Consider the following 55,137-nt stretch of genomic DNA (forward strand, 5'->3'; position numbering starts at 1 on the left):
AACGCGCTGCCGGTGTTCATCGCGTCGGACCCCGAGTGGGCCCAGAAGTTCACCGACGCCGGTGTCCCGATCGTCGGCGACGACATCAAGTCCCAGGTCGGCGCCACCATCACGCACCGCGTCCTGGCGAAGCTGTTCGAGGACCGCGGCGTCCAGCTCGACCGGACGATGCAGCTCAACGTGGGCGGGAACATGGACTTCCTGAACATGAAGGAGCTGGAGCGGCTCGAGTCGAAGAAGATCTCGAAGACCCAGTCCGTCACCTCGCAGGTCGACCGCGACCTCGGCAAGGGCAACGTGCACATCGGGCCGTCGGACTACGTCCAGTGGCTCGACGACCGCAAGTGGGCCTACGTCCGGCTCGAGGGCCGCGCCTTCGGCGACGTGCCGCTGAACCTGGAGTACAAGCTCGAGGTGTGGGACTCGCCGAACTCGGCGGGCATCATCATCGACGCGGTGCGTGCGGCGAAGATCGCCCTCGACCGCGGCATCGGCGGCCCGATCCTGTCGGCGTCCTCCTACTTCATGAAGTCGCCGCCGGAGCAGTACGACGACGCGACCGCCCGCGACGCCGTGGAGAAGTTCATCCGCGGCGAGGTCTGATCCTCCCCCGTCGAGAAGGCCGTCACCGCTGGTGGCGGCCTTCTTCGCGTGGTCCACTAAACCGGTGGGGCGGGGTGCGCGTTGGCGTGGTGTGAGTGCGAGCGTGGACGAGAGTGTGCCGGGGGACCTGGGCGCGCCGACCTTCCACGACCTGTTCCAGGAGTACTTCGCCCAGATGACCCGGCTGGCCCACCTGCTCGGCGCGGACGACGCGGAGAACGTCGCGCAGGAGGCGTTCGTCAAGCTCCACCAGCGGTGGGACTCGCTCACCGACCACACGCGGGTGGCCGGCTACCTGCGCACGACCGTGGTCAACATGTCACGGTCGCGCACCCGGCACCTGAAGGTGGTGCGGCGGACCCCGCAGGACCGGCCGCCGGACGAGCTGTCCGCCGAGGTCAGAGCCGTGGCCAACTGGGAGCACCAGCAGCTGCGCGCGGTGCTGGAGAAGCTGTCGAGGCGCCAGCGCGAGGTCCTCGTGCTGAGGTACTGGCTGGACCTGAGCACCACGGGCATCGCGGAGACGCTCGGCATCTCACCGGGCACCGTGAAGGCGACCACGCACCACGCGATGGAGAACCTGCGCAAACACTTGGGGGACGACCTGGGAGGTGAGCGATGACCGACCTCGAACGCAAGCTGGCCGAGACGCTGCGAGGACAGGCGGAGGAGGTCACGCCCAACCTCGACGCGGCGTGGGCCGAGCAGATGCGAAGGCAGCGGAGACCACAGCGCCGCCGCCGGGCGGCGGTCTGGATCGCTCCGCTGGCCGCGGTCCTGGTGGTGCTGACGAGTGTCTTGCTGGTCACCCGGGTGAACAACGCCCCGGCGCCGGTCCAGCCCGCGAACCAGATCGTCGACCTGAACCTGGCCGGCTTCACCCGCGAGAACGTGGATTTCTCGCACGTGACCGACGTGGTCGAGCTCACCGAGTTCGCCGGCCAGACCGACAAGTGGACCGCCGTCGCCTTCCAGGCGAGCGTGGCCGGCACGGGGGCGGGCGTGATCTGCGTCGCCGCGGTGCCGTCGGGCCTGAAGTTCGAGGCCGGCACCCCGCAGTACGGCACCGAGTCGCCGCAGTGCACCCCGACCCAGGCGATGGCGGACGAGCCGGTGCGCGCCGGATACGTCGGCCATGCCGGCGGTCCGCTGCCGGCGGGCAAGGCCGTCTACTTCCTCGATGCCACGGTCCGCAGCGTGCTGCTCTTCGACCAGCGAGGTGACCTGAGCCAGGGGCGGTCCCTCGGGCAGCGGGTCATGCAGAACATGGTCTTCCTGGCCGATGTGACCCCCGGGGTCGATCCGGTCCGCTACAAGGTCATCTACGGCCCGCTCAGCTCGCCCCTAACGCATCCGGCAACGCGGTGATCTTCTCCACCACCGCCGTGGCCTGCTTCAGGACCTCCGGATCCGGCGGAAAGTGCGGGTTCGGCACGGCATAAACAGCCATCCCCGCGGCCAGCGCCGACTTCAGCCCGTTGGTCGTGTCCTCCACGGCCGCGCAGTCCGAAGGCGCCACACCCAGCAGCTCGGCCGCCCGCAGATAAACATCCGGCGCCGGCTTCCCCGCCCCGACCTGCTCGGACGACACCGCCGCCCCCACCGGCAACCCCGTCACGTCCAGGAAGCCCTTGATCAGGATCACCGGCGACGAGCTGGCGATCGCCACCGGCCAGCGCGCCGAAACCTGCCGCACCACCTCGACCGCGCCCGGGATCAGCGGCGGCTCCTCGGCATACCGGGCCGCCATGCGCTTGACGACGAGCGTCGCGATCTCCGGTGGGGACAGCTGGGCGCCCAGCTCCTCCACCAGGTAGCGGGCCCATTCCGGGGTGCTCATCCCCTGCTGCGCCCGGGTCGCTTCCGGAAGCCACGTGCCGCCGTGCTCGGCGACGACCGCGCGGCGCACCTCGTCCCAGATCCGCTCCGAATCCACCAGCACGCCGTCGAGGTCGAAGATCACCGCGTCCATGACCTCGAGCCTAGCCTGTGAGCCGACTTACTTAGCTACCCTTACTAAAATTTGTTAGCCTGGCTAAGTGACTTCCCCGATCGCCGATCTCGCCCACCGGCTGCGGCCGCTGGTCTTCCGGCTGTACCACCAGGTCCGCCGCCAGACCCCGCAGCTGACGCTGACCCTCACCCAGGGTTCAGTGCTGAGCGAGCTGGTCAACGGCGGGCCGCAGCGGATGAGCGCGCTGGCGGAGTTCGAGCGGGTCAAGCTGCCGTCGATGACCGACGTCGTCGGCCGGCTCGAACGCCTCGGCCTGGCCACTCGCACGCCGGACCCCGCCGACCGGCGGGCGGTGCTCGTGGACGTCACCGACGAGGGTCGTCGCTTCTACGCCGAGATGGTCGCCGCCCGCGAAGAGTTCCTTCGCGAGCGCCTGATCGCGATGGACGACGCCGACCGCGCAGCGATCGAAGCCGCCCTTCCGGCTCTCGCCAAGCTACTTGTCGACACCAAGAAGGAGGAACTGATCAGCGATGAGCGCTGAACACCACTCGAGCCTGCTGGACGCCGTCAAGGGCCAGCCCAAGCAGGTGTGGATCACCGCGTTCGCCGCGGTCATCGCCTTCATGGGGATCGGCCTGGTCGACCCGATCCTGCTCTCCATCGCCAAGGGCCTGGACGCGACGCCGTCGCAGGTCACGCTGCTCTTCTCGTCGTACCTCGGGGTCCAGGTCGTCGCGATGCTGGTCACCGGCGCGGCGAGCGCGAAGTTCGGGCCGAAGCGGACGGTGCTCGTCGGGCTGTCGCTGATCGTCGTGGCGACCGCGCTGTGTTCGGCCGCCGGGTCGATCGAGCAGCTCGTCGGGCTGCGCGCGGTCTGGGGCCTCGGCAACGCGTTCTTCATCGCGACGGCGCTTTCGGTGATCGTCGGCGCCGCCACCGGCGGCCAGTCCGGCGCGATCCTGCTGTACGAGGCCGCGCTGGGGGTCGGCCTGTCGGTCGGCCCGCTGCTGGGCGCGCTGCTCGGCTCGATCTCGTGGCGCGGCCCGTTCCTCGGCACCGCGGTCCTGATGGCCGGCGCGCTCGTGCTGTGCGCGGTCTTCCTCAAGAGCGACAAGCACGAAAAGCGTGACCCGATCAAGCTGCTCGACCCGCTGCGCGCGCTGAAGCACACCGGTCTGCTGCGCACGTCGGTCGCGTCCGCGCTGTACACCGCCGCGTTCTTCGCGGTGCTGGCCTGGTCGCCGTTCGTGCTCGGCTGGAACGCCATCGCCGTCGGGCTGATCTTCTGCGGCTGGGGCCTGTGTGTCGCGGTGGCGGGAGTGGCTTTGGCGCCGCGGCTGGCCGCCAAGCTCGGTGAGCGGCACGCCGCCGCGGCCGCCGTCTTCGGGTACGCCGTGCTGATGCTGGTCCTGGCCGTGCCGAGCAAGCCGGTGCTGGTCGCCGGGATCATCGTCTCCGGGCTCGTGTCCGGCCTGCTGAACACGCTGTTCACCGGCACCGCGATGTCGATCAGCGACGCGCCGCGCCCGGTCGCCAGCGCGGGGTATAACTTCTGCCGCTGGCTGGGTGGCGCCGTCGCCGCGACGCTCGTCGGGCACGTCGCCGAGTGGTTCGGTTCGCCGCAGGCGCCGTTTGTCGCCTCGGCCGTGCTGTGCGTGATCGCGGGCGCACTGCTCTCGCTGAGGGAGCGCAAGGCGGACCCGCACGTGGTGCCGCAGGAGGCGGTGCTCGTCGGCGAAGAGTTCTGAGCCACGGCCATTCGGGTGAGCGGTACACCTACCGTTCACCTGAATGTCTGGCTTGGCTGGTTTTGGGCGCTTAGGTTCGGTTTGTTCCCGAACTCCCACCATGGAGGCGCTGTGCCCGACCGCCTGCTCCCGCTGTACCCCGCCGCCCACCCGGGCGGCCGCTCGCCGATCACCTGCGAATACCGCTGCGGCAACGCCTGTGCCCACCCCGAACCCAACGAGTCCGGGAACGAATACTTCGGCGACGTCGTCAAGGACATCTCCCGCCGCCGGGTCTTCAGGGCGGGCGCCGTGATGGCCGCCGCCGCGGGTGGGTTCGCCGCGCTGTCCGGCACCGCGGCCGCCGCGCCGGCCCCGCAGGGCCACGACCACGGCCCGAAGCCGCGTCCGGTCCCCGGCACCGACTTCGACGCCGTCCCGCCGAACAAGCTCGACCAGGTCAGCATCCCCGACGGGTACGCCCAGCGCGTCGTCGTTCGCTGGGGCGACCCGGTCGTCCCGGGCGCCCCGAAGTTCGACTTCGCCCAGCAGACCGCGGCCGCGCAGGCCAAGCAGTTCGGTTACAACAACGACTTCGTCGGCCTGATCCCGCAGGACCCGCTGGGGCTGGGCAACCTGCTGGTCGTGAACCACGAGTACACCACCGAGGTGCACCTGTTTCCGGCCGACCAGTACGACCCGGCCAACCCCACCGAAGAGCAGGTCAAGATCGCCTGGGCGGCGCACGGCCTGTCGGTGCTGCTGACCCGCCGTGACCCGATCCGCGGCGGCCTCGAGGTCGTGCCCAGCCGGTACGGGCGCCGCATCACGCTCGACACGGTCTTCGAGGTGCGCGGCCCGGCCGCCGGCTCGAAGTTCCTGAAGACGTCGGCCGATCCGACCGGGCGCAGGGTCCGCGGCACGCAGAACAACTGTTCCGGCGGTGTGACGCCGTGGGGCACCGTGCTGTCCGGTGAGGAGAACTTCCACCAGTACTTCGCCAACGCGGACAAGGTCACCGACCCGGTCCAGGCCGCGCGGCTCAAGCGCTACCTCGTCGGCACCGGCGCCAGCACCCGCAAGTGGGAGCGCTTCGACAAGCGCTGGGACGTCGCCCAGGAGCCGCAGGAGCCGAACCGGTTCGGCTGGGTCGTCGAGATCGACCCGAACGACCCGACGTCCACGCCGGTCAAGCACACCGCGCTCGGCCGGTTCAAGCACGAGGCCGCGAACGTCAAGATCACGGCCGACGGCCACGTCGCCGTCTACTCCGGGGACGACGAGCGGTTCGAGTACATCTACAAGTTCGTGTCCAAGGGCAAGTACAAGCCCGGCAAGAGCGCGCACGCGCGCCGGTACAACTCGGCGCTGCTCGACGAGGGCACCCTGTACGTCGCCCGCTTCACCGGTGACAGCCCCGCCGCCGAGATCGACGGCACCGGCAAGCTCCCGTCGGACAACGAGTTCGACGGCTCCGGCGAGTGGATCCCGCTGGCGAGCGGCACCAAGTCCTTTGTGGACGGTTTCACCGCCGAAGAGGTCTACGTCTTCACACGCCAGGCCGCCGACAAGGTCGCCGCGACGAAGATGGACCGGCCGGAGGACATCGAGCCGAACCCGGTCAACGGCCGGATCTACGCGGCGCTGACCAACAACACCGACCGCGGCGCGGCGGGCAAGGCCGGCGTCGACGAGGTGAACCCGCGCGTGGCCAACAAGAACGGGCAGATCCTGGAGTGGGAGGAGGCCCGCGGCGACGCGGCGTCGACGAAGTTCTCCTGGCGGCTGCTGCTCGTCTGCGGTGACCCGGCGGCGGCCGACACCTACTTCGGCGGCTTCGACAAGAGCAAGGTCAGCCCGATCTCCTGCCCGGACAACGTCACCTTCGACCGCCACGGCAACCTGTGGATCGCCACCGACGGCAACGCGCTCGGCGCGAACGACGGCCTCTTCTCGGTGCCGGTGACCGGGCCGGAACGCGGGCACGTCAAGCAGTTCCTCTCGGTGCCGGTCGGCGCCGAGACCTGCGGGCCGGTCGTCACCGACCACGTGGTCCTCGTCGCCGTGCAGCACCCGGGTGAGAACGCGGCGAGCTCGGCGAACCCGACCTCGCACTGGCCGGACGGCGGCACCGCGCAGCCACGGCCGTCGATCGTCTCGGTGTGGAAGAAGGGCCGCTTCGGGCTGCCCGGCCGCATCGGCGAGCGCTGACGCACCGGGTCCGCCCCGCCGAGGTTCACTCTTAAGTGGACGGTTCTCGGCCGGTGCGGGCCCGGGCCCCGCGTCATAGTCGAGGCATGATCCGTTCGGCGCGCTTGGTGGCAGTGACGGTGGCGCTCTCGGGGACGGTCGTGCCCTCGGCCGCCGCGGACCCGCCGCCGGCCTGCGGGGGTGTCGCGGCGAACCCGAGCGTCGAGCAGGTGGCGGGCAACGGCGCACCGGACGGGTACGTCTTCAGCCCGGCCGCGCCGGTCCCGCCGGGGACCCCGGCCGCGAAGGCGCCGAAGCTGCTGACCGAGCAGGCCTACGCCGTCGACGGGCAGCGCTCGGCGGTGATCCAGACGCCGGACGGCAAGGCCAGCACCGCCTTCCAGACCGAGCGGTTCGTGCCCGGCGGGGTGTACACGCTGAGCGTGTCGACCGGTTCCCAGGCGCCGGCCGCCGGACCCGCCACCGGCCTGCGGTTCTTCGACGCGACCGGCGCGCAGGTGCAGGAGACCAAGCTGGTCGCCGACCACAACGCGGGTGACGGGCACCTCGCCAAGCAGGACTTCCCGGCGGCGACGGCGCCGGCGAAGGCGACGGCCGTGAAGTTCTTCGCCACGACAAGCGCCGAACGGCTGCGCTGGGACTGCGTCGACCTGCAGTTGGCGGCGTACTCGGTGAAGAAGGAAGTGCAGAACCCGGCGACCGGCGCGTGGGGCTCGTTCGCGACGGTCACCGCGGGCGAGACCGCGCACTACCGCGTCACCGTGACGAACGAGGGCACGCAGGACCTGACCGGGATCACGGTGCAGGACCCGTGGTGCGCGGCGCCGTTCGAGCCGTTCACGCTGGCTTCGGGCGCGAACAAGCAGCTGACCTGTGACCACCCGAACCTGACGGTGGCCGACACCGGGCACGTCAACACGGCGAAGGTGACCGGGGTGAAGTACCCGGGTGGCACGCTGGGCGACAAGACGGCGTCGGCGACGATCACCGTCGTGCCGCCGCCGGCGATCGCGAAGATCGGCGACTTCGTGTGGAACGACCGCAACCGCGACGGCATCCAGGACCCGGGCGAGCCCGGCGTGGCGGGGGTCAAGGTGACGCTGAAGGACGGCGCGGGCGGCACGATCGGGACGGCGACGACCGACGGCAACGGCAAGTACGGCTTCGAGAAGCTGAAGGACGGCACTTACCAGGTGTGCTTCGCCGTCCCGGCGGACTTCACGGCGACGCGCAAGGACGCGGCCGCCGACGACCGCGACTCCGACGCCGACCCGGACGGCTGCACGGCGCCCCGCACCCTCGGCGGCCCGGCGCGCGAGGACTTCACGGTCGACCTCGGCCTGGCCCCGCCGACCAACCGCATCGGCGACTTCGCCTGGACCGACACGAACGCCAACGGCCTGCAGGACGCGGGCGAGCCGGGCCTGGCGGGAGTGAAGGCAACACTGGCCAACGGCACGAGCGTGGTCACCGGCCCGGACGGCGCGTACGCGTTCACCGGCCTGGAGGACGGCAGTCACCAGGTCTGCTTCACGGCGGAAGGGCACAAGCCGACCACGAAGGACGCCGGCGACGACACGAAGGACTCGGACGCGGACCCGGCGACAGGCTGCGCGGAACCGCGGACGCTCGGCCCCGGCCACCGCGAGGACACCACGGTCGACGCCGGGTTCGCACCCGCGTAGGGACGAGCCGCGCCACTACGGTGGAGGGCATGACGGATCTCCCCCTTGCCCTCGTCACCGGCGCTTCCCGCGGCATCGGCGCGGCGGTCGCGCACCAGCTGGCCCCGACCCACCGGCTCCTCCTCGGCGGCCGGGACGCGGATGCCCTCGCCGCCCTCGCGAAGGAGCTTCCGGGCGCGAAGCCGTGGCCCGTCGACCTCACCGATCCGGCTTCCCTCGCCCAAGCGACCGCGGACATCACCACGCTCGACGTCCTGGTCCACTCCGCCGGCGTCGCGAAGCTCGGCCGGATCGCGGACCTGGACGCCGCGGCCTGGCGGGACAACTTCGAGGTCAACACCCTGGCCGTCGTCGAGCTGACCCGGCTGCTGCTGCCCGCCCTCCGGGCCGCGCGCGGGCACGTCGTCGTGATCAACTCCGGCGCCGGCCGCACCGCGCGGCCGGGCTGGTCGCCCTATGCCGCCAGCAAGTTCGCCGTCCGGGCCTTTGCCGACGCGCTGCGGGAAGAGGAGCCCGAGATCCGCGTGACCTCTGTCTACCCCGGCCGGACGGACACCGAGATGCAGCAGGAGATCTTCAAGGGCGAGGGCCGCGAGTACGACACCACGCACCTGCTCAGGGCGGACTCGGTGGCGACCGCGGTGGTGACAGCGGTGTCCGCCACCCCGGACGCCCACCTGACCGAGCTGATTCTCAGGCCGAACTAACGCAGCCGCGCGGCGGTCTCGGCCACGGCGGCCTGGACCTTCGCGCGGTCCACCTTCGTCGACTCGCCGTGGGCGACCACCTGCTCACCCGCGACCCACACGTCCCGGACCCGGCGCGAGCCCGCCGCCCAGACGAGGTTCGACAGCAGCTGGACGTCCGGGACGTCGAGGCCGCACGCGAACGCCGGGTCGTCGAGGTCAATGTGGACGAGGTCGGCCCAGCGGCCGGGCTCCAGCGCGCCGATGTCGTCGCGGCCCAGCGCCGCCGCCCCGCCACGCGTCGCCAGCAGGAACGCGTCGGCCGCCTTCAGGATCGTCGAGTCGCCCGTGGCCAGGCGGGCGAACATCGCCGAGAGCTGCAGCTCTTCCCAGAGGTCGATGTCGTCGTTGGACGCCGGGCCGTCGGTGCCGAGGCCGACCGCGACACCCGCCGCGCGGAGGTCCGCGATCCGCGCGATGCCCGAAGCCAGCTTCGCGTTCGAACCCGGGCAGTGCGCCATGCCGACGCCGTGGGCCGCGAACAACGCGATGTCCGCGTCCGACAGGTGGATCGCGTGCGCGGCGAGCACCCGGCCGTCCAGCATGCCGAGCTTCTGCAGCAGCGCCGGCACCGAGCCGTGCGCCTCGCGGACGACGGTGTCTTCGAGCGCCGCCTCGGCGACGTGGATCTGCACCAGCGCGCCCCGCACCGCCGCCGACTCCGCCGTCGCGCGCAGGCCCTCTTCGGAGAGCATGTACGCCGAGTGCGGGCCGTAGCCGAGCTCGACGCGGTCGCCGTGGCCGAAGCGCAGGCCGTCGGTGTCGATCCAGCGCTCGATCGCGGTCAGCTGGGCCTGCCAGTCGAGGCCGGGCAGCTGCATCACCGGCGGCGCGACCAGCACACGGCCGCCCGTCGTGAGCACCGCGTCGACCAGCTGCTCGCCTTCGAAGTACATCTCGGCGCTGGTCGTGACGCCGTGGCGCAGCATCTCGACCGAGCCCAGCAGCATGCCGGTGCGGACGTCTTCCGGCCGCAGCTTCGCTTCGGCGGGCCAGATGATCTCGTTGAGCCAGGGCAACAGCGGCAGGTCGCCGCCCATGCCGCGCAGCAGCGTCATCGGGCTGTGCGCGTGCGTGTTGACCAGACCGGGGAGCAGGATGCCGGTCAGGGTGGTGACCGGTGCGGCGGACTCGGGGGCGGTGGCCGCCGGTCCGCAGTAGGAGATGCGCCCGTCGGCGTCCACATCGACGACTGCGTCACGAAGGAGCGAACAGGACGGGTCGGCGGGGAGAACAACAGGGGCGTGGAAACGGTGTGGCATCTCTGGATACTACGCACCCTCGATTACGAGACGACTCCACTCCGCCACGCCCACGCCGCGGTCTCCACCCGGTTCCGCGCGCTGATCTTGCCCTGCACCGAGGCCAGGTGGGTCTTCACCGTGGACAGCGACATGAACAGCTCGGCGCCGATCTCGGTGTTCGTCAGCCCGCGCGCGACCGCCTTCACGACGTCCATCTCCCGCGCGGTCAGCGGCTCGGACGGCGGCTTCGCCCGCGACTTCACCGAGCTGCCGTCGAAGTGCTTGAGCAGCCGGACGGTGATCTGCGGCGACACCAGCGCGTCACCGCGGTCGGCCGCGCGCACCGCCTCGATCAGCAGCGCCGGGCCGGCGTCCTTCAGCAGGAAGCCGGACGCGCCGTTGCGCAACGCCGTGTGCACGTATTCGTCGAGGTCGAAGGTGGTGACGACAACGACCTTCAGCGGGTCGGCGACGTCCGGCCCGGCCAGCTGCCGGGTGACCTCCAGGCCGTCGAGGCCGGGCATGCGGATGTCGAGCAGGCAGACGTCCGGGCGCAGCTCACGGGCCTTCGAGACCGCCGAGACGCCGTCCGCGACGTCGGCGACCACCTCGATGTCGTCGTGGGACTCCAGGATCATGCGGAACCCCATCCGCACCATCTCCTGGTCGTCGGCGATCAGTACCCGGATCACTCGTTCCCTTCCGCTTCTTCCGTGGCGGCCAGCGGCAGCCAGGCTTCGACGCGCCAGCCGCCGTCCGGGCCGCGCCCGGCCGAGAGCCGGCCCTTGAGCAGCGCGACGCGTTCGCGCATGCCGACCAGACCGTAACCGCCCGACCCGCCGGCCGGACGGCGTGCCGTCTCGCGTCCGTTGTCCGTCACCCGCAGGTGCAGCTCTTCGCCGCTCACTTCGGCGAGGACCACGGCGTCCGTCGCGTCGGCGGCGTGCTTGCCGACGTTCGTCAGCGACTCCTGCACCAGCCGCAGCGCCGAGCGGCCGACCTCGTGCGGCAGGTCCGGCGGCAGGTCGAGGTGCATCGACGTCGGCACGCCGTGGTTGGCGCCTTCGACCAGCTTCCGCAGGTCGGCGCCGAGGTCGGTGGTCGCCTGCTCGCTGATCCCGGTCGACCCCGCCGGCGCGTCGCCGCGCATCGACCGGACCAGCCGCCGCATCGCCGCGAGGGCCTCGACCCCCGCGTTCTCGATCCGGCCCATCGCCTCGACCGCGACCTGCGGGTTCTTCGCGGCCATCAGCCGTGCCGCCTGCGCCTGCACGACGATCCCGGTGACGTGGTGGGCGACGACGTCGTGCAGCTCGCGGGCGAGCGCCATCCGCTCGGCGGTCTGCGCCTCGCTCACGGCGGACTGGACGACGGTGGTCCGCTCGGAGTCCCGCGACCGCAGCATCAGGCCGACGGCGATCGAGATGCCGAGCAGCAGCGCCGCGGCGAAGGCCAGGACCGCGAGGGTCTGGGGATCGGTCTGCAGCCGGCGGATGGGCTGGTTCGAGTTGACGATCGCCGCGAGCGCGACCACCCCGGACAGCACGGCGACCCGGGGCCACGAGTGGCTCAGCCCGCGGGCGCGGGTCAGGTTGACCACCACGCCCATCCCGGCGATGACCTGCACGAACGGCATCCCGCCCGGCATCGGGTAGGAGCTGCGCAGCTCCAGGAACGGGGTGATGACCGCCGACAACAGCAGGATCCCGGCGAGGCCGAGGACCGCGTCCGCCGGCCGCCGGGGCGACAGCACCGCGACGACGGCCGCGGCGAGCGAGCAGAACAGGATCGGGAAGCCGCGGGCGGTGTTGGAGTAGGTGTAGCCGAACTCGAAGATGAGCGCGAAGCCGAGCAGGCCGATCAGCGGCCACTGCCCCAGCGCCAGCTGGTTGACCCGGTGGAGCTTGCGCGCCCGCGGGTCGGCCTTCGGGCCGTGGTCCCGGTTCAGCACGGCCGGCAGCACCGCGCCGACGACGAGCAGGAGCCCGAACAGCATCGCCTGGACCACCGAGCTCGAGCCGATGCCGCTGACCGCGTTGTAGCGGCCGAACACCGCGACGAGACACCCGACGACCAGGGCGCTGACCACGCAGAACGCCACGCCGGCCCGGGCCCGGCGGGACACGTGGTAGACCATCAGCACCCCGGCGACGACCTCGGTGATGGTCACCTTCGGCAGCACGCTCGAGTACGCGGGGATGTCGAACGCGTGGATGGCCAGGGTGGAGAACACGAGCACGGCCGAGCCGGCCGCGCCGGCGACCGCGGCCCGCTTCTGGGCCCACAGCCCGCACGCCGCCATCGCGAAGATGCCGGGCAGCAGCCCGAAGTCGACCAGGCGCGGGCCGCTGTCGTCGAGTGCGGCCTGCGTTGTGTACACGAGGTCGAACAGCAGCGCGGCGTACAGGACGGCCGAGGGCACGCCGATGCGCCGCACCAGGTTGGCGGCGCGTGTGTAGAGCGAGTTCGGCGGGGGCGCGGCGGTCACAACGTGACGTTAGAGGATCCGCCGCGGTTCGCACCTTGGCCGAGTGGCTCGCGCTCCCTCGGCCGATCGGCCGATGCGGCGCCCCGCGGCACTGGCCGTCTGCCCGAAGTGGACACCCCCCGCCGTCGGCGAAGCTCAGCTCCACAAGATCCCGACCGACAGGGGAGAACCTCGTGGACCCGAACACTCCACAGTGGACGAACGGGCCGGTGCTGTCCGGCCGCGGCCTCGTGAAGCGCTACGGCGCGCAGTACGCGCTGGCCGGCATCGACATCGACATCCAGCCGGGCGACGCCGTCGCCATCGTCGGGCCGTCCGGCTCGGGCAAGACGTCGCTGCTGCACGTGCTGGCCGGCATCCTGCGCGCCGACGACGGCCAGATCTTCCTGGCCGGTCAGCGGGTCGACCACCTCGGTGAGAAGAACCGCAGCGAGCTGCGCCGCACCGAGTTCGGCTTCGTCTTCCAGTCGGGGATGCTCGTCGCGGAGCTGACGGCCGAAGAGAACGTCGCGCTGCCGTCGCTGCTGGCCGGGCTCGGCCGCAAGGAGGCCATCGACGCCGGCCGCGTCTGGCTCTCGCGCCTCGGCCTGGCCGGCAAGGAGCGCCGCCGTCCCGGTGAGCTGTCCGGCGGGGAGGCCCAGCGCGTCGCGATCGCGCGGGCGCTGACCCACCGGCCGAAGGTGATCTTCGCCGACGAGCCGACCGGCGCGCTCGACACGCGCACCGGCCGCGACACGATGGACGCCCTGCTCGGCGCGGCCCACGAGACCGGCGCCGCGGTGCTCGTCGTGACCCACGACCGCGAGCTCGCCGAGTCGATGCCGAAGACCGTCGCCATCCGGGACGGCCTGATCGCCACGAGGCTCGCGGCATGAACTCGCTCCAGATCGCCCTGCGGGTGCTGAGGGTCGACCGCCGGACCCGGACGTCGGCGATCCTCACCGCGGTCGGGGTGGCCGTCGCGACCGGGCTGGTGCTGCTGCTGGCGACACTGCCGTTCGCCACCCAGAACCGCGAACAGCGTGCCCTCTGGCAGGGCGACCAGTTCTACAGCCGCAACTCCGACGGCCCGGCGAAACTGCTGTACTCCGCCTCGAAGGACTACTTCGACGGGCAGCAGATCATCCGCGTCGACGTCGCGCTGGCGCCCGGCGCCACCGCGGCGGGGCTCGAGCTGCCGGCCGGCGTGCCGCAGCTGCCCGGCCCGGGTGAGACCGTCGTGTCGCCCGCGCTCGGCCGCCTGCTGCAGGGCCACTCCGCCGACCAGCTCGGCGACCGGTTCGGCAAGCCCGTCGGCGCGCTCGGCGACGACGGCCTGCGGTTCCCCGAGCAGCTCGTCGCGCTGACCGGGCACACGCCGGACCAGATGCCGGAGTCGTCGTCGCAGGTCGCGGGCTTCCCGAAGGGCGAGGCCCGCCCGGACGGCCTGCTCATGCTGCTGTCCTGGGTCGGGATCATCGTGCTGCTGGTGCCGAGCCTGGTGCTGGTCGCGTCGTCGGCCCGGCTGACCGCGGCCCGTCGTGAACGGCGGCTCGCCGCGATCCGGCTGGCCGGCGCGACCCCGGGGCAGGTCACGAACATGGTGGCCGCCGAGACGACGTTGTCGGCGGGCATCGGCGCCCTGCTCGGGTTGCTGCTGAGCCCCGCGCTGCACGGCCTCGCGTCGTTCGTGCCGTGGGCCGGCGGCACCTGGCTCGCGGCCGACTTCGCGCTCCCGGTGGGCCTGACGGTGTTCATCGTCCTGGCGATCCCGGTGCTCGTGGTGCTGGCCGGCGTCCTCGGCCTGCGGCGGGTGCTGAAGAACCCGCTGTTCGCGACCGGCGGCCACACGAAGAAGCCGTTGCGCTGGTGGCGCCTGCTAGCGCTGCCCGCGGCCGGGCTGTTCTTCCTCGTCGCGGTGACGACGGCGAAGGACACCGGCGGCATCACGATGGTCATGGCCGGGCTGTTCCTGCTGGTCGGGTCGGCCGCGATTGTCGGGCCGTGGGTGACCTCGGCGGTCGGCGGCACGTTCGTCCGGATCTGGCGCCGCCCGTCCTCGCTACTCGCCGGCCGTCGCCTGCGTGACGACCCGAAGGGCGCCTACCGGGCGTCCGCCGGGATCGTGCTCGCGGTGTTCGCCGGGTCGATGGCGCTGACGCTGCTGCCGACGTTCGAGTCGATGGCCGGCGGCGGCCGGTCCTTCCAGGACTCCGTGCTCTACGTCGACACCGACGGCCAGCACGCGAGCAAGATCGTCGACCAGGCCAATGCGTCGCTGCAGAAGTACGGCCAGCCCGACAAGGCGGTCGCGGTCGGCGAGGTCTACCTGGTCCAGGGTGAGGGCTCGCAGCGCACCGGCCACCGCGCGCTGGTGATGAGCTGCGCGGACGCGGTCAAGCTGACCCGGTTCGGGCTCGGCGCGGAGAACTGCACCGGCGGCCCGGCCGTTTTCGGTGACTCGGCGCTCGACCTGGCGCAGTTCAAGATCGCCGGCGACTGGGAAGGGCCGGCGGTCGCGGTCAAGTCGGGAACGCGGGCGGAAGCCATCCCCCTGCCGGACTCCGACCTCTCGAGCACGTCGATCATCGACCCGGCCGCGATGCCGGACGGCCTGGTGCCCAAGTTCGTCACCGTGGTCGCGCCGACGACCGAAGCGAACCGCGAGATCGTCCGGACGGCGCTGGCCGGCCCGGCCGCCGGCGAGGAGGTCGGCAGCCGCGACCAGTACCTGTTCAACCAGCAGACCGAGCTTGGCGACCTGCGCCGGGTGACGGTGATCGGGCTGATCGCGGCCGGGGTCCTGGCCGGCTGCAGCGCCGCGGTCGCGACCGCGGGCTCGGTGATGGACCGCCGCCGGACGTTCGGGGCGCTGATGGCGGCGGGCACGCCGGTGCGGGTGCTCTCGCGGGCGCTGCGGATGGAGGCCGCGCTGCCCGCGCTGGTCGCGACGATCGGCGCGGGAATCGTCGGGGTGCTCGTCGGTGTTGGGCTCTACAGCATGGTCGACGAGCGGGGCATCGTGCTCAGCCCGTGGCTCCTGGCGCCGGTGGTGCTCGGGGTCGGGGTGGCCCTGCTCGGCGCGTCGGTCTGCACACCCGCCCTCAAGCGGGTCCAGGCCGAGCCGCTGGCCGACGAATAGGACGTTCGCCCCTCTGTCGGGGGAGGGGCGAGCACCGGGGGTAGTGAGCTGAAGGGGACCTTTCTCCGCGGGGATCCGGGGAGAGGTCCCCTTCAGCGTTTCTCGAAGATCAGGTCGTGCGAGACGCGGCCTTCGACGTCCGCGCGCTGCTCGAACTTGGTCACCGGCCGCCACTCCGGCCGCGGCGCCCAGCCGTCGTACCGGTTCTTCAGCGCGGGTTCCGCGGAGCAGACCTCGAGCATCTGCTCGGCGTAGTTCTCCCAGTCGGTCGCCATGTGGAACGTCCCGCCGGGCGCGAGCCGCGACGCCACGAGTGCGGCGAACGACGGCGAAACGATCCGCCGCTTGTGGTGCTTCTTCTTCGGCCACGGGTCCGGGAAGAACAGCCGGACGCCGTGCAGCGACCCGGGCTCGACGTGCTCGGTCAGCAGGATGACGGCGTCACCGTGCAGCAGCCGCAGGTTCTCGACGCCCAGTTTTTCGGCGCGCAGCATCAGCTGACCGAGGCCCGGGTCGTAGACCTCGACGGCGACGTAGTTCAGCTCCGGCGCGGCGGCGGCGAGCTGCGACGTCGTCTCGCCCATGCCGGAGCCGATCTCGACCAGCACCGGCGCCTCGCGGCCGAACCACGCGGTGAAGTCCAGCTTCCCGCCGGGCAGCTCGCCGACGGTGCGGCCCAGTTCCGGCCACAGCTCATCCCACGCGCGTTGCTGCCCGACGGTCATCCGGCCGCCGCGTTTCACATAACTGACGACGCTGCGCAGCCGGGTCTGGTCCTCGTTTTCCACTCACCGAGGTTAACGAACGGCTTCGAGCTCCCCGAGACGAGACCGCAGCCCCGCCAGCCCGGCGATCGGGATCGGGTCCGGCGTCGGCCCGCTGTGCGCGGGCAGGACGTCGATCCAGCCCGGGTGCCGGTCGGTGTTCATCACCGTGGTGGGAATCGCGTGTCCCGATTTCCCGCGCTCGGACGGCATGAACTCCCAGTAGCCGGATTCCCCGTCCGCGGCCCACGGCACGAATTCCCAGCCCGGCCGCCGGCCGAGCAGTTGTGCGATGCGGTCTTCGACGCGGAAACCCTGTTCGCGGGAATCGAGCTTGCCGTCCGCGATGGCGCGCAGCCACCACGGCGCGGGGATCGGTCCCGCCATCCCCGCCGAGGCGCGGAACAGGGCCAGGACGCTGTCTTCGGGCGCGCGGTGCACCCACGCCCGGCGGAGCTCGGCGGGCGAGCCCGCGATCATGGCGGCCTGCGGGAGCTCGATCGCCCGCGACCATTCGAGGTCCAACATCGGTTCGAGCCGGGGTGCGGCGTCTTCGACGCGGGCTCGGGGAATGGTGCTGCCCAGTTCTTGACCGGTGTCCACCGTCAAGGATCACCTCCAGGGGAGCTAGACGGTTCCGGTTCGCTCTCTTACGAATATTGCCTGGTCATAGCATTATGTCCGGTGCCTGTGAGAGAAGCCACAGCCTCTTCATCTTCTCTTAACGTGATTTTTTGCGGTACTGCGACGGCGGTCACGCTCAGGCGTCGCGCCGGGCCGTGACGAGCACTCCGGCCACGAAGAGTGCAACGCTGATCGCCGCGAAGTAACCGAGGTAGCCCCACGGCCCGAGCGGCGCCGGCGGCAGCTGGAACGCGCCGCCGGTGAACCCGCTCGCCCCGACGAACTCGTCGGCCGCGTGGAACGGCATCCACTGGAAGATGTGCTTGCCGGCGCCCGGGATGAACACGATCACCCCTTCGAGCACCTGGGTCCAGACGAGGACGGCCGTCAGCCCGAAGGCGACACTGCGCACCAGCAGGGCGACCCCGACCCCGGCCACGGCGGTCACCAGGAAGACCAGGCCCTGCCCGACGACCGAGCGCCAGTCCGCGCCCGAGCGCAGCGCCAGGTCGGCGTCCGGCTGCACGAGCGTCGCCAGGCCCCACGAGCCGAAGCCGACGACCAGCCCGAGCACGGCGGCGACCGCGCTGATCACCACGGCCTTCGCCACCAGCGCCGGCACCCGGCTCGGCACGGCCTGGAACGTCAGCCGCATCGTGCCCCAGTTGAACTCCGACGCCGTCGCGAGCACGGCGAAGACCAGCAGCACGGTCCGGCCGTTGCCGCTGGCGAGCTGGGTGTTGCCGACGGTCGCCGGGATCTCGGGCCCGGCCAGCGCGAAGAACAACGCCGTGAAGCCGAGCGGCGCGACGAGCGCGATGGCCAGGCACCACCACGGCGCGCGGGTGCTGAAGAGCTTGATGCGCTCGGCGCGCAGGAGGTTCGTGGTCATGCTCATTTCGCGACCTCCGAGGGAGCCGCCGCCGGGAACTCGACGGCTTCACGGGTGAGATCGAGGTAGGCCTGCTCGAGCGAGCCGGCGATCGGGCTCAGCTCGTGCAGGGTCGCGCCGGCGTCGAAGGCGAGCTGCCCGATCCGGTCGCTGTCGAGGCCGGACACCACGAAGGCGCCGTCCGCCTCGGTGAAGGAGGCCTGCCCGGTGAGGGCGGCCCGCAGCTCGTCGGCGTGCGGGGTCCGGACGCGCACCCCGTGCTCACTCGTGCGGTCGACGAACTCCTCCATCGTGCCCTGGTAGATCAGCCGGCCCCGGCCGATCACCACCAGGTCCTGCGCGGTCTGCGCCATCTCGGGCAGCAGGTGGCTGGAGACGAACACCGTCCGGCCTTCGGCGGCCAGCGCGTGCAGCAGCTGCCGGATCCAGGCCATGCCCTCGGGGTCGAGCCCGTTCACCGGCTCGTCGAACAGCAGCACCCGCGGGTCGCCCAGCATCGCGGCGGCGATGCCCAGCCGCTGCTGCATGCCGAGGGAGTACTGCAGGACGCGGGTCTTCGCGACGCTCGCCAGCCCGACGAGCGCGAGCACCTCGTCGACGCGCTTGTCCGGGATGCCGTTGGTCGCGGCCAGCCAGCGCAGGTGCTCACGCCCGCTGCGGCCGGGGTGGCGCCAGGTGGCGTCCAGCATCGCGCCGACCGTCCTGAGTGGATCTTTCAGCTGCCGGTAGGCGACGCCGTCGACCAGCACCCGGCCCGCGTCGGGCGAGTCGAGGCCGAGGACCAGCCGCATGGTCGTGGACTTGCCGGCGCCGTTCGGGCCGAGGAACCCAGTGACCCGCCCTGAGCGCGCGGTGAAGGTGAGGTCGTTCACCGCGGTGGTGGCGCCGTACCGCTTGGTCAGTGCCGTCGCTTCGATCATGTGCTCCCCCGTCGGTGTCCCCGGGGAGCCTACTGCGAAACGGGAATCCGGGCCGCCCCCCGACAGCGCGGCCCGGATTCCCGTTCCCTTCCCCTTGTTCCCCCTTTACGCGTCCCGCTTCTTCGCGACCCCGAGCGCGACGAGCAGGAACACGATCGCGATGCCGGCGAAGTACGCCAGCGCCCAGCCGGGGCTCAGCGGCGAGTCCGACGGCGCCGGGCCGTCGACGATCGCCGAGCCGCGCAGGAACTTGTTCGCGACGTTGAACGGCAGCCACTCGTGGATGTGGGAGCCGATCTTCGGGATCAGCTGCACGAGCTCTTCCACGGCCAAGTAGTAGATGAGCAGCAGTGCGATGGCGCCGGCGCTGTGCCGGACCAGGATCCCGAGTGCGACGGCGAGCACGGCGCTGACGGCGAACACCGGGCCGAGGCCCGCGACGTTCATCCAGTCCTGCGCGCTGTGCAGGCCGAGGTTGTCGTCCGGCCGCATCAGCATGCCGAGACCGAGCGCGCCGAACGCGGCGAGCTCGCCGATGACCAGCGCGACCAGCGCGACGACGACCGCCTTGGCGACCAGCGCCGGCGAGCGGTGCGGCACGGCCTGGAACGTGGTGCGGATGGTGTTGAAGCGGTATTCGGTGGTCACCGCGAGCGCGGCGAGCACCATCACGACGGCGATGCCGAACTGGGTGCCGCCGAACTGGAGGGCGGACACCGTGACCGGCGTGTCGGACGCGCCGGAGATGATGGCCGCGAAGCCGATGGTCAGGGCCAGGGTGATGAGCGCGCACCACCACGGCGAGCGGGTGCTGAACAGCTTGATGCGTTCGACCGCGAGCAGGTTCATGATCTTGGTTTCCCCGTTTACTTGGCGGACTCGAGCACGTGCTGCGCCTCGGCGTCGAGCCCGGTGTGGTACTCGACGGAGTCGCCGGTGATCTGCATGAAGGCCTGCTCCAGAGAGCCGGTCTGCGGGCTCAGCTCGTGCAGCACGATCCGGTTGGCCGCGGCGATCTCGCCGATCTTGTCGCTGTCCATTCCGGACACCACGAGCGCGCCGCCGTCGTCGGCGACCCCGGCGCTCGCCCGCTGCAGGAAGTCCCGCAGCTCGGCCAGCTGCGGCGAGCGGACCTTCACGGTGTTCTCCGCCGCACGCGAGACGAAGTCCTGCGTGGACGACTGCGAGATCAGCTGCCCGCGGCCGATCACCACGAGGTCGCTGGCGGTCAGCGCCATCTCCGAAAGCAGGTGGCTCGACACGAACACAGTGCGGCCTTCGTCGGCCAGGCGGTGCATGAACTTCCGGATCCAGAGGATGCCCTCGGGGTCGAGGCCGTTCACCGGCTCGTCGAACAGCAGCACCTCGGGGTCGCCCAGCAGGGCGGCCGCGATGCCGAGCCGCTGCGACATGCCGAGGGAGAACCCGCCTGCCCGCTTGCCGGCGACGCTCGTCAGGCCGACGGTGTCGAGCACCTCGTCGACGCGGGCGTTCGGGATGCGGTTGGACTTCGCCATCCACTGCAGGTGGGCGCGCGCCGAGCGGTTGGGGTGCACCCACTTCGCGTCGAGCAGCGCGCCGACGGTGCGCAGCGGCTCCTTGAGGTCGTGGTACTTCTTGCCCCCGACGGTGACCTGCCCGCCGGTCGGGTTGTCCAGGCCCAGGACCATGCGCATGGTGGTGGACTTGCCCGCCCCGTTGGGGCCGAGGAAGCCGGTGACCTTGCCCGCGGCCACGGAGAACGACAGGTTGTTCACCGCCAGCGTCTTTCCGTACCTTTTGGTGAGGCCGGTTGCCTCGATCATGGCTGCTCCTCTTCGCCCCTCGCTTACGACGAGTACATCGTCGCGGGTCGGCGGCCGTTCGCGCGTCACCCTGTAGGCCGAACCGGTCCCCCTACCTGAGTAGTACCTTGCTGGCTCTTCGGCCGATGCGCGATCCGTGATGACCCTGAGGCGACCCTGATTCGCGGTCATTAATGAACTGTGGTTCAATAATGAGGTGGCCCGGCCGAAGAGCATCACCGACGAGCGGCTGCTGGCTGCGGCGGAGACCGTGATCGGCCGCTGCGGCCCCGGTTTCACGCTGGCGCAGGTGGCCGCCGAGGCGGGTGTCTCCGTCGGCACGGTCGGGCAGCGGTTCGGCTCGAAGAGCGGGCTGCTGCAGGAGATGAGCCGGCGGGCCACGCGGCGGGCGGTCGAGCTGATGCGGGAGTGCGCCGAGCGGGCGGACGACCCGGTCGTCGGCCTGCGCGACGCGGCGGTGGCGGTCTACGCGGTGCTCGGGGACGCCGAAGAGGCGGCGAACCACCTGGGCCAGCTCGGCGTGGACATCGGCGACCCGGTGCTGCGGGCGCTGCTCGGCGAGCACTTCACCGCCGTCGAAGAAGAGCTGCGACGGCTGGTGCGGGCGGCGGCTTCCGCGTTGCCGCACGCGCCGAGCGTGCCCCGGGCCGCGCGCGCGGTGCTCGGGGTGATCAACGGAGTGTCGATCGACTGGTCCATCCGGCCGCACGGGCGGTTGGCGGACCGGCTGGCGGAGGACGTCGACGCGGTGCTGTCCGCGTGGCGGGGACGGGAGGATTCATGAGTCTGGAAGGCAAAGTCGCCGTGGTGACGGGCGCGACCCGGGGCTGCGGCCGGGCGATCGCGGTGGAGCTCGGCCGCGCGGGCGCGACGGTGTACGTCACCGGCCGGACGACGCGCGAAACGGTGTCGCCGATGAAGCGCCCGGAAACGATCGAAGAGACGGGCGAGCTGGTCGAAGCGGCGGGCGGCAAGGCCGTCGTCGTCCGCTGCGACTTCTCGTCGCAGTCCGATGTGGACGCACTGAAGGCCCGTATCGAGTCCGAAGTGGACGGAATCGACATCCTGGTCGACGACGTCTGGGGCGGCGACATGTACTTCCACTTCGACGCGCCGTTCTGGGAGACGCCGCTCGAAGACGCGCTGAACCTGACGCACAACGCGCTCGACACCCACCTCATCGCGTTGCACAAGCTCCTGCCGCTGGTGGTCGCGCGGCGCGGGCTGGTGCTGGAGGTGACCGACGGCGACAACGACGACTACGTCGGCGCGGGCCTGCCGTACTACCTGGCCAAGTGCGGCATCCGCGCGCTCGGCCGGGCGCTGGGCGTGGAGCTGAAGAAGAACGACTGCGTCGGCCTCGCCGTGACCCCGGGCTTCCTCCGGTCGGAGTCGATGCTGAACGCGTTCGAGGTCACCGAGGACAACTGGCGCGACGCGGTGGGCAAGATCGCGCCGGTCGACTTCAAGATCTCCGAGACGCCGTACCTGCTGGCCCGCGGCGTCGCGGCGCTGGCGCAAGACCCCGCCGTCTCCCGCTTCGCCGGCCGGACACTGGCCTCCTGGACGCTGATGAAGGAGTACGGCTACACGGACATCGACGGCGACCGCCCGGACTTCGGCCGCTGGCTAACCGAAGTCCGCCACGCGGGCAAGGACCCGGCAACCACCCCACCGGACGACTTCCGCTGATCCCGAGCTTTCACGTGAAAGCTCGGGGCCCAGGTGGGAGCTTTCACGTGAAAGCGGAGGTTATCCACAACTGGGGCGGAGTGTGGGTAAACCGGAAAAGTTGATCTTGAAGCGACGGATTGCGGTAGAGCGTGCGGCACGCTCGGGTTGTGTTGTGCACCTCCGCTGAGTTCGAGTTCACCGAGCCCTTCCTGGGTAGCCATGCCGTGGCGGCGGGCGCGGTGACCGAACAGGCCCTCCGATCCCCGCTTTTCACGAAGCTCTTCCGCAACGTCTACGTGGCTTCGGCGACCCCGATCACGCACGTGCTGCGCTGCCGAGCAGCTGCGCTCTTGGCACCGCCGTGTGCGGTTCTCACCGGCTGCTCAGCCTCGACCGTCCGCGGCGTGGAACTGGCCGGAGCGCATGATCCGGTCGAGTTCGTCCTGCCGGAAAGTGCGCTGTTCGCAGTGCAGGACGGCGTGCACATCCGTCGGACCAGCCGGGGACGGATCGACAGCGAGCCCTGGCGGGAGATCCGGTTGGCGTCGTCGATACGCCTCGTCTTCGACATCCTTGTCGACACGAAGCTGCACCGATCGCTGGCGAGGGTCGTCGGCTATCTCGACGCGTTGCTCCGGGCCGGTGAGATCGACGCGGCGACGATGGCTGCCTACCTGAAAGGCCGCCGGGAGAACGGGATCGTCCGCGCGAGAAAAGCCTTTCAGCTCGCCGATCCCCGTTCGGAGAGCATTCCCGAGTCCGAGTTGCGGGTCTGGCTGACCGTCGCCGGCCTCGCCCCCGACCTCCAGGTTCAGGTCTTCGACGAACAAGGCGCGTTCGTGGGCCGGCTGGACCTCGCCTTTCCCGAGCAGAAACTCGCAGTGGAGTACGACGGCGACTGGCACCGGGATGGCGAGCAGCCGCGGCGCGATGAGGCGCGTCGAGCGGCGATTCGCGCGTTGGGCTGGCGCTTCGTGATCGTCACGAAAGCCGAGCTGTACGGCGCACCGAAGGCGATGGTCGCGGCGGTCCGAGCGGAGCTTTCACGTGAAAGCTCCGCTTGAGTCAAGCGAGGCCGGGGCGGGCGAGGCCGGTTTCGTAGGCCAGCACCACGGCCTGCACCCGGTCTCGCAGCTCCAGCTTCGCCAGGATCCGCCCGACGTGCGTCTTCACCGTCGCCTCCGAGAGGAACAGCGCCTCCGCGATCTCCAGGTTCGACATGCCCTTCGCGATCAGCACGAGCACCTCGCGCTCGCGGTCGGTGAGCACGTCGAGCTCGGCGGTGTCCCGCATCGGCGAGCCGCCGGCGCCGACAAAACGGTCGAGCAGCCGCTTGGTCACCGACGGCGAGACGACGGCGTCCCCCGAGGCGACCGCGCGCAGCGCCGACACCAGGTGGTCGGGCTGGGTGTCCTTGAGCAGGAACCCGCTCGCGCCGCCCTGCAGCGCCGCGTAGACGTACTCGTCGAGGTCGAACGTCGTCATCACGAGCACGCGCGCGGTGCCGGCGGCGACGATCCGCTTGGTCGCCTCGACCCCGTCGAGCACCGGCATCCGGACGTCCATCAGCACCACGTCGGGCCGCAGCTCCTCGGCCATCCGGATGGCCTGGGCGCCGTCGCCGGCCTCGCCGACGACATCGATGTCGGCCTGCGCGCCCAGCACCATCCGGAACCCGACGCGCATCAGTTCCTGGTCGTCGACGACCACCACACGGATCACGGGGTCAACCTAACCGGCAGTGCCGCGCGGACCTGCCACCCACCACCCGGAGCCGGGCCGACCTCGAGCGTGCCGCCGTAGACGTGGGCGCGTTCGCGCATCCCGATCAGCCCGTTGCCGCCCGGCAGCCGGCCGCCCTGTGCCGTCGCGGCCAGCTGCGGGACGCGGCCCGCGCCGTCGTCGGACACCAGCACCTCGATCAGGTCGCCGGTCCGGTGCACCCGCACGGACGCGGTCGCGCCGCGCCCGGCGTGCTTGAGCGTGTTGGTCAGCGACTCCTGCACGATCCGGTAGACGCCGAGCGAGACGCCGGCCGGCAGGTCGCCGAGCTCATCGGTCTCCAGCGCCACCGGCACGCCGGCCGTGCGCATCCGCTCGGCCAGGTCGGCGAGGGCGTGCGCGTCCGGCTGCGGCACGCGGGGTTCGCCGTCCGCGTCGTCGCTGCGGAGCACGTCGAGCAGGCGGCGCAGCTCACCGAGCGCGCCGCGGCCGGTCTCGGAAATCGTTTGCAGGGCCCGCTGGGCGAGCTCGGGGTTGCTCTGGATCGCGTACGACGCGCCGTCGGCCTGCACCACCATGACGCTCACCGCGTGCGCGACGACGTCGTGCAGCTCCCGCGCGATCCGGCCGCGCTCCTCCGCCACCGCGATCCGGGTGGCCTGGTCCCGTTCGGTCTCGAGCAGATGCAACCTGGCCTCCACTTCCACGTCGTAGGCGCGCCGGGCGCCGACGAACTCGCCGAGCGTCCAGCACAGGGCGATGCCGAACGCGAGGAACAGCACCTGCACGACCAGCCCCTGCGGCTCTTCGAGCGCGAGCTGCACGGCGGACGCGACCAGCACCGCGCCCACGAACAGCAGGCCCTGGCGCCGGCCGGCGTAGACGACCACCGAGTAGATGCTCATCGCCAGCCCGGCGACACTGCCGATGCCGAGCAGCAGCGTCGCGTGCACGATGCTGACCACCAGCACCGAATACGCTGACCACAGCGGTGACTTCCGCCGGAACACCAGCGGCGTCACCATCGCGAGGTTGATCGGCACCGCCACGTACCAGGGCGGCAGCTCCGGCACCTCGGCGAACCCGTCGGCGACGAACAGCAGCATGTCGACCAGGCCGAGCAGGACGGCGAGCACCGTGTCGCCCGCCATGGGGTGGGCACGCATCCAAAGACTCAGCCGTCGCACCAGACAACACTAGGTCCCGGGCCGCCGGAAGCGCGTCGGTCGGCGGTACCACCTTCGGTGCGACCCGAGGATGAGGGACATGGCACGATTCACGGGGTTGTCCGTACGACCGGGGAGGGCTGGGGGCCGTGACGTCACCGGAGCAGGGCCGGCTCGCGGGTCCGCTGTCGATGTCGGTGGCCACCCTGTGCCACCGGCTGCAGTCGCAGGTCTCCCCGCGCACCGCGGCCGGGTTCGCCGAAGTGCTGCGGCGGCTCGGCGCGCCGCTCCAGGTGGCCGTCGCCGGGCGGATCAAGTCGGGCAAGTCGACGCTGGTCAACGCGCTGATCGGGCGCCGGGTCGCGCCGACCGACATCGGTGAGTGCACCCGGCTGGTGACGCGGTTCCAGTACGGCACGGTCGACCGCGTCGAAATCGTCTTCACCGACGGCGCCAAGCAGGTGCTCCCCTTTGCCTCGGACGGGATGATCCCGGCCGAGCTGGGCGTCGACATCACGAAGGTCTCGCACATCGAGGCGTACCTGACCAACGCCGTCCTGCAGGGCATGACGGTGATCGACACCCCCGGCCTCGGCTCGCTCGACGCCGCTTCGGTGTCCCGCACCGAGCAGCTCCTCGGCGCGGCGAAGCACGGCGAGGACGAAGAGGGTTCGGACGAGCTCGACGACACCTCGCGCAACGCCGTCGCGGGCGCCGAAGCCGTGCTGTACGTCGTCACCCAGGGCGTCCGCGCCGACGACCAGCAGGCCCTCGCCGCGTTCACCGCGGCCACCGCGAGCCGCGAGGCGGGCCCGGTCAACGCGATCGCCGTGCTCAACAAGGCCGACACCATCGCGCCCGAGTCGGTCGAGGGCGCGGACGGCGACATCTGGAAGGCCGCGACGATCCTGTCGGAGAAGCAGGCGTCGACGCTGAAGCCGCGGGTCGCCGACGTGCTGCCGGTGATCGGGCTGATCGCCGAGTCGGCCGAGTCCGGCGGGTTCACCTCCGCCGACGCCGAGGCGCTGCGGCAGCTCGCCGCGCTCGACGACGACATCCTCCAGACCATGCTGATCTCGGCGGACATCTTCACCAGCTGGGAGTGCGACGTCCCGGCCGGTACCCGGCTGCGGCTGCTGGAGAAGCTGGACCTGTTCGGCATCTCGCACGCCGTCGAAGCCCTCCGCAAGGAGCCGGAGCTCACGGCGGGCTCGCTGCGGCGGTCGCTGCTCGACGCGTCCGGCCTGGAGGCGGTGCGGCAGCGGCTTTCGGTGGTGTTCGCCGCCCGCGCCGACGGGATCAAGGCGGCCGCGGCGCTGGCCTCGGTCACCGCGCTCGCGCACACCTCGGGTGACCCCGGCGAGCGCCAGCGCGTCCACGACGCCATCGAGGTGCTGCTCGCCAAGCCCGAGGCCCACCAGCTGCGGCTGCTCGAAGCGCTGACGCTGGTCGCGTCGGGCGCGGTCGACATGCCGGAGGACCTGTCGGAAGAGGTGTTGCGAGTCGGCAGCAACGCCGACATCGGCGCGCAGCTCGGCAAGCCCGGCGCCCCGCGGCCGGAGCTGACCGCGCACGCGCTCGAACGGGCAGGCTGGTGGCGGTCGTTCGCGTCCTTCGGCGCGACGCCGGCGCAGAGCCGCGTCGCGCACGTCGTGCACCGCGCGTACTTCTTGATCTGGCAGCAGCTGCGGGAAGCCTGAGTTTGTTTCTGCTTGCCGACTTTCGCAGGTAGACCCCCTTTCCCGCGTACTGTGAAAAGGTGCGCCTAGAAAACACGACGTCCTGGCGGGCCGGCTGGAGCAGCGAGACGGAGGTCGACGTCGCGCTGTACATCCGGGACGCCCTGGCCCTGTCCGTTTCCGAGGGACAGGTGCTGCCGCCCGTGGAGCCGCAGGTGCCGGTGCACGTTCCGCCCGGGATCGACCGGGCGGCCGTCCAGGCGCAGTGGGCCGACTGGTGGGTCGACCTGCTGGGGTTCCTCCGCAACCGCGAGGACCCCGACCCCCGCAACCCCCGCAGCCGCTACGGCCGGCCGGCGCTCGCGCCGGAGTCGGCGATGCGGCAGGCGGTCGACTTCTTCGGCCCGGAAGCGGCCCGGCACTTCGCCAACGCCCGCGGCCCCGCCCTGCGCGGCGCGGGTGAGCCGTCCGGCGGCACGCCATGGGCGCCCGGGTTCTACCGGCGTCAGATCGTGGCCGGCGAACGGCTGGGCCAGCTCGTGCGCGAGGCCGAGGTGCGGCAGGGGCGGCGGGCGTACCCGTTCCGGCTCAACGTCATCGAGATCTCGGTCGCCGGGTCGATCTGGCTGCGCACGGCCGACGACCAGCTGCTGGTCTCCTCCCGGCTCGCCGAGGACGGCCCGGGCCTGGAAGCCGTGCTCCGCGACGTGATCGGCCAGCTGGTCTGAGCCCCTGGCTTTCATAAACCGAGTACGCGGTCTAATAATAGACGGCATGGAGACGACCGTCGACGAGCCGTCGTGGCTGCGCACCGGGTCCTGGATCGGCTGCCCGCTGGCCGGCGCCGCGCTCGGGGTCGGCGTGTGGGCCATCGCCGCGTGGGTGGTGGGGCTGCCCGCCTTCCCGTTCCAAGGCGTGTTCAAGGTGCTCACGGCGTTGCCGCAGCCGTGGGCGACGCTGGCCTCGGTCGGCGGCGGGCTGGTGCTCGGCCTGCTGTTCGCCGCGGTCTGGGCGCACGAACGCCTGGTCGTCACGGTGTCGCCGACGCGGGTCACGCTGGTCCGCGGCGACAAGACCCGCCGCATCGAGGCCGACCTCGAGTCCGTCTACCTCGACGGCAAGGAGCTCGTCCTGCGCACGGTCGACGGCCGGGAGATCGCCCGCGAGAAGACCGACCTCTCCGGCCGCGAGCTGGCGCCGGCGTTCGCCGAGCACGGGTACCCCTGGCGCGACGAGCCGCCCGTCGAACGATGAGGACCGTCGACCCGGCCAAGCACGCGGCCAAGCGCCGCGCGATCGTCGACGCCGCGGCCGGGTGCTTCGCCGAGAAGGGCTTCGAGCGGACGACGACGGCGGACATCTGCCGCGTCGCGGGCATCAGCTCCGGCAGCCTCTTCCACTACTTCCCCAGCAAGCGTGCGGTCTTCACGGCGATCTTCACCGACGACGCCGCCGAGACCGGCGAGCGGCTGGCCGCGGCCGCGGCAGCCGACGACCCGTGGGACGCGCTGCTCGACGTCGTCGCCGAGCTGGCCGGCCAGATCGCGCACCCGGCCGTCGTCCGGCTCGTGCTCGAAGCCGCCGCCCAGGCCGCCCGCGACGACGAGTTCGCCGCGCTGATCCGGCACAACGACGGCGCCCTGCGCGACGGCCTGGCCGTCCTCGTCGGGCGGGCCGCCGACGCCGGGTTGATCAACCCCGGCGTCGCGCCGCGGGCGGCGGCGGGCTGGGTCGCCGGGCTCGTGGACGCGATGATCTCGCGGGCCAGTCTCGACCCCGACCTCGATCTGCCCGCCGAGCTGGCGATCCTCCGGACGATCCTGGTTCGGTTCCTTCGTCCCGTTTCGCCCCCGGATGGCGCCTGAGTCGGCCAAACTGGTGGAATCTGGCGGAACCGGGACGGGGTGGTGCGCATGGCGTGGTTTCGCAAGGACGGATCCGTGGATCCCGACGACACCCCCACCGGCCAGATCGCCGCGGTGAACCTCGCGCAGATCATCGAAGAGGCGGACGCGGAAAAGGGAACCACCGGGCCGTCCCCGGCGTCGGACACCGATGTGCACCCCTTGCAGCAGCAAGTAACGGACCTGGAGCGCGCACTCGCCGACCGCCAGGCGCTGATCCAGATGTGCCTCTACGCGCTGGACCGCGCCCGCAGCGGCGGAGTGGTCGAACGCCTCGAAGCCGGGCTCGCCGCGATCGGCGTCCAGGCCCTGCGGCCCGACGGCGAGCGGTTCGACCCGGCCCGGCACGAAGCCGGCGGCGCGATCCCGACCGACGACCCGGCGCTCGAGGGCACGGTCGCGGAAACCGAGGTCACCGGCTTCGCCGACCACGACCGTCTGCTGCGTGCCCCGATCGTCACCGTCTACGCGAAGAAGACCCCGTGAGCGCACCGACCGCGCCGAGCCTGCCTGCGCAGGTCCAAGCGGCGCGAGACCAGCTGCTGACCATCGTCCGCGACGCCGACCCGGCCGCCGCCAAGTGGGTCGAAGAGGTCCGGCGCGCGCGGCCGAAGAAGCCGGCCGTCGTGGTGGTCGGCGAGACGAACCGCGGGAAGAGCACCCTGGTCAACGCCCTGCTCGCGCGGCCGGGACTGTCCCCGGTGGACGCCGACGTCGCCACCGCCACCTACCTCGTGTTCGACCACGCCGAGACGTGGGGCGCGCACGCCTGTTACCCCGGCCAGCTGGCGCCGGTGCCGATCGACCTCGGCCAGCTGATCAACTGGGTGTCCGCGGCGCACGAGCTGCCGCCGGGCCAGCTCCCGCCGCGCTACGTCGAGGTCACCGGGCCGGTGCCGCTGCTCGAACGGCTTTCGCTGGTCGACACCCCGGGCGTCGGCGGGCTCGACTCGATGCACGGCGAGCTCGCCAAGGAAGCCGCCGCGGGCGCGACCGCGCTGCTGTTCGTCGTGGACGCTTCGGCGCCGTTCACCTCGACCGAGCTGCAGTTCCTGCGGGACGTCGGCGAGCGCGTCGAGACCGTCGTGTTCGCGCTGACCAAAGTGGACATGTTCCGCGGCTGGCGCGAGGTCCTCGAGGCCGACCGTCAGCTGCTGCGCGAGCACGCGCCCCGCTTCGCCGACGCCGTGTTCCACCCGGTGTCGGCGCGGGTGTTCGAGACCGCGGCGAAGGCGCCCAACGAGCAGGTCGCCGCGATGCTGCGCGAGAAGTCCGGGATCGCGGCGATCCAGACGGCGCTGCAGGAGCTGCTCGTCGGCCGCTCGGCGATGCTCGCCGAGGCGAACACGCTGCGCGCGTTGTCCAGCGCGCTGGGTGAGCTGAAGGCGAAGCTGCAGGCCGAAAGCCGGGCCCTGTCGGCGGGCGAGGCCGAGGCGGAGGTGCTGCGCGAACGCCGTGACCAGCTGCAGGCCGAGCGCCGGACGTCGACCCGCGGCTGGCAGCTGAAGCTGCGCGGCGAGGTGCAGCGCACCCGCGTCGAGGTGCTCCACGAGAGCAGCCGGCAGATGCGGGACGCGCAGACCCACTTCCGCCAGCTGATCGACGGCGCCAAGCGGGACGCGCTCGCCGCGTTGCCACAGCAGGTGGACATCGCGCTGCAGACGACGTCGCAGCGGGTCTCGATGCTGCTCTCGCAACGCCTCAACCAGGTCACCAACGTCTCGCTGTCGGAGCTGTTCTCCCCCGAAGAGCTCGACGTCATCCGCGCGCAGTTCGCCCGGGCCGGCGGCCCGCCGGTCGTGCTGCGGCCGCCGGACAAAAAACCGCCGACGGCCGAGGACAAGCTGCTCGTCTTCATGGGCATCTCGGGCGGCGTCGGCGCCGGCAAGGTGGCCGCGCTGCCGCTGGCCGGCGTCGCGATCCTCAACCCGGTGGTGCTGCCCGCGACGATCATCATCGGCCTCGGCGCCGGCTGGTGGATGGCCCGCACGCGCAAGCACGCGGCCGACAAGCAGCACATGAAGCAGTGGCTGGTCGAGGCCATCGCGGACGCCCGTTCGACGCTCGACCAGCTCGTCGCCGAGCAGCTCATCGAGGCCGAGCAGCAGCTGTCGATGGCCCTCGACGAGGCGCTGGGCCGGCGGATCGACGCGATCGAAGCCGAGCTGAAGGAAGTCGACAAGACGATCAAGATGGGCGCCCAGGAGCGCGCCAAGAAGATCACGATCGTCTCGAAGCGGCTCAAAGAGGTCAGCGACGGCCGTGAGCGCGCCGAAGCCTTCCTGACCCGCATCCGGGCACTGCGGGACAAGGCGGCCTGACCGCCCGTCCGGTTGTGAACCGGAACCGAACGGGCCTACGGTGAGTCATACCCTCAGGCAGCAGGTCAGAGACGGCGTTACCCGGTTCGAAGGGGGAAGTCCCATGTGGGTCGACGAGAGTGGCGGCAGCGACACCGACGCGAGCGGTACGAACGCGATGACCGTCCACGTCGACGGCCAGGAGTACCAGGCCGAGGTCAACTACGACGTGAACGAGGACGGCGTCAACGACACCGCGATCGTCGAGCACGACGACGGCACGGCCCAGGCCTTCATCGACTCGAACCACGACGGCCAGGCCGACCAGTACGCCGTGCTGGACGAGACCGGGCACGTCGTCGAGCAGGCCGTCTACGACGAGGCCAGCGGCGAGTGGGTCCAGTCCGGGGGCGGCGGCCACGACGACTCCGACACCGGCGGCGGCCGCGACGACGGCTCCGGCGGGCACATCCACGCCGACCTGCCCGACGGCGAGATCGACGCCGGCGCCGCGACGATCGACACCGACCACGACGGGCACAACGACACCGCCATCGTCGAGACGAAGAGCGGCGGCACGATCGCCCTCACCGACAAGGACGGCGACGGCGAGGCGGACATCGCCGTGCAGACCGACGCCGACGGCACGACCACGACGTTCGAGCACACCGGACCCGGGCAGTGGACCGAAGTCTCCAGTGGACTGATGGACTCGGGCGGCGGCGAGCCGCTCGGCGACCCGGCGGGCGACGCCGAATGGGGCGGCGCCGGCACGCAGACGCTCGAGGGCGTCGCGCGCATCGACTCCGGCACCGGGCAGTGGATCTCCCCCAACTGAGGTTAGCCAGGTCACAGTTTGAAAGCCCGAGGCTCCGGCCTCGGGCTTTCTTCATGTCTTCAAGGAAAGAAAATCCGCCATCTGAATCGATTCCCTTATCGGTCCTGTGAGAGAACGTACACGTCAGCTCTCGGTTACCTGCTGGTCATGCGGTTACTCTCGAAGAATCCCAAAACCCGCACACCGGTTGTCAGCCGGTGTGCGAAGCCATTCGGCCGCAGGCAATGAAGCCCGCACCGGAACAGCGTCGTTCCCGGTGCGGGCTCATTTGTCGTCGGAAGTCAGGAGTAGAGATGACCGCAGTCGCCATCCCCGGACTGGACACCGCGCCGACGACGCACACCGGTGTGCTGTCCTTCGTCCGGGAGGTCGCCGAGCTGACCACCCCGGACCGCGTGGTGTGGGTCGACGGGTCAGCCGAAGAAGCCGCCCGGATCAACCAGGAGCTGGTCGACGCCGGCACGTTCGTGCAGCTCAAGTCCAAGCCCAACTCCTTCTGGGCGACTTCCGACCCCAACGACGTGGCCCGCGTCGAAGACCGGACCTTCATCTGTTCGGAGCGTCCCGAGGACGCCGGTCCGACCAACAACTGGATGGACCCGGCCGAGATGAAGGCCACCATGACCGAGCTCTTCCGGGGCTCGATGCGCGGCCGCACGATGTACGTCATCCCCTTCTGCATGGGTCCCCTCGCCGACGAGAACCCCAAGCTGGGTATCGAAATCACCGATTTCGCCTACGTTGTCGCTTCGATGCGCGTGATGACCCGCGCGGGTAAGGCGGCCCTCGACAAGTTCGTCGCGCCGGATGGCAGCGAGCGTGAATTCGTGCCGGCGCTGCACTCCGTCGGGCACCCGCTCGAGCCGGGCGAGAAGGACGTTTCCTGGCCCTGCAACACGACGAAGTACATTTCGCACTTCCCCGAAGAGCGCGCGATCTGGAGCTACGGCTCGGGGTACGGCGGCAACTCGCTGCTGGGCAAGAAGTGCTACTCGCTGCGCATCGCCTCGGTGATGGCCCGCGACGAGGGCTGGCTCGCCGAGCACATGCTGATCCTCAAGCTGATCTCGCCCGAGGACAAGGTCCACTACGTCGCGGCGGCGTTCCCGAGCGCCTGCGGCAAGACCAACCTCGCCATGCTGCAGCCGACCATCCCGGGCTGGCGCGCCGAGACCCTCGGTGACGACATCGCGTGGATGCGCTTCGGCGAAGATGGCCGTCTCTACGCCGTGAACCCGGAGTTCGGCTTCTTCGGCGTCGCCCCGGGCACCGACTGGCACACCAACCCGAACGCGATGCGCACGATCGAGAAGGGCAACACGGTCTTCACGAACGTCGCCCTGACCGACGACGGCGACATCTGGTGGGAGGGCATGGAGAACCAGCCCGCTCACGCGACGTCGTGGAAGGGCCAGGACTGGACGCCCGGCTCGGACGAGAAGGCCGCCCACCCGAACTCGCGCTACTGCACGCCGATGTCGCAGTGCCCGATCCTCGCGCCGGAGTGGGACGACCCGAAGGGCGTGCCGATCTCGGCCATCCTGTTCGGTGGCCGTCGCAAGACGACGGTGCCGCTGGTGAACGAGGCCCGCGACTGGCAGCACGGTGTCTTCATGGGCGCCACGATGTCGTCGGAGACGACGGCCGCCGCGGCCGGCGCGGTGGGCAACGTGCGCCGCGACCCGATGGCGATGCTGCCGTTCCTCGGCTACCACGCCGGTGACTACTTCAAGCACTGGCTGAACCTCGGCAAGAACGCCGACGCGAACAAGCTGCCGAAGATCTTCTACGTCAACTGGTTCCGCCGCGGCGACGACGGCCGCTTCCTGTGGCCGGGCTTCGGCGAGAACTCGCGGATCCTCAAGTGGGTCATCGAGCGCGTCGAGGGCAAGGGCAACGCCGTCGAGACGCCGGTCGGGTTCGTGCCGCGCGCCGAGGACCTCGACACCGAGGGCCTCACCGAGCCGATCGAGGACATCCAGGCCGCCCTGGACGTCAAGCCCGAGGAGTGGCGCGAGGAGCTGCCGCTGATCGAGGAGTGGTTCCAGAAGATCGGCGAGGTCCCGACCTCGCTGCGTGACGAGCTCGACGCGCTGGCCCAGCGCCTCGGCTAGTCCCTCGTGCAGAAGGGGACGCCTTCCGGCCGCATCCGGGAGGCGTCCCCTTCTTCCTGCGCCCGGTAGGTTCGCGCCATGAGACCTTTCCGCTTCGGCGTGGCTTTGGTGGCGCCCGGTTCTCGCGCCGAATGGGTGGCCAAGTGCCGTCAGGCCGAGGACCTCGGTTACGACGTCGTGGGCGTGGTCGACCACCTCGGGCGGGTCGCGCCGATCCCCGCGCTGCTGCTCGCCGCCGAAGCCACCGAACGGGTCCGGCTGAACACGTACGTCCTCAACGCGAGCTTCCACAACCCGGTGCTGCTGGCCCGCGACCTCGCCGGGCTCGACGAGTTCACCGGCGGTCGCCTCGAGGTCGGGATCGGGGCCGGGTACGTCCGAGCGGAGTTCGAAGCCGCCGGGATCGAGTGGGGCACCGCCGGGCAGCGGTTCGACCGGGTCGTCCGCGCGGTGACCGAACTCGAGCGCGCGCGGGAGCCCCGGCCGCCGCTGCTGCTCGGCGGGCGCGGCGACCGCATGCTGACCTTCGCGGCCGAGCACGCCGACACCATCGCCTTCACCGGCACCGCCCCCGGCGCGGCCGAGGGACGGCTCGCCCTGGCCGGCCCCGCCGCCCTCGCCGAGCGCGTGGACTTCGTGAAACAAGCGCTCGGCGGCCGGGACGCCGAACTCAACCTGCTGATCCACTTCATCCGGATCACCGATGACCGCCGGACGGCGCTCGAAGCGGCCCACGGGCTCGTTCCGCACCTCGGCGCCGATGAGCTCGGCGAGCTGCCCACCGTCGTCATCGGCTCGGCCGAAGCGGCGGCCGAGCAGCTGCTGCGCACGCGGGAGACCCTCGGCGTCAGCTACTTCACCGTGGTCGAAGACGACCTGACCCGGCTGGCACCGGTAATCGAGATGCTCCGCTGAGTACGTTGTCGGTATGACTGGGGATTTCCGCTTCGGTGTCAACATGCACGTGCCCGACGACCGCGCGGGGTGGGTCGAGAAGTGCCGCAAGGCCGAGGACTTCGGCTTCGACGTGATCGGCGCGGCGGACCACCTGGGGATGGCGCCGCCGTTCCCGGCGCTGGTGCTCGCCGCCGAGGTCACCGAGCGGGCCCGGCTCACCACCTTCGTGCTGAACACGCCGTTCTACAACCCGGTGCTGCTCGCCCGGGACGTCACGGGCGCCGACCGGTTCACCGGCGGCCGCCTCGAGCTCGGGCTCGGCGCCGGGTACGTCAAGGAGGAGTTCGAGGCCGCCGGGATGGCGTTCCCGCCGGCCCGCGAGCGCGTCGACCACCTCGAACGCGCGATCCTCGAGCTGAAGCGGGCGTATGCCGACCCCGAGCACAAGCCGGCGCCGGTGCGTCCCGCCGGGCCGCCCCTGCTGCTCGCCGGCCGCGGCGACCGCCTCCTGACCCTGGCGGCCGAGCACGCCGACATCATCGGCTTCACCGGCGCGGCCAAAACGCCGGACGGCGGCGCGCCGGCCCCGGCGAGCGCCGCGGAGATCGAGGAGCGCGTCGAGTTCGTCCGGTCGAAGCTCGGCGGTCGTGAAGTGGAGTTCAACCTGCTCTGCCACTTCGTGCACATCACCGACGACCGCGCGAGCGCGCTGGCCGAGCTCGCGAAGCAGACCAAGGGCGTGCTGGACGTCGAGCAGCTCGCCGAGCTGCCGACGGCGCTGGTCGGCTCGGCCAAGGAGGTCGCCGAGCAGCTCCACGCGCACCGCGAGCGGTTCGGGCTGACCTACTACACCGTCCTGGAGCAGAACATGACCCAGTTCGCGCCGGTGATCGAAGCACTCCGGTGATCGACGCGAAGGGGATCGGCGTCCGGGCCGGCGAGCACTGGCTGTTCGACGACCTGGACTTCTCCGTCGACCCCGGCGAGTGCGCGGCGATCGTCGGGCCGAACGGGGTCGGCAAGTCGACCCTGATGCGCTGCTTCTACGGCATGCAGACACCGCAGCGGGGGCGCGTGCTCGTCGACGGCCGGCTCCCGGACGAGCGGGACGTCGAGTTCCGCCGCAAGGTGTCGGTGCTGTTCGACGACTCCGACTTCTTCGCCGAGCTGACCCCGCTGCAACACCTCGAGCTGCTCTCCGGCTCGTTCGGCGCCGACCTCGGCGACCACGAAGAGCTGCTGCGCGACGCGGGCCTGGGTGAACGCATGCGCGTCACGGCCGGGCACTTCTCCGCGGGCCAGCGCCGCCGGCTGCTCCTGCTCGGCGTCACCGCGCGCCCGCACCGGGTGCTGCTGCTCGACGAGCCGGAGCGCGCGCTCGACACCGCGGGCAAGGAATGGCTGGTCGAGGTGATCGGCCGGTCGACGGCGGCGGGCGCGGCGGTCGTGGTGGCGACGCACCACCCGCCGCTGCTGGAAGCCGCGGACAGCGTCCTCGAGCTGTGGTGACCCTCGCGCCTCGCCGGATGCGGATCCCTGGCCGCAAACGGTTCGGCGGGATCTTCAGCGGCGACACGGCGTCGTTCGTTTTCCTGTTCGGCTTCGGGTTCCTGTTCACCGCGTTCTTCCACGTCGACGCGTGGCGCCCGGCGGTGTACGGCTCGGCGCGGGTGGACTTCCCAGCGGTGCTCGGGCTGCTGACGCTCTGCTGCGCGGTGGGCTGGCGCGGCCTGCTGCGCCGCGGGTTCGCGTGGGTCGAACCGGCGGAGCTGACCTGGCTCGACTTCGCGCCGGTCGACCGCGGCCGCGTCGTGACGCTGCGGCTGCTCGGCGCCTGGACCGGCGTGGTCGTGGTGACCGGTTACCTGGCCGCGCTGCTGCTCGCCGTCGGCGGGGCTGGCATCGAGCAGTGGCGCGCGGCGATCGCGGTGGTCGTCGCGACCGCGGTGACGGCGTTCGCCTCCGCCCGGCGGACGGCGCTGGGGTTCGACGCGCTCGGTCCGTTGGTGCTCGCGGTGCTCGGGCTGGTGATCGCCGCGTTCGGCCTCGGCCCGGTGACCGTGCAGCTCGTCGCGGCCGCGGTGCTGGTGGCGGCGGTCCCGCTGGCATTCGGCGGCGAGCCGGTCTCGCGCGCGGGCCGCGCCGCGCTGCTGGCCGGGTGGGACGGCCGGGTGCTGCGCTCGGTCGCCGTCACGTTCCTCGACCCGATGATGCTGCTCCCGCCGTCCGCGCCGATCGGGCGGATCTCGCTGCGCCGCCCGACGGCGTTGCGCCTGGCCTGGGCGGGCACGCTCGGCCGGTTCCGCTACGCGGGCGCGGCGGCCCTGGTCACCTTCGCGGTCGTCGTCGCGCACATCGCGTTGCCGACGATGCCGGGCGCGGTCCTGATCGGCATCGGCGCGTACGTCGCGCTCACGCCGTTCGGCGCCGGGCTCGGCGAGCTCTGGCGCAACCCGGGCCGCCGCCGCTGGCTGGCGACGTCCAACCGCGAGCTGGTGCTGACCCACGGCCTGGTGCTCACCGGCGCCGGCCTGCTGTGGGCGGTGGTCCTGTTCGCCGTCACGCTGGCCGCCGGGACGTCGTTCGCCGGGCCGGCGTGGCTCGCCGTGCCGCTGTCGGTGCTCTCGATCCTGCGCACGGTCACCCGCAAGGCTGTCGACTACGGCAACCCGGCGTTTGTCGACACGCCGATGGGCCCGATGCCCGCCAACCTCGTCCGCCAGCTCTTCCGGGGCCTCGACCTGCAGGTTCTCGGGATCGTGGTGCTCTCCCTCGGCATTTGACCTACGCTCGTTGCGACGAAGGGAGCAGCCAGTGGGCGGCGGGCACGCACCGGGGGTGGGTCGCAGGGGCACCAGCGAGTTCCCGGCCGGCTGGAGCGACGAGCACATCATCGCGGTGGTCAAGGACGTCGCGAACGACCCGGGCGAGGCGCGCCGGCAGCAGCTGAACGGCCGCTGGCGCTGCGCGGGCGAGCGGTTCAACGTCCACCTGATCGTGCTGGTCGAGGAGGACGGCAACGTCCACACGGCGTACCCGGTGGCCGGCCCGGGAGTGGTCCGCAACCCGGACACGGCCCGCGACCCGGCGAACCCGACGGTCGCGGACCTCAAGGAAAACCGGATCAGCTTCTTCGCCGACAGCGTCCTGACCTGCCTGGCCGACCGGCTCTCCCCGGAGAACTACACGCACTACCGCACGTTGCTGTGGTCGGGCGAGTGGGAGGAACTGGCCGACGTCCTGTGCGCCCACGCGGTCAAGCTCGGCCTGAACCTGTCAGCGGACGAGTTCTCCGACTTCGAGAAGCTGCTGAACAGCTACGACCTCCCGGTGCCGGCGTGCGCGTTCCTCAACGACCGCGAGCACATCCTGACCCAGCTACGCCCGGTCTAGCCGAAGTCGTAGCCGGTGAGGTCGGCGAGCGCACTGGGCGGTACCACACCGGTCTGTCGCTCCCGCGTCTCGGCGAACGCGGCGGCGGTGGCGTCTTCGGCCGTGACGCCGGACAGCCCCCAGCCGCGGTCAGTCAGCTGTGCGGCGAGGGTTCCGGCTTGCTCCGGCGAGTGCCGGGTGAGCGCCAGTCGATGCGCCGCGCGGCGGTAGAAGATCGCGTCTCCAACCAGCCGAAACCGAGCACTTCCGGCTTCGTCCGTGCAGCCGTGAGCGCAGGAAGTCTCCGGCCCGGCCAAGGAACTCCTCAACATTCCCGGTCGAACGCACCTAGCTCGCCTGGGAAAGCGGCGACGACCCAGCCGGCGCGACCACCGCCCGCAGCTCCTCCAACGACAGCCCCACGGCATCCGCGATCGCCGTCACCGTGAAGAACGCCGGGGTCGGGATCCGCCCGGTCTCGATCTTCCGGAGCGTCTCCACCGAAATCCCGGCCTCCCCCGCGACCTCGACCATGCTCCGGCCGCCCCGTGCCGTTCGCAGTGCCTGGCCGAGGCGCTCGCCCCGTTCGCGCTCTTCGTCCGTCAGCGGCACTCGAACCATGGCACCTATTCTAATACCACTGGTTATCCACCGCCTGTGGACAACTCTGTGCACAGGTGTGGAAAAGCCCCCGCCGAACGTCCGTTCGGCGGGGGCTCCACTACTTCTTGTGGTGTCAGGCGCCCGCGGGCACCGGAAGTGGCATGCCGGGCAGGCTCTGGTCGTTCGGCACGACGCCGTCCACCAGGTAGGCCTCCACGACCTTGTCCACACCCGCGTTGCCGCCGGCGTAGATGCCGTGGTCACCCTCGCCGGTGATCGTCAGCATCCGCGAACCGTCGAACGCCTTGTGCGCGCGGCGCGCGCCCTCGATCGGCGTCGCCGGGTCGTGCTCCGACTCGACGATCAGCACCGGCGGGACACCCTTGCCGTTGAGCACGGGCAGCGGCGCCGGGGTCTTCTTCCAGAACAGGCACGGCTGGATGAACCAGCCCGCGCCCAGCAGCGGCTGCTGCTTGTCGATCAGCTTCTGCGAGTCCTTGATCGCGCTGTTCGGGGTGCCGGTCCACGGGCCCTCGTTGCAGGGGATGCTCCAGAACGACGCGTCGTAGGAGTCACCGTCGGCCGGGACCATCAGCGGCTGCGGGCCGTAGGTGACCGTGCCCTTGTCCGCGGCCTTGACCTTCTGCGCGGCCGAGGACTTGGCCTGCGCCGACGTGCCGCCCTGGGTCAGGGTGCGGACGCTGACCAGGTAGTCCGCCAGGCCCGGGAAGGCGCGCTTCGAGTAGATCTGCGACGCGATGAAGGCGTCCAGGCCGTTGGCCGACACGCTCGAACCGTCGGGCAGGGTGACCGCGCCCTGGGTCAGGGCGTAGCGGACCTGCTCGTAGGTCTGGCGAGCCGCCTCACCGGTGGTGCCGAAGTGGTAGAGCTTGTCGTACTTCGCCATCCACGGGAGGAAGTCCTGGCGCCAGCGGCGCTCGAAGCCGAGCGGCTGCCAGTCGAACGACTTCTGCCAGGTGGTCGTGAACTCCGTCGACGAGTCGAGGACGAACCGGCCGGTGCGCGTCGGGTAGGCCTGGGCGTAGTGCGCGCCCATCCAGGTGCCCGCCGAGTAGCCGACCCAGTTGATCTTGTCGCGGCCGAGCAGCACGCGCAGCAGGTCGATGTCCTTGACCGTCTGGTCGGTGTTGATCAGCGGGCCGAGCTCGCCGGACTTCACCTGGCACGACTGCGCCGCGTACTTCGTCGCCTGCAGGATGAGGTTCAGGTTCGCCCGGTCGCGGTCACGCGGGTCCAGGTCCGAGCCGGTGCCGATCGCGCCGCCGCAGGTGATGTTCGTGCTCTTGCCGGTGCCGCGCGGGTCGAAGCCGACGATCTCCTGGTGCTCCCGCAGCTTCGGCTGGTTGCGCAGGCGGGCCGGGAAGTTGCGGCCGGGCGCGCCCGGGCCGCCGGGGTTGGTGACGACGCTGGCCGTCGCGTCCTTGGTCGCCTTCAGGCGGCTGACCGCGATGGTCAGGTCGATCTGGGCGTTGGCCTGGTACCAGTTGCGCGGCGTCTTGTAGGTCGCGCACTCCATGTCCTCGGCGCCCGCGGGCGGGGCCGTCGGCAGCTCGGAGGGGACTGCGCACTTGTGCCAGTCGAGCTTCTGGTTCGCGTACTGCGCCGGGATGTTCGTCGAGTTCAGCGGCTGCTTGCCGGCCGCCGCCTCCTGACCTGCGAACGCAGGCGTGAACCCGGCCAGCAGGGTGCCGGCGATCGCCGGGATCACCACCGCGTAGCGAAGTCGTGTCATACAGTTGCCCCTTTTGGGTCTTTCGCCAGTGGATCCGGGCTATTCCTATAGGGCTGCTCAGAGCACGGCAACCGACGTTGGTCGGCAACGCGGTGCGTGGCGATCAAATCGATATCGGACAGACGTGACGGCCTCCTCACCCAGGTTCTAAGGTCGGACGGTCGGTTACGGGAGTGTTAGGTGAGGTCCGATGTCGACTGTGAAGCAAGGCGGGAAGGTGCCCCGGAAGCCGTTCAACCCGTGGAACCTGCTCCTGATCGTTCCGCTGCTGGTCCTGGTCACGCCACTGTTCAACATGGACGGTCCCCGGCTGTTCGGGATGCCGTTCTTCTACTGGTTCCAGTTCCTGATGGTGGCGGTCGGCGTGCTGAGCACCTGGGTCGTCTACCTGATGACCCGGGACAAGCCCGCCGGTGAGGCGCCGGACCGCCTGAGCGTCGACGACCTGGACGAGGGGGACGCTCGATGAGCAACCTGCAGTGGCCCGAACTGATCATCTTCACGATCCTGTTCCTGCTGGTCACCGTGATGGGGTTCATGGCGGCGCGCTGGCAGCGCGGCGGCGGGCTGGACCACCTGGACGAATGGGGCCTCGGCGGCCGCAAGTTCGGCTCGTGGATCACCTGGTTCCTGCTCGGCGGTGACCTCTACACGGCGTACACGTTCGTCGCGGTGCCCGCGCTGGTGTTCAGCGCCGGCGCGCTCGGCCTCTACGCGCTCCCGTACACGATCGTCGTCTACCCGATCGTCCTGCTCCCGGCGCTGCGGATGTGGTCGGTGTCGCGGGTGCGCGGGTACGTCACCCCGGCCGACTTCGTGCGCGGCCGCTTCGGCTCGCCGATTCTCGCGTTGCTGATCGCGATCACCGGCATCGTCGCGACAATGCCGTACATCGCGCTGCAGCTGGTCGGCCTCGAAGCCGTGCTGCGGACGATGGGCATCAACGGCTCCGGCATCGTCGGGCACCTGCCGCTGCTGATCGCGTTCATCATCCTGGCGGTCTACACCTACCAGTCGGGCCTGCGGGCGCCCGCGCTGATCGCGTTCGTCAAGGACATCCTGATCTACATCGTCATCCTCGTGGCGATCATCTACCTGCCCTCGAAGCTGGGCGGCTGGTCGCACATCTTCGACACGGCGGCGGCGAAGCTCGGCACGCCGAGCCCGGCCACCGGCAAGCCGGCCGGCTCGATCCTGCTGAACGCCAACAACCAGCTGCAGTACGCGACGCTGGCGCTGGGTTCGGCGCTCGCGCTGTTCCTGTACCCGCACTCGCTGACCAGCGTGCTGGCTTCGCGCGGGCGCAGCGTCATCAAGAAGAACATGGTCGCGCTGCCGGCGTACTCGCTGGTGCTGGGCCTGCTGGCGCTGCTCGGGTACGTCGCGATCACGGCGGGCGTCAAGCCGCTGACGAACGCGGCCACCGGCAAGCCGGACGGCAACACGATCGTCCCGGTGCTGTTCGACAACCAGTTCTCGTCGTGGTTCGCCGGCATCGCGTTCGCCGCGATCGGCATCGGCGCGCTGGTGCCGGCCGCGATCATGTCGATCGCCGCGGCCAACCTGTGGACGCGCAACATCTACAAGGAGTACATCCGCAAGAACGCGACCCCGGCGGACGAGGCGAAGCAGGCGAAGCTCGCTTCGCTGGTCGTGAAGCTCGGCGCGGTCGCCGTCATCATCCTGATCGACCCGCAGTTCTCGATCGACCTCCAGCTGATCGGCGGTGTGCTGATCCTCCAGACGCTGCCGGCGGTCGCGCTCGCGCTGTACACGCGCTGGTTCCACCGCTGGGGCCTGATCGCGGGCTGGGTCGTCGGCATCGGCTGGGGCCTGATCATGCTGTACGGCATCCCCAACCCGGCCAACGGAAAGCTCCACTTCGGCGGCTCGGCGCTGTCGCTCGGCAACCTGTCGATCTTCGGCTGGCACCCGTTCTCGGGCTCGACGGTCCAGATCTACGTCGGGTTCGTGGCGCTGATCGCCAACCTGGTGGTCGCCGCGGTCGTGACGGTGATCGCGCGCCAGATGAAGGTGTTCAACGGCACCGACGACACCAACCCCGGTGACTACCTGGCCGACGAGCACGACAAGGACCTGCGCCCGATCGGCGCGGCCCACTAGTCCACTGTGGACGTCAAGCGCCGGATCATCGTGCGCGAGACGAGGTAGAGCACCAGGCCGTTGAGCAGGTGCCAGAGGAAGTGCGTGCCGACCGGGACGTAGTCACACACGTCCCGGTCGAGCGTGCGCAAGCTCAGCGACAACGCGAAGACGGCGCCAGTGACGGCGAAGTGCGTCCAGTGGGCGTCACGGCGGATGGCGAGCAGCGCGGCGAAAAGGAACAGCCCGATCAACGCCGACAGGTAGAGCCCGCCGCCCAGCAAGGCGGTGACCACGGTGAACCCGAGGAAGATCGGCGCGGCGAGCCACGCCCACCGCCAGTGGAAGAACACGCGCGCGAACAGAACGACGTAGACCAGCACAAAAACGAGGATGCTCAGCGAGTCGGCGGCGCCGGCCCACCGTGTCGCGAGCAGGTGAAAGACGGTGCTGGCGGCAAAAACGAGCCCGATCAGGACGGCGAGGAGCCGCCCGGTCCGGTTCCCGGCGGCCAACCGCCACACGAGCACGGCGGCGAGGAGGAAGGCGAGGTTGCTGAGACTGTTGAGCGGCTCTCCCCAGATCCCGGAAGCGACGCGCTCGCAGTAGTCCGTCACGGGCCAAGCCAACCAGGAATCAGGTGCAGGCAGCCAGCCGTCGTTCGAGAAACCGTCATTGCGGCTCGGAGCACGGCAAGGTCAGCGCCCGCCGGTAGTGCGCGGCCGCGGCGGCGTGGTCGCCCGCTCGCAGGGACAACGCCCCGAGCGCGGCGGGTAGCGGCAGGTGACCGGCCAGGTCAGCACCCAGCCGTTCCAGCTCCGCGATCCCGGCCCGCGGCCCGTCGACCTCAGCAAGCGCGATCGCCCGGTTCAACCGGACGACGGCACGAGCAGCACGCAAGCATCCGGTCCAGCGCCCGACGGGGCGTGGCACGCCGCGATTGCGCCCCGACCTCACCACCGATCCAGTTATCCCCAGCCCCGGCCGAATGTGGACAACCAGCCCGCTCCCGCACGCAGGAGCCGAGTTTTGTCAGCAGCCGCCGATAGGCTGGACAAGGGCACGCCCCCCAGGGAGGGCGGGGGCTGCCCCGCGGCAGGTCCGTTCAGCCGGCGGCAGGTCCGTCCGCGGGTCGGCGGTCAGCAACCGGGTCAGCCGGATCGCTTCGGCGCACAGCTCGCGGCGGACGGCCAGCTCCCCCGCCGTCGCCTGGTACCCCTCGCTGAACAGCAGGTAGAGCACGTCGAGCACACCGTCCAGCCGCGACTCGTGCGCCGCCGGCACTTCGACCGCCTCGCCCGACTCCCGGAACCACTTCTTCGCCCGCACCAGCCGCTGCGCGACCGCGGGCTCCTTCGTGAGCAACGCCGTGGCGATCTCGCGCACGCCGAGCCCGCCGACGATCTTCAGCGTCAGCGCGACCTGGGACGCCCGGGGCAAGGCGGGGTGGCAGCACAGGAACATCAACGCCAGCTCGCCGTCGCCCGCCTCGGAAACCTCCCCGGTGAGCAGCGGGAGCTTCGCGCGCAGCGTCCGTTCGCGGCGGACGACGTCGAGGGCCCGGTTGCGCGCGACCCGGAAGAGCCAGCCGCGGGGGTTGGCCGGCACGCCGGAGACGGGCCAGACGCGCAGGGCCAGCTCGACGGCGTCAGCCAGGCAGTCCTCCGCGAGGTCCAGCCGGTCCGCGCCGAAGGCCCTGGTCAGCGTGGCGAGTACTGGTCCCGTGCTCTGCCGGAACACCCGCTCGACCACCGCGCTCGTGGTCATCGCAGGTGGGCGTCCTGGTCGGTCAGCGCGATCTCGTGCAGCACGAACCGGCCGATCCCGTCCTCGGCGATCGGGTGCTTGAGGAACAGCTTCGCCGCTTCGTCGAGGCTTTCGGCCCGAACGACGATGTACCCCGCGATCAGCTCACTCGACTCCGTGAACGGCCCGTTCGTGACGCCGCCCGCGTGCACGACCTTCGAGTCCGGCGCCAGCCCGGCGGCGGTGACCAGGTGCCCGGCGGCCCGCAGCTCCTCCTGCCAGGCGAGGTACCGGTCGATCCCGCTCGCGACCAGCTCCGGATCGGGCTCGGCGGGGTCCGGCGGGAAGACCATGAACGCGGCGAATGTCGGCATGTCCGCTCCTTCGTCCGAGACGACAACAGCCCCCAGACGAACAAGACGCCCGGGAATCGACACGGCTAGCGTGAGGAGTATGAGCGAAGCGGTGAGCCGGTTCCCGGTGACGGAACTCGAAGACCTGCCCGACGACCTGCGCGAGCGGGTCGGCGTGATCGCGGAGAAGTCCGGCTTCACGCCGAACATCTTCCGCGCCCTCGGCCACCGGCCGGCCGAGCTGCGCGCCTTCCTCGACTACCACGACGCCCTGATGGAACGCTCCGACGGACTCAGCAAGGCCGAACGCGAGCTCGTGGTCGTCGCGACGTCGGGCGCGAACCACTGCACCTACTGCGTGGTCGCGCACGGGGCGATCCTGCGCATCCGCGCGAAGGACCCGGAGCTGGCCGACCGCGTGTCGAGCAACCCGTGGCAGGTCGAGCTGGACGAGCGCGGCCGCGCGATCGTCGACCTCGCGCTCGCCCTGGCGCAGGACTCGGCGTTGTTCGGCGAAGGCGACCTCGACGCCGCGCGCGACGCCGGCCTGACCGAAGACGAGATCTGGGACGTCGGCGCGATCACGGCGTTGTTCGCGATGTCGAACCGGCTCGCGCACCTGACCGCGCTGCGCCCGAACCCGGAGTTCTTCCTGCTCGGCCGCGTGCCCCGCTAGAACTCGACGCGCCAGACTTCTTCGGTCAGCTTCGGCCCCCAGGTGTCGAAGTCCGCTTCGCTGACCAGCTGGAACCCGGCCCCGCGGTAGAGCGCGCGGGCGGCATCGAGGATCGACACCGTCGCCAGCTCCATCGCGCGGTAGCCGTGGCCACGGGCGAACTCGACGCACTCGGTCACCAGCCGCCGGCCCACGCCGTGGCCGCGTGCCGACGGCTCGAGGAGCAGCAGCCGCAGCTTCGCGACGTCCGGGTCCGGCCCGGGCGCGCAGCCGATGCTGCCGACGCGCTCGCCGTCGAGCTCGGCGATCCAGAACGCCCGGCGCGGGTCGTCGTGCACCGCGAAGTCCGCGACAACCCGCGCGACGAGGCCCTCGAACCGGACGTCGAAGCCGTACTCGCGGGCGTAGAGGGCGCCGTGCCGTTCGACCACCCAGCCGAGGTCACCCGGTCGTGGCGGGCGGAGCACGAGCACCGGGTCGCGCGGGCGGTCGCCTACGACGTCGCCGATGGTGCGCATGGCGGCCAGCAGGCGCTGCTGCTGTTCGTCGTCGAACCGGCTGAGCAGCCCGCCGATCTGCTCGGTGGACCGGCGGTTGAGCACGGCGAACGCGGCGCGGCCCGCCGGTGTCGGCCGGACGAGCTGGCGCCGGGCGTCCTCGTCGGAGCGTTCACGGGAGATCAGGCCGCGGGACTCGAGGCGCGCGAGCAGCCTGCTGGCGTAACCGGCGTCGAGGTCGAGCCGTTTCCGCAGGTCGGTGACGGCCAGCGGATCCTGCTGCGCGAGCTCGAAGAGCACCCGCGCTTCCGGCAGGGAGTACTCGGCGTCGGCCGGGCCCTCGTCGAGGACCCCGATGACCCCGGTGTAGAGCCGGTTGAAAGCCCGGACCGCGGCGACCCGATCGTCGTTCATTGACCACCTCAACAAACTCGTTGACGAAGTCAAAGATTACTCGACGAGCCGGCGGCCGCAACCTGGTTCCGGACATGGGAAACCCCGCGATGCTGCCAGGTCGGGGGTCCGCCAGCATCACGGGGTCGTAGTGGGTATCGACGCGACTTAGCGCGGCGTTACACCTCGCACACTATGTGGCATAGGTCACTCTGATGGGCGACCGCCACGGGGGTGAGAGGTCAGCGCATGTAGCCCGAGCGCGCCTGGGAGATCGCGATGAGTTCCTGACGGACCGTCGCGGTCGCGGCGGTGTCGATCGCCCGGTTCAGCGCCCGGCGAGTGCGAGCCTCGGCGCGACGGGCACGGAGCTTGGCGGCGATGTTGTTCATCGGTTTCTGCATCCCCTTCGAGGGTTCTGGGTGGCTTGTGCCTCTAGTATGCACCTTTTTTCACAAGGAATCCAACGAATGTCCGGTGATGTGGCGCACTTGCCGATGAATCATCGGCAAACTTGGGTAAGCGCCGGAGAGATCGAGGGTGTTGGCCGTCACGACAGAGCAACCTCATCGGGCTATCTACCTATGTCTAGCAATTTTCCGATAAAGACTTAGCGACGCTCATAGACCGCGAGACAGCCGGAAAAGCCCAGGTCAGTCGCGGCTGAGCAGGTAGTGGCCGAAGTGCGGCACGGTGAAGGCGATCTGCCCGCGTTCGGCCGAGAACACGAGGCCCTTCTTCATCAGGCTGTCGCGCGCCGGTGACAGCGACGACGGCTTCCGGCCGAGGAACACGGCGACGTCGGCGGTGCCGGCGGGTTCGTCGCGGCCCTGGGTCAGCTCGGCCATCGCCTGCAGGTACTCCCGCTCGGCCGGCGTCGCGCGCTCGTAGCGTGAGCCGAAGAAGCCGACCGCCAGCTCCGACTCCGCCTCGGGCGCCGCGACCTGGACGTCCTTGACGGTGATCGGGTCGGACGGCGCCGCGTCCCAGGCCGCCTTGCCGTAGGCCTGGATGAAGTACGGGTAGCCGCCGGAGGCGTCGAAGAGCGCGTCGAGCGCTTCCGGCTCGATGCCGGCGTCTTCGCGTTCGATCGGCGCCATCACGGCGAAGTCGGCGTCTTCGCGGTCGAGCCGGTCGATGCGCGCGTAGCGGAAGAGCCGCTCGGAGTACGACTTGGACGCCGAGAGCACCGCGGGCACGTGCGGCAGCCCGGCGCCGACGACGACCAGCGGCGCCCCGGACTGCGACAGCTCGTGGCAGGCGGCGCAGAGCGCGGAGACGTCGTCGGGCTGGAGGTCCTGGATCTCGTCGATGAACACCGCGACACCGGTGCCGACGTCCGCGGCCAGCTCGGCGACGTCGGTGAAGAGCTCGACGAGGTCGATTTCGATGTCGCCGGAGTCGGCGCGGCCCTGCGCGGCGGGCACGTCGATGCCCGGCTGCCAGCGGTCACGCAGCTTCGCGTCGGCCTTGTTGGCCCGCAGCGCAAACGCTTTCAGCACGCCGAGCACCTCTTCGACGCGGTCCGGCGCGCGGTGGCGCACGGCGAGGTCGCGGATGGCCCGGTGCAGTGCGGCGGACAGCGGCCGCCGCAGCTCGGCGTCCGGCCGCGCCTCGATCTTGCCCGCGCCCCACTTGTGCCGGACGGCCATCGCGCGCAGCTCCCCGAGCAGCACGGTCTTGCCGACCCCGCGCAGGCCGGTGAGCACCAGACTGCGTTCGGGTCTCCCCCGCGCGACCCGCTCCAGCACCACTTCGAACGCCTTGAGCTCACGCTCGCGGCCGGCCAGCTCGGGCGGCCGTTGCCCGGCGCCCGGCGCGAAGGGGTTGCGGATGGGGTCCACTCTGCCAAGTTATCGGCGTATCTAGCGCGGACCCGATATTCGGCCATACACGCCTAGCGCGTGTCGCCGAGGTTCGACCGGATGGCCGTACATAGAGACGAACAGGTCTGCAGCCCTGCTCGTCCCTACCCCCAGCGCGCACTACGACGTAGCGCTACTCGCTCAGGTTCCGTTCCGCGTAGATCTTCATCGCGTCGCGCACGAATTCCGCGCCCGGGCCTTCGAACCCGTAGCGCGGGTCGTCGACGTACAGCTGGCCCAGGCCCGCGAAGTAACCCGCGGACACGGCCGAAACCGCCGGCCGGAGCCACGCGTGCAGCCGTCCCGCGATCGCCTGGACGTCGTCGGCGTCCGCCGCGAGCCCGGCCGAGTGGGCGGACCTGAAGGCCGCGGCGATGTCCTGCTGCTCCTGCTGGTGCGCCTGCTTCTCCTCGGCGGACAGCGAGCGCCACCACTGGTCTCCCGTCGCGTACGCCGAAGCGCCCCAGCGCTCGGTGACCTCCTTCTCGTACTTCGTGTGGTCGAAGCCGTCGAAGACTTCTTCTGCCATCAGTCGTTCACCTCCCTTCAGTTTCCGTAGCGTGGTGCGGACCGAGCCGATCTGCCGGTCGATCCGCCGCCGCTCCTGTTCGAGCAGCTCCAGGTGGGTCTCGAGCGCGGTGACGCTGTCCCCTTGCCCGTCCAGGACGCCGGCGATCGCCGGGAGCCCGAGGCCGAGCTCTCGCAGCAGGAGGATCCGCTGCAGCCGGACGAGCGCCTGCTCGTCGTAGTAGCGGTAGCCGTTGCTGCCGATCCGGCTGGGTTCGAGCAGGCCGACCGCGCCGTAGTGGCGCAGCGTCCGGCTCGTGGTCCCGGCCGAGCGGGCGATGTCCTGGATCGACCACTCCATGGCTTCGACCCTAGAAGTTGACGCAACGTCAAGGTCAAGCGCTAAGGCTTTCTAGGGCTCTCTAGCATCGACACGAGATTCGCGCAGAAACACCGATGAGGGTTCGAGCGCGGGCCGAGCGGGCACTCAGCGAGTAGGTTCGACCAGGCAGCGGCCCGTACGAGGAAGGCAACGACCGTGATACTCCGTCGACTGGCACGTCCCCTGCTGGCAGCGATGTTCGTGACCGGCGGGATCAATGCGCTGAGGCACGCCGAAGGGCACGCGAAGGCGGCGGAACCGTTCCTCAAGGGCGCTTTCGACAAGGTCGGTGACGTCGTCCCCGAGCAGGTTCCGCGGGACCCGGTGACGCTCGTCCGCATCGACGCCGCCGTCAAGATCAGCGCCGGCCTCGCGCTCGCCACCGGGAAGGCGCCCCGGCTCGCGGCCGGGCTGCTGCTCGGCAGCCTGGTGCCGACCACGCTGGCGGCGCACAGCTTCTGGACCATCAAGGACCCGGAAGAGAAGCAGAAGCAGCAGATCCAGTTCTTCAAGAACGCGAGCATGGCCGGTGGCCTGATGCTCGCCGTCGCGGACACGCACGGCAAGCCGTCGGCGGCGTGGCGCGCGAAGCACGCAGCGAAGGACGTCAGCAGGGACGTGAGCAGCGCGGCGGGAAAGCTCAGCCGCAAGGCAGAGAAGCGCGCGAACAAGCTCGCGAAGCGGGCACAGAAGAAGCTGCCTGGCTGACACAGACGCACAAAGGGCCGCCCCTCGCGAGGGGCGGCCCTTTTGTCGTTGCTACTTCTCCAGGATCGCGGTGACGCCTTGGCCGCCGGCCGCGCAGATCGAGATCAGGCCGCGGCCCGAGCCCTTCTCGTGCAGCAGCTTCGCCAGCGTCGCGACGATCCGGCCGCCGGTCGCGGCGAACGGGTGCCCGGCCGCCAGCGACGAGCCGTTGACGTTCAGCTTCGTCCGGTCGATCGAGCCGAGCGGCTCGTCCAGCTCCAGCTTCTCCTTGGCGAACGCCGGGTCCTCCCACGCCTTGAGCGTGGCCAGCACCTGCGACGCGAACGCCTCGTGGATCTCGTAGTAGTCGAAGTCCTGCAGCGAAAGGCCGGCGCGCGCGAGCATCCGCGGCACGGCGTACGCGGGCGCCATGAGCAGGCCCTCGTCACCGTGGACGTAGTCGACGGCCGCGGTCTGCGAGAACGTCAGGTACGCCTGCACCGGCAGCTTGTGCGCCTTCGCCCACTCGTCGGTGGCGAGCAGGACCGTCGACGCGCCGTCGGTCAGCGGCGTCGAGTTGCCCGCGGTCATCGTGCCTTCGGGACCGCCGAAGGCCGGCTTGAGCTTGGCGAGCTTCTCGGCGGTCGAGTCCGCACGCAGGTTCTGGTCGCGCGCGAGCTTGAGGAACGGCGTCACGAGGTCGTCGAAGAACCCGCGGTCGTAGGCGGCGGCAAGGTGCTGGTGGCTGGCCGCGGCGAGCTCGTCCTGCGCCTCGCGGGTGATCTCCCAGACCTTCGCGGTCAACGCGGCATGCTCGCCCATCGAGAGGCCGGTGCGCGGCTCTTCGTTGCGCGGGATAGCCGGGACGATGTGGCCCGGGCGGATCTTCGAGACGAGCTTGAGACGGTCGCCGAGCGTCTTCGCGGCGTTGAGCTGGATGAGGATCTGGCGCAGGTCCTCGTTGACGGCCAGGGGCGCGTCGCTGGTGGTGTCGACACCGCCCGCGATGGCCGAGTCGAGCTGGCCGAGCGCGATCTTGTTGGCGACGTTGACGATCGCCTGCAGGCCGGTGCCACACGCCATCTGGACGTCGGACGCGGGTGTCGCGGGTGAGAGCTTGCTGCCGAGCACGCTCTCGCGGGCCAGGTTGAAGTCCTTCGAGTGCTTGAGCACGGCGCCGGCCGCGACCTCGCCGATCACCTCGCCCTGCAGCGCGAAGCGGCTGACCAGGCCGTCGAGCGCGGCGGTGAACATGTCCTGGTTCGACGCCTTCGCGTAGGGGCCGTTCGACCGCGCGAAGGGGATCCGGTTGCCGCCGATGATCGCGACCTTGCGCACGGCGGGGGTCTTCCTGGGCGGCATGAACGTCACCTCTCTGGTCGGCTCTCTCACACTGTAACCTACTCCTGAGTAGGTTAGACTGCGACGTGACGCAGACTGCACGGGAGGCAACCGATGGCTGACAGGTACCAGCAGTTCACGAAAACCCCGTTGGGGAAGTTCGTGGTGCCGAAGCTCGGCCTGCCCAACCCCGCCACGCTGCGCCGGTTCAAGCCCGGGCAACCCGCCCTCGAGGGTCCCGCACTTCTCGGCGCCGCGCCCGGCGGCCGGCTGGAGAAGAAGGTGCGTGACCAGCTCGCGGACGCGGGCATCGACGTTGTCACCGCTTCGGGTGACCGGCACGCGGCGCTCGTCTTCGACGCCACCGGCGTCACCGACCCTTCGCGCCTGCGCGAGGTCTACGACTTCTTCCACCCGGTGATCCGCAGCGTCGGCCCGTCCGGCCGCGTAGTCGTCCTGGGCACCCCGCCGGAGCAGGTCGACGGCCGCGAGCGGATCGCTCAGCGCGCTCTCGAGGGCTTCGTGCGCTCCGTCGGCAAGGAGCTGAAGCGCGGCGCGACGGCTCAGCTCGTGTACGTTGCCGAAGGCGCCGAAGAGGCGACCGAGTCGACGTTGCGCTTCCTGCTCTCCGCGAAGTCCGCGTTCGTCGACGCGCAGGTCGTCCGGATCGGCGTCGAGGGCAAGACGGCCGATGCGCCCGCGAACTGGGAAAAGCCCCTCGACGGCAAGGTCGCGCTGGTCACCGGCGCGTCCCGCGGCATCGGCGCGGCGATCGCGGAGGTCCTGGCCCGCGACGGCGCGCACGTCGTCGCGCTCGACATCCCCGCCCAGGGCGGCGACCTGTCGAAGGTGGCCAACAAGATCGGCGGCTCGGCGCTGCAGCTCGACATCACTTCGCCGAGCGCGCCCGCGAAGCTCGCGGAGTACCTGAAGGAGCGTCACGGCGGCGTCGACGTCGTGGTGCACAACGCGGGCATCACGCGCGACAAGACGCTGGGGAACATGAGCGAGAGCGCGTGGGACTCGGTGATCGCCGTGAACCTGGCGTCGCAGCTGGCGGTGAACGACAAGCTGCTCACCGACCGCGTGCTGAACGAGAACGGCCGGATCATCGGCGTCTCGTCGATCGCGGGCATCGCCGGCAACGTCGGCCAGGCGAACTACGCGACGTCGAAGGCGGGCGTCATCGGGATGGTGAACGTCGGCGCCCCGCAGCTCGCGGCGTACGGCGGCACGATCAACGCGGTCGCCCCGGGGTTCATCGAGACCAAGATGACGGCGGCGGTCCCGCTGTTCATCCGTGAGGCGGGCCGGCGGCTGTCGAGCCTCGGCCAGGGCGGGCTCCCGGTCGACGTCGCCGAGACGATCGCCTGGTACGCCAACCCGGCGTCGGCCGCGGTGAACGGCAACGTGGTCCGCGTCTGCGGCCAGGCCCTGCTGGGGGCCTGACGTGGTGATCCGCGAACTCGACAGCACGCCGAGCCTGGCGACGCTGTACCCGAAGGCGCTGCTCGGCCTGCGCCGGACGGGCTCTTCGCTGCCGGACACGGAGCTGGTGCGCACGGGTGTGGTCGTCGACCCGGCGCACCTGGCGGCGTACAACACGGTGTGCGGCTTCCGGCTGAGCGACGAGCTGCCGGCGACGTACCCGCACATGCTGGCGTTCCCGCTGCAGATGGCGCTGATGACGGAGCCGGGCTTCCCGTTCCCGCTGCTCGGCATGGTGCACGTGGCGAACCGGATCACCCAGCACCGCGCGCTGCGCCTGGGCGAGCCCCTGACGATCCGGGTGCGCGCGGAGAACCTGCGCCCACACGAGAAGGGGCGTCAGTTCGACGTCGTCAGCGAGGCGTGGGCCGGAGACGACCCGGTGTGGGCAGACGTGAGCACGTACCTGCGCCGCGGCTCTTCGTCGGGGTCTTCTTCACGGCGTGACCAGCTGGCGCCCCCGACCCCGGACGCGATCTGGCGCATCCCGGCCGACATCGGCCGCCGCTACGCGGAGGTGTCCGGCGACCGCAACCCGATCCACCTGCACCCGCTCACGGCGCGCCTGTTCGGCTTCCCCCGCGCGATCGCTCACGGCATGTGGACGAAGGCCCACGCCCTGGCAGCGTTCGAAGGCCGGCTGCCGGAGGCGTTCACGGTGGACGTCCGCTTCAAGCAACCGGTGCTGCTCCCGGCCAAGGCGGCCTTCACGTCGTGGTCCTCCCCGGAGGGGTGGGCGTTCGAGCTGTGGAGCAAGGCGAAGCCGCACCTGGAAGGCACGATCACCTCACTCTGACGGCTTCCAGACCTCGCCCTCGATGAGGTCGTTGAAGCCGAGCCAGACGAGGTTCATCAGCCACGACGCGAGCACGCCGTCGGAGATGTCGGGGTGGTCGAGGGCCCAGTCGGCCAGCGACTCGGCCGCCCCGACCAGGGCCGCGGACAGGCCTTCGCCGGAGAACTCGGCCTGCTCGCCCACGCCCTTGCGGGTGCCGGCGGACACCACGAGCGCCGCGACCAGCTGGATCGCGCGCGCCCGCATGTCGGTGATCTCCGCGGCGAACGTCCCGCCGACGGTGAGCGCCTGGCGGTGCAGGACCGTCCACGACTCGCGGTACTCCGCGACGAAGCGGTAGAAGGACCGCAGGCCGTGCCAGAGCTGCATGTCCGGCGGCAGGTCGGGCTGGACGCCGGCCTGGATGGCCTCGAGCAGCCGCGTCGCCTCGCGGCGGATGCACGCGCCGAACAGGTCCTCCTTGGACCCGAGGTAGGTGTAGATCATCGGCTTCGAGACCCCGGCGACGTCGGAGATCTCGTCCATCGAGGCCGCGTGGTAGCCGTGGCGCGAGAAAACCTGGACGGCCGCGTCCAAGATCTGCCGCTCGCGCACGGCGCGCGGCAGCCGCCGGGCCCGCTCCGGCGGACGCTGATCATCCTCTGACACGCTGGACCTCCCTGTTGCTGCCCGGAGACGGTACCGGGCGTTGCCCCGGGAGGGTGATTTCGGCACGCTTGCCCGCCTACCTACTGGCGGGTAGCCTACGTGTGAGTAACTTGAGAGGGAGTGACCATGGCCGACAACGCCGGGATGACCAGCGCAGATCAGGTCGCGAACCTCCGCGGAACGGCGCTGCTCGACGCCCTGGAGCGGCTCGACCCCGTCGGCCCGGAGGCGCACACCCTCGACGTCAACACCCTCGCCGACGCGGTGAACCCCCGCAACCTCGGCAAGGACGACTTCCGCCGTCTCCTGAGCGCGCTGCTCCGGCTGGCCGAGCGAGCCCCGGCGTTCGACCTGAGCAAGGTCGACCCGGCGCGCTTCGCGACGTTGGTGTCTTCGGCGTCGCGCGCGCAGCTCGAGAGCGTCGTCGCGGAGCGGCCTCTGCGCGAGCGGGTGCTGGCCGAGATCTTCGCCCGCATGGGCGCCCACATCCGCCCCGACCGAGCCCGCGACCTGCACGCGGTCGTCCACTGGCGCATGTCGGGCGGCCTCGGCGAAGGCGGCTACGACCGCTACGAGACGGTGATTTCGCACGGCTCGTGCACGGTGAGCCGCGACATGCGCTCGGCCCCCCGCGTGACGATCACGATCGCCCCGGCGGACTTCTTCCGCCTCATCACCCACCAGGCGACGCCGGCGGTGTTGTTCGTCACGGGAAGAATCAAGGTCAAGGGCGATTTGGCCTTCGCGGCGGGCCTGATCGGTTTCTTCGACCTCCCCCACCCGGGATAGTCTCGTCCCCGTGCCCCGAAAACCGAAGTGGCGCCTTTCCCGGCCCCGCGGAGTACG

At 70.8% G+C, this 55,137-nt stretch carries 58 protein-coding genes (1 of these 58 running past the window's edge); 33 read left to right on the plus strand and 25 right to left on the minus strand.

Annotated elements, in window-relative coordinates; translation table 11 throughout:
- The 3 genes from ACZ63E_RS01235 to ACZ63E_RS01245 form a co-directional block, all read left to right on the plus strand.
- Nucleotides 1-603 carry the 3' portion of an inositol-3-phosphate synthase gene (locus ACZ63E_RS01235; RefSeq protein ID WP_465306652.1) on the plus strand. Its footprint begins 480 nt before the window's first position, so 603 of the gene's 1,083 nt are visible here — the last part of the coding sequence; the start codon falls outside the window, past its left edge; the stop codon is at nucleotides 601-603.
- Between the two features lie 103 nt (nucleotides 604-706).
- Nucleotides 707-1,225, plus strand: coding sequence for an RNA polymerase sigma factor (locus ACZ63E_RS01240; RefSeq protein ID WP_465333372.1), 519 nt, complete (start codon nucleotides 707-709; stop codon nucleotides 1,223-1,225).
- Nucleotides 1,222-1,971 carry a hypothetical protein gene (locus ACZ63E_RS01245; protein ID WP_465333374.1) on the plus strand — a complete coding sequence of 250 codons (750 nt, stop codon included), beginning with the start codon at nucleotides 1,222-1,224 and terminating at the stop codon, nucleotides 1,969-1,971. Before ACZ63E_RS01240 ends, ACZ63E_RS01245 begins: the two co-directional genes overlap by 4 nt.
- On the opposite strand, the gene ACZ63E_RS01250 is transcribed toward ACZ63E_RS01245, so the two are convergent.
- Nucleotides 1,937-2,575, minus strand: coding sequence for an HAD family hydrolase (locus tag ACZ63E_RS01250; protein ID WP_465333375.1), 639 nt, complete (start codon nucleotides 2,573-2,575; stop codon nucleotides 1,937-1,939). The genes ACZ63E_RS01245 and ACZ63E_RS01250 overlap by 35 nt on opposite strands.
- A 67-nt stretch (nucleotides 2,576-2,642) precedes the next feature.
- On the opposite strand from ACZ63E_RS01250, the gene ACZ63E_RS01255 reads away from it, so the two are divergent.
- From ACZ63E_RS01255 to ACZ63E_RS01275, 5 genes are all read left to right on the plus strand, one after another.
- On the plus strand, nucleotides 2,643-3,101 hold the full coding sequence (locus ACZ63E_RS01255) for a MarR family winged helix-turn-helix transcriptional regulator (protein WP_465333376.1): 459 nt from the start codon (nucleotides 2,643-2,645) through the stop codon (nucleotides 3,099-3,101).
- Entirely contained in the window at nucleotides 3,091-4,308 is a 1,218-nt protein-coding gene (locus ACZ63E_RS01260; protein ID WP_465333378.1) for an MFS transporter, read from the plus strand. The genes ACZ63E_RS01255 and ACZ63E_RS01260 overlap by 11 nt, the downstream gene beginning before the upstream one ends.
- A 111-nt stretch (nucleotides 4,309-4,419) precedes the next feature.
- The gene (locus ACZ63E_RS01265) at nucleotides 4,420-6,498 is read left to right on the plus strand and encodes a PhoX family protein (RefSeq protein WP_465333379.1); all 2,079 of its coding nucleotides are present in this window, start codon (nucleotides 4,420-4,422) and stop codon (nucleotides 6,496-6,498) included.
- 86 nt (nucleotides 6,499-6,584) lie between these two features.
- Nucleotides 6,585-8,183 carry a DUF7850 domain-containing protein gene (locus ACZ63E_RS01270; RefSeq protein ID WP_465333380.1) on the plus strand — a complete coding sequence of 533 codons (1,599 nt, stop codon included), beginning with the start codon at nucleotides 6,585-6,587 and terminating at the stop codon, nucleotides 8,181-8,183.
- Nucleotides 8,184-8,212: 29 nt separating this feature from the next.
- Nucleotides 8,213-8,890 (plus strand): SDR family oxidoreductase, encoded by a 678-nt coding sequence (locus ACZ63E_RS01275; protein WP_465333382.1) that lies wholly within the window; start codon nucleotides 8,213-8,215, stop codon nucleotides 8,888-8,890.
- On the opposite strand, the gene ACZ63E_RS01280 is transcribed toward ACZ63E_RS01275, so the two are convergent.
- The 3 genes from ACZ63E_RS01280 to ACZ63E_RS01290 are packed head-to-tail and all read right to left on the minus strand — an operon-like array spanning nucleotide 8,887 to nucleotide 12,661.
- On the minus strand, nucleotides 8,887-10,191 hold the full coding sequence (locus ACZ63E_RS01280; RefSeq protein ID WP_465333383.1) for an amidohydrolase family protein: 1,305 nt from the start codon (nucleotides 10,189-10,191) through the stop codon (nucleotides 8,887-8,889). The two genes, ACZ63E_RS01275 and ACZ63E_RS01280, sit on opposite strands and share 4 nt — an antisense overlap.
- A gap of 23 nt (nucleotides 10,192-10,214) precedes the next feature.
- A complete protein-coding gene (locus ACZ63E_RS01285; protein ID WP_465333384.1) occupies nucleotides 10,215-10,865 on the minus strand; it encodes a response regulator in 651 nt (216 codons plus the stop codon).
- Nucleotides 10,862-12,661, minus strand: a complete 1,800-nt coding sequence (locus ACZ63E_RS01290) for a sensor histidine kinase (RefSeq protein ID WP_465333386.1) — start codon at nucleotides 12,659-12,661, stop codon at nucleotides 10,862-10,864. Before ACZ63E_RS01290 ends, ACZ63E_RS01285 begins: the two co-directional genes overlap by 4 nt.
- Before the next feature lie 173 nt (nucleotides 12,662-12,834).
- Here ACZ63E_RS01290 and ACZ63E_RS01295 point away from each other — a divergent pair, with 173 nt between their 5' ends.
- Together ACZ63E_RS01295 and ACZ63E_RS01300 are read left to right on the plus strand one after the other, a co-directional pair.
- Complete coding sequence (locus tag ACZ63E_RS01295) at nucleotides 12,835-13,536, plus strand: ABC transporter ATP-binding protein (protein ID WP_465333388.1); 702 nt, start codon at nucleotides 12,835-12,837, stop codon at nucleotides 13,534-13,536.
- On the plus strand, nucleotides 13,533-15,782 hold the full coding sequence (locus tag ACZ63E_RS01300; RefSeq protein ID WP_465333389.1) for an FtsX-like permease family protein: 2,250 nt from the start codon (nucleotides 13,533-13,535) through the stop codon (nucleotides 15,780-15,782). The genes ACZ63E_RS01295 and ACZ63E_RS01300 overlap by 4 nt, the downstream gene beginning before the upstream one ends.
- Before the next feature lie 92 nt (nucleotides 15,783-15,874).
- Here ACZ63E_RS01300 and trmB read toward each other — a convergent pair whose 3' ends face one another.
- From trmB to ACZ63E_RS01330, 6 genes are all read right to left on the minus strand, one after another.
- Nucleotides 15,875-16,570: a tRNA (guanosine(46)-N7)-methyltransferase TrmB gene (gene trmB, locus ACZ63E_RS01305; RefSeq protein WP_465333391.1), complete on the minus strand. Its 696-nt coding sequence runs from the start codon at nucleotides 16,568-16,570 to the stop codon at nucleotides 15,875-15,877.
- Between the two features lie 9 nt (nucleotides 16,571-16,579).
- Nucleotides 16,580-17,131: a hypothetical protein gene (locus ACZ63E_RS01310; RefSeq protein ID WP_465334332.1), complete on the minus strand. Its 552-nt coding sequence runs from the start codon at nucleotides 17,129-17,131 to the stop codon at nucleotides 16,580-16,582.
- 175 nt (nucleotides 17,132-17,306) lie between these two features.
- Nucleotides 17,307-18,062, minus strand: coding sequence for a hypothetical protein (locus ACZ63E_RS01315; protein ID WP_465334334.1), 756 nt, complete (start codon nucleotides 18,060-18,062; stop codon nucleotides 17,307-17,309).
- A 2-nt stretch (nucleotides 18,063-18,064) separates the two neighbouring features.
- Nucleotides 18,065-18,982 carry an ATP-binding cassette domain-containing protein gene (locus ACZ63E_RS01320; protein ID WP_465333393.1) on the minus strand — a complete coding sequence of 306 codons (918 nt, stop codon included), beginning with the start codon at nucleotides 18,980-18,982 and terminating at the stop codon, nucleotides 18,065-18,067.
- Nucleotides 18,983-19,087: 105 nt separating this feature from the next.
- On the minus strand, nucleotides 19,088-19,831 hold the full coding sequence (locus ACZ63E_RS01325; RefSeq protein ID WP_465333394.1) for a hypothetical protein: 744 nt from the start codon (nucleotides 19,829-19,831) through the stop codon (nucleotides 19,088-19,090).
- A gap of 17 nt (nucleotides 19,832-19,848) precedes the next feature.
- Entirely contained in the window at nucleotides 19,849-20,787 is a 939-nt protein-coding gene (locus ACZ63E_RS01330; RefSeq protein WP_465333396.1) for an ABC transporter ATP-binding protein, read from the minus strand.
- Between the two features lie 196 nt (nucleotides 20,788-20,983).
- Here ACZ63E_RS01330 and ACZ63E_RS01335 point away from each other — a divergent pair, with 196 nt between their 5' ends.
- The 3 genes from ACZ63E_RS01335 to ACZ63E_RS01345 all read left to right on the plus strand — a co-directional run bounded on the left by ACZ63E_RS01335 (nucleotide 20,984) and on the right by ACZ63E_RS01345 (nucleotide 23,525).
- A complete protein-coding gene (locus tag ACZ63E_RS01335) occupies nucleotides 20,984-21,571 on the plus strand; it encodes a TetR/AcrR family transcriptional regulator (RefSeq protein ID WP_465333398.1) in 588 nt (195 codons plus the stop codon).
- Complete coding sequence (locus tag ACZ63E_RS01340; RefSeq protein WP_465333400.1) at nucleotides 21,568-22,479, plus strand: SDR family NAD(P)-dependent oxidoreductase; 912 nt, start codon at nucleotides 21,568-21,570, stop codon at nucleotides 22,477-22,479. Before ACZ63E_RS01335 ends, ACZ63E_RS01340 begins: the two co-directional genes overlap by 4 nt.
- Before the next feature lie 149 nt (nucleotides 22,480-22,628).
- A complete protein-coding gene (locus ACZ63E_RS01345; protein ID WP_465333402.1) occupies nucleotides 22,629-23,525 on the plus strand; it encodes an endonuclease domain-containing protein in 897 nt (298 codons plus the stop codon).
- 1 nt (nucleotide 23,526) lies between these two features.
- Here the strand turns inward: ACZ63E_RS01345 and ACZ63E_RS01350 are convergent, their stop codons facing one another.
- Complete coding sequence (locus tag ACZ63E_RS01350; RefSeq protein WP_465306694.1) at nucleotides 23,527-24,183, minus strand: response regulator; 657 nt, start codon at nucleotides 24,181-24,183, stop codon at nucleotides 23,527-23,529.
- A complete protein-coding gene (locus tag ACZ63E_RS01355) occupies nucleotides 24,180-25,349 on the minus strand; it encodes a sensor histidine kinase (protein WP_465333404.1) in 1,170 nt (389 codons plus the stop codon). Before ACZ63E_RS01355 ends, ACZ63E_RS01350 begins: the two co-directional genes overlap by 4 nt.
- A gap of 191 nt (nucleotides 25,350-25,540) precedes the next feature.
- Here ACZ63E_RS01355 and ACZ63E_RS01360 point away from each other — a divergent pair, with 191 nt between their 5' ends.
- From ACZ63E_RS01360 to ACZ63E_RS01420, 13 genes are all read left to right on the plus strand, one after another.
- The gene (locus tag ACZ63E_RS01360) at nucleotides 25,541-27,049 is read left to right on the plus strand and encodes a dynamin family protein (RefSeq protein WP_465334336.1); all 1,509 of its coding nucleotides are present in this window, start codon (nucleotides 25,541-25,543) and stop codon (nucleotides 27,047-27,049) included.
- 59 nt (nucleotides 27,050-27,108) lie between these two features.
- The gene (locus ACZ63E_RS01365) at nucleotides 27,109-27,756 is read left to right on the plus strand and encodes a hypothetical protein (RefSeq protein WP_465306697.1); all 648 of its coding nucleotides are present in this window, start codon (nucleotides 27,109-27,111) and stop codon (nucleotides 27,754-27,756) included.
- A gap of 46 nt (nucleotides 27,757-27,802) precedes the next feature.
- Nucleotides 27,803-28,282, plus strand: coding sequence for a YqeB family protein (locus ACZ63E_RS01370; RefSeq protein ID WP_465333406.1), 480 nt, complete (start codon nucleotides 27,803-27,805; stop codon nucleotides 28,280-28,282).
- Entirely contained in the window at nucleotides 28,279-28,893 is a 615-nt protein-coding gene (locus tag ACZ63E_RS01375; protein ID WP_465333408.1) for a TetR/AcrR family transcriptional regulator, read from the plus strand. Before ACZ63E_RS01370 ends, ACZ63E_RS01375 begins: the two co-directional genes overlap by 4 nt.
- 48 nt (nucleotides 28,894-28,941) lie before the next feature.
- Nucleotides 28,942-29,418: a nucleotide exchange factor GrpE gene (locus ACZ63E_RS01380; protein ID WP_465333410.1), complete on the plus strand. Its 477-nt coding sequence runs from the start codon at nucleotides 28,942-28,944 to the stop codon at nucleotides 29,416-29,418.
- Complete coding sequence (locus ACZ63E_RS01385; RefSeq protein ID WP_465333411.1) at nucleotides 29,415-31,253, plus strand: dynamin family protein; 1,839 nt, start codon at nucleotides 29,415-29,417, stop codon at nucleotides 31,251-31,253. The genes ACZ63E_RS01380 and ACZ63E_RS01385 overlap by 4 nt, the downstream gene beginning before the upstream one ends.
- 103 nt (nucleotides 31,254-31,356) lie before the next feature.
- Nucleotides 31,357-32,070, plus strand: coding sequence for a hypothetical protein (locus ACZ63E_RS01390; protein WP_465333413.1), 714 nt, complete (start codon nucleotides 31,357-31,359; stop codon nucleotides 32,068-32,070).
- A gap of 293 nt (nucleotides 32,071-32,363) precedes the next feature.
- Nucleotides 32,364-34,184, plus strand: a complete 1,821-nt coding sequence (locus tag ACZ63E_RS01395) for a phosphoenolpyruvate carboxykinase (GTP) (RefSeq protein ID WP_465333414.1) — start codon at nucleotides 32,364-32,366, stop codon at nucleotides 34,182-34,184.
- Between the two features lie 78 nt (nucleotides 34,185-34,262).
- Complete coding sequence (locus tag ACZ63E_RS01400; protein WP_465333416.1) at nucleotides 34,263-35,099, plus strand: TIGR03621 family F420-dependent LLM class oxidoreductase; 837 nt, start codon at nucleotides 34,263-34,265, stop codon at nucleotides 35,097-35,099.
- Between the two features lie 13 nt (nucleotides 35,100-35,112).
- On the plus strand, nucleotides 35,113-35,988 hold the full coding sequence (locus ACZ63E_RS01405; protein WP_465333418.1) for a TIGR03621 family F420-dependent LLM class oxidoreductase: 876 nt from the start codon (nucleotides 35,113-35,115) through the stop codon (nucleotides 35,986-35,988).
- The gene (locus tag ACZ63E_RS01410; protein ID WP_465306714.1) at nucleotides 35,985-36,590 is read left to right on the plus strand and encodes an ABC transporter ATP-binding protein; all 606 of its coding nucleotides are present in this window, start codon (nucleotides 35,985-35,987) and stop codon (nucleotides 36,588-36,590) included. The genes ACZ63E_RS01405 and ACZ63E_RS01410 overlap by 4 nt, the downstream gene beginning before the upstream one ends.
- On the plus strand, nucleotides 36,584-37,864 hold the full coding sequence (locus ACZ63E_RS01415) for a hypothetical protein (RefSeq protein WP_465333419.1): 1,281 nt from the start codon (nucleotides 36,584-36,586) through the stop codon (nucleotides 37,862-37,864). Before ACZ63E_RS01410 ends, ACZ63E_RS01415 begins: the two co-directional genes overlap by 7 nt.
- Before the next feature lie 31 nt (nucleotides 37,865-37,895).
- On the plus strand, nucleotides 37,896-38,474 hold the full coding sequence (locus ACZ63E_RS01420) for an EndoU domain-containing protein (RefSeq protein WP_465333421.1): 579 nt from the start codon (nucleotides 37,896-37,898) through the stop codon (nucleotides 38,472-38,474).
- On the opposite strand, the gene ACZ63E_RS01425 is transcribed toward ACZ63E_RS01420, so the two are convergent.
- The 3 genes from ACZ63E_RS01425 to ACZ63E_RS01435 all read right to left on the minus strand — a co-directional run bounded on the left by ACZ63E_RS01425 (nucleotide 38,471) and on the right by ACZ63E_RS01435 (nucleotide 40,809).
- A complete protein-coding gene (locus ACZ63E_RS01425; protein ID WP_465333422.1) occupies nucleotides 38,471-38,770 on the minus strand; it encodes a hypothetical protein in 300 nt (99 codons plus the stop codon). The genes ACZ63E_RS01420 and ACZ63E_RS01425 overlap by 4 nt on opposite strands.
- 31 nt (nucleotides 38,771-38,801) lie before the next feature.
- Entirely contained in the window at nucleotides 38,802-39,074 is a 273-nt protein-coding gene (locus ACZ63E_RS01430) for a helix-turn-helix domain-containing protein (protein WP_465306720.1), read from the minus strand.
- Between the two features lie 115 nt (nucleotides 39,075-39,189).
- On the minus strand, nucleotides 39,190-40,809 hold the full coding sequence (locus tag ACZ63E_RS01435; protein WP_465333424.1) for an alpha/beta hydrolase: 1,620 nt from the start codon (nucleotides 40,807-40,809) through the stop codon (nucleotides 39,190-39,192).
- A 190-nt stretch (nucleotides 40,810-40,999) separates the two neighbouring features.
- Between ACZ63E_RS01435 and ACZ63E_RS01440 the strand changes: the two genes are divergently transcribed.
- Both ACZ63E_RS01440 and mctP read left to right on the plus strand, forming a co-directional pair.
- The gene (locus tag ACZ63E_RS01440; RefSeq protein WP_465306724.1) at nucleotides 41,000-41,278 is read left to right on the plus strand and encodes a DUF3311 domain-containing protein; all 279 of its coding nucleotides are present in this window, start codon (nucleotides 41,000-41,002) and stop codon (nucleotides 41,276-41,278) included.
- Nucleotides 41,275-42,933, plus strand: coding sequence for a monocarboxylate uptake permease MctP (gene mctP, locus ACZ63E_RS01445; RefSeq protein WP_465333426.1), 1,659 nt, complete (start codon nucleotides 41,275-41,277; stop codon nucleotides 42,931-42,933). Before ACZ63E_RS01440 ends, mctP begins: the two co-directional genes overlap by 4 nt.
- Here mctP and ACZ63E_RS01450 read toward each other — a convergent pair.
- From ACZ63E_RS01450 to ACZ63E_RS01465, 4 genes are all read right to left on the minus strand, one after another.
- A complete protein-coding gene (locus ACZ63E_RS01450; protein ID WP_465333427.1) occupies nucleotides 42,930-43,529 on the minus strand; it encodes a hypothetical protein in 600 nt (199 codons plus the stop codon). The genes mctP and ACZ63E_RS01450 overlap by 4 nt on opposite strands.
- 55 nt (nucleotides 43,530-43,584) lie before the next feature.
- Nucleotides 43,585-43,785 carry a hypothetical protein gene (locus ACZ63E_RS01455; protein WP_465333429.1) on the minus strand — a complete coding sequence of 67 codons (201 nt, stop codon included), beginning with the start codon at nucleotides 43,783-43,785 and terminating at the stop codon, nucleotides 43,585-43,587.
- Nucleotides 43,786-43,944: 159 nt separating this feature from the next.
- Nucleotides 43,945-44,679 carry an RNA polymerase sigma factor gene (locus ACZ63E_RS01460; RefSeq protein WP_465333431.1) on the minus strand — a complete coding sequence of 245 codons (735 nt, stop codon included), beginning with the start codon at nucleotides 44,677-44,679 and terminating at the stop codon, nucleotides 43,945-43,947.
- Entirely contained in the window at nucleotides 44,676-45,032 is a 357-nt protein-coding gene (locus ACZ63E_RS01465) for a YciI family protein (RefSeq protein WP_465333433.1), read from the minus strand. Before ACZ63E_RS01465 ends, ACZ63E_RS01460 begins: the two co-directional genes overlap by 4 nt.
- 79 nt (nucleotides 45,033-45,111) lie before the next feature.
- Here ACZ63E_RS01465 and ACZ63E_RS01470 point away from each other — a divergent pair, with 79 nt between their 5' ends.
- On the plus strand, nucleotides 45,112-45,687 hold the full coding sequence (locus tag ACZ63E_RS01470; RefSeq protein WP_465333434.1) for a peroxidase-related enzyme: 576 nt from the start codon (nucleotides 45,112-45,114) through the stop codon (nucleotides 45,685-45,687).
- Here ACZ63E_RS01470 and ACZ63E_RS01475 read toward each other — a convergent pair.
- The 4 genes from ACZ63E_RS01475 to ACZ63E_RS01490 form a co-directional block, all read right to left on the minus strand.
- The gene (locus ACZ63E_RS01475; RefSeq protein WP_465333436.1) at nucleotides 45,684-46,598 is read right to left on the minus strand and encodes a bifunctional helix-turn-helix transcriptional regulator/GNAT family N-acetyltransferase; all 915 of its coding nucleotides are present in this window, start codon (nucleotides 46,596-46,598) and stop codon (nucleotides 45,684-45,686) included. The genes ACZ63E_RS01470 and ACZ63E_RS01475 overlap by 4 nt on opposite strands.
- 221 nt (nucleotides 46,599-46,819) lie before the next feature.
- Nucleotides 46,820-46,969 carry a hypothetical protein gene (locus ACZ63E_RS01480; protein WP_364275848.1) on the minus strand — a complete coding sequence of 50 codons (150 nt, stop codon included), beginning with the start codon at nucleotides 46,967-46,969 and terminating at the stop codon, nucleotides 46,820-46,822.
- Nucleotides 46,970-47,230: 261 nt separating this feature from the next.
- A complete protein-coding gene (locus tag ACZ63E_RS01485) occupies nucleotides 47,231-48,421 on the minus strand; it encodes an AAA family ATPase (protein ID WP_465306737.1) in 1,191 nt (396 codons plus the stop codon).
- A 154-nt stretch (nucleotides 48,422-48,575) separates the two neighbouring features.
- A complete protein-coding gene (locus ACZ63E_RS01490) occupies nucleotides 48,576-49,310 on the minus strand; it encodes a MerR family transcriptional regulator (protein WP_465333438.1) in 735 nt (244 codons plus the stop codon).
- Between the two features lie 177 nt (nucleotides 49,311-49,487).
- Between ACZ63E_RS01490 and ACZ63E_RS01495 the strand changes: the two genes are divergently transcribed.
- On the plus strand, nucleotides 49,488-50,039 hold the full coding sequence (locus ACZ63E_RS01495; protein WP_465306741.1) for a DoxX family protein: 552 nt from the start codon (nucleotides 49,488-49,490) through the stop codon (nucleotides 50,037-50,039).
- A 51-nt stretch (nucleotides 50,040-50,090) separates the two neighbouring features.
- Here ACZ63E_RS01495 and ACZ63E_RS01500 read toward each other — a convergent pair whose 3' ends face one another.
- Nucleotides 50,091-51,380 (minus strand): acetyl-CoA C-acetyltransferase, encoded by a 1,290-nt coding sequence (locus ACZ63E_RS01500; RefSeq protein WP_465333439.1) that lies wholly within the window; start codon nucleotides 51,378-51,380, stop codon nucleotides 50,091-50,093.
- A 93-nt stretch (nucleotides 51,381-51,473) separates the two neighbouring features.
- On the opposite strand from ACZ63E_RS01500, the gene ACZ63E_RS01505 reads away from it, so the two are divergent.
- Together ACZ63E_RS01505 and ACZ63E_RS01510 are read left to right on the plus strand one after the other, a co-directional pair.
- Nucleotides 51,474-52,808: a 3-oxoacyl-ACP reductase gene (locus ACZ63E_RS01505; protein ID WP_465333440.1), complete on the plus strand. Its 1,335-nt coding sequence runs from the start codon at nucleotides 51,474-51,476 to the stop codon at nucleotides 52,806-52,808.
- 1 nt (nucleotide 52,809) lies between these two features.
- Nucleotides 52,810-53,643 carry a MaoC family dehydratase gene (locus tag ACZ63E_RS01510; protein WP_465333441.1) on the plus strand — a complete coding sequence of 278 codons (834 nt, stop codon included), beginning with the start codon at nucleotides 52,810-52,812 and terminating at the stop codon, nucleotides 53,641-53,643.
- On the opposite strand, the gene ACZ63E_RS01515 is transcribed toward ACZ63E_RS01510, so the two are convergent.
- Nucleotides 53,635-54,291 (minus strand): TetR/AcrR family transcriptional regulator, encoded by a 657-nt coding sequence (locus tag ACZ63E_RS01515; protein ID WP_247016531.1) that lies wholly within the window; start codon nucleotides 54,289-54,291, stop codon nucleotides 53,635-53,637. The genes ACZ63E_RS01510 and ACZ63E_RS01515 overlap by 9 nt on opposite strands.
- A 126-nt stretch (nucleotides 54,292-54,417) precedes the next feature.
- Here ACZ63E_RS01515 and ACZ63E_RS01520 point away from each other — a divergent pair, with 126 nt between their 5' ends.
- Nucleotides 54,418-55,080: an SCP2 sterol-binding domain-containing protein gene (locus ACZ63E_RS01520; protein ID WP_465333443.1), complete on the plus strand. Its 663-nt coding sequence runs from the start codon at nucleotides 54,418-54,420 to the stop codon at nucleotides 55,078-55,080.
- Nucleotides 55,081-55,137 lie beyond the last annotated feature (57 nt).

Source organism: Amycolatopsis sp. NPDC104819 (assembly GCF_055583145.1).

Coding starts and splice junctions, on each gene's coding strand:
- ACZ63E_RS01245 (WP_465333374.1), top strand. CDS start 1,222: ATGACCGACCTCGAACGCAAGCTGGCCGAGACGCTGCGAGGACAGGCG.
- ACZ63E_RS01250 (WP_465333375.1), bottom strand. CDS start 2,575: ATGGACGCGGTGATCTTCGACCTCGACGGCGTGCTGGTGGATTCGGAG.
- ACZ63E_RS01260 (WP_465333378.1), top strand. CDS start 3,091: ATGAGCGCTGAACACCACTCGAGCCTGCTGGACGCCGTCAAGGGCCAG.
- ACZ63E_RS01270 (WP_465333380.1), top strand. CDS start 6,585: ATGATCCGTTCGGCGCGCTTGGTGGCAGTGACGGTGGCGCTCTCGGGG.
- ACZ63E_RS01275 (WP_465333382.1), top strand. CDS start 8,213: ATGACGGATCTCCCCCTTGCCCTCGTCACCGGCGCTTCCCGCGGCATC.
- ACZ63E_RS01280 (WP_465333383.1), bottom strand. CDS start 10,191: ATGCCACACCGTTTCCACGCCCCTGTTGTTCTCCCCGCCGACCCGTCC.
- ACZ63E_RS01300 (WP_465333389.1), top strand. CDS start 13,533: ATGAACTCGCTCCAGATCGCCCTGCGGGTGCTGAGGGTCGACCGCCGG.
- ACZ63E_RS01315 (WP_465334334.1), bottom strand. CDS start 18,062: ATGACCACGAACCTCCTGCGCGCCGAGCGCATCAAGCTCTTCAGCACC.
- ACZ63E_RS01320 (WP_465333393.1), bottom strand. CDS start 18,982: ATGATCGAAGCGACGGCACTGACCAAGCGGTACGGCGCCACCACCGCG.
- ACZ63E_RS01325 (WP_465333394.1), bottom strand. CDS start 19,831: ATGAACCTGCTCGCGGTCGAACGCATCAAGCTGTTCAGCACCCGCTCG.
- ACZ63E_RS01330 (WP_465333396.1), bottom strand. CDS start 20,787: ATGATCGAGGCAACCGGCCTCACCAAAAGGTACGGAAAGACGCTGGCG.
- ACZ63E_RS01340 (WP_465333400.1), top strand. CDS start 21,568: ATGAGTCTGGAAGGCAAAGTCGCCGTGGTGACGGGCGCGACCCGGGGC.
- ACZ63E_RS01355 (WP_465333404.1), bottom strand. CDS start 25,349: ATGCGTGCCCACCCCATGGCGGGCGACACGGTGCTCGCCGTCCTGCTC.
- ACZ63E_RS01360 (WP_465334336.1), top strand. CDS start 25,541: ATGTCGGTGGCCACCCTGTGCCACCGGCTGCAGTCGCAGGTCTCCCCG.
- ACZ63E_RS01370 (WP_465333406.1), top strand. CDS start 27,803: ATGGAGACGACCGTCGACGAGCCGTCGTGGCTGCGCACCGGGTCCTGG.
- ACZ63E_RS01375 (WP_465333408.1), top strand. CDS start 28,279: ATGAGGACCGTCGACCCGGCCAAGCACGCGGCCAAGCGCCGCGCGATC.
- ACZ63E_RS01380 (WP_465333410.1), top strand. CDS start 28,942: ATGGCGTGGTTTCGCAAGGACGGATCCGTGGATCCCGACGACACCCCC.
- ACZ63E_RS01390 (WP_465333413.1), top strand. CDS start 31,357: ATGTGGGTCGACGAGAGTGGCGGCAGCGACACCGACGCGAGCGGTACG.
- ACZ63E_RS01395 (WP_465333414.1), top strand. CDS start 32,364: ATGACCGCAGTCGCCATCCCCGGACTGGACACCGCGCCGACGACGCAC.
- ACZ63E_RS01400 (WP_465333416.1), top strand. CDS start 34,263: ATGAGACCTTTCCGCTTCGGCGTGGCTTTGGTGGCGCCCGGTTCTCGC.
- ACZ63E_RS01405 (WP_465333418.1), top strand. CDS start 35,113: ATGACTGGGGATTTCCGCTTCGGTGTCAACATGCACGTGCCCGACGAC.
- ACZ63E_RS01430 (WP_465306720.1), bottom strand. CDS start 39,074: ATGGTTCGAGTGCCGCTGACGGACGAAGAGCGCGAACGGGGCGAGCGC.
- ACZ63E_RS01435 (WP_465333424.1), bottom strand. CDS start 40,809: ATGACACGACTTCGCTACGCGGTGGTGATCCCGGCGATCGCCGGCACC.
- ACZ63E_RS01440 (WP_465306724.1), top strand. CDS start 41,000: ATGTCGACTGTGAAGCAAGGCGGGAAGGTGCCCCGGAAGCCGTTCAAC.
- mctP (WP_465333426.1), top strand. CDS start 41,275: ATGAGCAACCTGCAGTGGCCCGAACTGATCATCTTCACGATCCTGTTC.
- ACZ63E_RS01460 (WP_465333431.1), bottom strand. CDS start 44,679: ATGACCACGAGCGCGGTGGTCGAGCGGGTGTTCCGGCAGAGCACGGGA.
- ACZ63E_RS01465 (WP_465333433.1), bottom strand. CDS start 45,032: ATGCCGACATTCGCCGCGTTCATGGTCTTCCCGCCGGACCCCGCCGAG.
- ACZ63E_RS01470 (WP_465333434.1), top strand. CDS start 45,112: ATGAGCGAAGCGGTGAGCCGGTTCCCGGTGACGGAACTCGAAGACCTG.
- ACZ63E_RS01475 (WP_465333436.1), bottom strand. CDS start 46,598: ATGAACGACGATCGGGTCGCCGCGGTCCGGGCTTTCAACCGGCTCTAC.
- ACZ63E_RS01480 (WP_364275848.1), bottom strand. CDS start 46,969: ATGAACAACATCGCCGCCAAGCTCCGTGCCCGTCGCGCCGAGGCTCGC.
- ACZ63E_RS01490 (WP_465333438.1), bottom strand. CDS start 49,310: ATGGAGTGGTCGATCCAGGACATCGCCCGCTCGGCCGGGACCACGAGC.
- ACZ63E_RS01500 (WP_465333439.1), bottom strand. CDS start 51,380: ATGCCGCCCAGGAAGACCCCCGCCGTGCGCAAGGTCGCGATCATCGGC.
- ACZ63E_RS01505 (WP_465333440.1), top strand. CDS start 51,474: ATGGCTGACAGGTACCAGCAGTTCACGAAAACCCCGTTGGGGAAGTTC.
- ACZ63E_RS01520 (WP_465333443.1), top strand. CDS start 54,418: ATGGCCGACAACGCCGGGATGACCAGCGCAGATCAGGTCGCGAACCTC.